The sequence below is a fragment of the Labrys sp. HAY1-8F genome, assembly GCF_056754975.1.
The window spans coordinates 1,517,501-1,573,581 of sequence record NZ_JBPGWZ010000001.1; the positions used below are offsets into that span (position 1 = coordinate 1,517,501).

A 56,081-nucleotide genomic window follows, 5' to 3' on the forward strand; every position below is an offset into this window, starting at 1 on the left:
TATCGGCGTCGTCCCACAGACGCAATTCGATGAAAGGGGTGATCTCCGAGGTGTGATGCATCTCGGTCTGCTCGGTGAAGATGACGCCCCAGCCTCCTTCCGACTTGATCCGCCGCATTTCGGCGGCAGCGGACGGATCGCGATAGCCGCCGCCATTGCAATGGGGAACCTGGTAGAACCGATTCTTGGCCGTCACCGGGCCGATCTTCATCGGCTCAAACAGAATGTCGTAGCGTGGATCGCGCATGAAATTCCCCAAAAGCGTTTTGCGATTTGACGGAGGCGGCGAGAATCGCAAAGACGCGTCGAAACAGAGAGCTGAAGCAAACGAGCGTTCAGCCATGAACGCGCTTTGCTCCAGTTGGCCGCGATCACACCACCCGGCGGATGCGAGGGCCGCGATGCCTCCCAAGGCGCTTTGCCCTGGAACATCGTCGCTCAGTTTCGGGGAGCCCGCAGCGGCGGCAAATTAGAGTTTTCCGATGCAATGGATCAGCTGGGCCGAAGCAGGCCGCCGCGAGGCACCCGGCCCCGCCGTCACCGCGCGCGCTGCTGAAGCGCCTGGCGCAGCATCACCGCGGCGGCCCCGAGCGTCTCCACAGGATGGGCCTTGCAATATTCACCGATCCAGCGGCGGATCGAGGTGCCGTCCTCGTCGATCAGCCAATCCTCCGCCCGCTCGGCCAGATTCGCCCCGCTCAAGAAACCGGCGACCCAGGCCGCATAGGCTGTGCCTTGGGTCGAATTGGCGCTCGCCGTCCATCGGTCGCAGGTCACGTCCATATAGCCGACGGCCGAGCGTCTCACTTCCTGGGCCAGAGCCATGCCTGAATGCATCATGGCCGACAATGCGATCGCTCCAATGACACCTCGCATGCCGTCAGCCCGGAAGATTCGTGATGGCGGACATGGCGTGATCCTTTTCCAGCCGGGCCTGGAGGAAGGCGGTCAAATGCTGGTGCCCGTCCGCCTGATTTGCCACCGCGAAACAAGACTTTCGCAAAACGGCAAGTTTCGCCCGCAGTTGTCGGCGAACAGCCCTCAAGCTGTCAACCATCCCGCGCGACCGCTCCCGTGCCTGATCTCGCCACTGCTCAAAAGCAATCTCATGCCGGCGCATCCGATCGAATGTCTGCCCATCAAAACAAGGCCACGCCCTGCCGGAAGAGCTTTCCCCTTTTTCGGGGTTGCCATTCCCTTGTTCGCCTTGTGCACCGGGCACCCATCCATCCTTCATCCAGCACCATATCCGCTTCAATTCACGAAGCGACCCCTGTTCCTTCTGCAATTGATGCGAAGGCCCCTCGATCATGATCGGGCCAACGCTTATCGACGACCGGGTCTATGCGCTAAAGGGCCTTTTCGGCTTTCCGATGACCAAGCAAGTCTCGACCCTGTACTGACTTATGCCGTCGATCACCGGAAAGTGTTCCACGGGGGCCCACCGCCCTGTCGCCAATGATGTGAAACCGGATATGGGCGAAAACAAGGATCGGCAGGCAGACAGACCGGCCCAGGCCCTGGTTTGGGGCCCTTTCGGGACATGCCGGGAGGACGAAATGAAGCTGACAGGGCATCGTTTGTGACGCCGAAACCCTGGCCCGCGCGGCAGATCTCATCGCGGGAAGCAGATCCCGGTGCCAGATCAGAGGGCGAGCCGGCCAAAAGGGCCGGCCACTATTTTGCGGATGGGACATCCCCATCCCCCTCATGGGCTTTCTCAGTAATAGGCTGTGCAAACCCGGTTGCCGTAGGAATCATAGCCGACCTGGGCGCATTGGCGCTGACCGCCGCCATAGCCGTCATAACCCGGCTCGGGCTCACGACTCGGGGTGGTGGCCGCGCCGACGGCAGCGCCACCCGCCGCGCCGATGGCGCCGCCAATGAGGGCACCGCGCCCCTTGTTCTTCGAGACACCGGCGCCAATGGCCGCACCGGCCACGCCGCCCAGCACGCCGCCACCGACCGCCCGGTCGCCGGGATTGTCCGACGCACATCCAGCCACCGACATAGCGACGGCGCCCGCCAAAACTGTGATCAGAATTTTGTTCATAGATCGGTCTCCGTTTGCCAGATTACCGCTAAGTAATGATTCGGTCGCAATCATGGCGAGCGTATTGCGTAGGTCTATTTTAACCCTGATCGGCGTTTGTCGATGGCTCCCGTCAATCTGATTTCTGACATTTCAATCGCCGCAAAATCGATCAACTTTCCCTGCGGCACGATCGACTATCGGTGCCGTTACTCATTTGATGGAAAAACGTTATCTGAGCTCTTATCCCGCCTCGGAGGATCCCAAGGTCGCCGCAAGATCGCGCGTAAACTGACGTGCCACTTCGGTCGGTTCGGGCTGCACGCGCAAAGCGATATAAAATTGCGATCGCCAGACCAGGCCGGGCCCGTCGAGAGCCCGCATCTCGTCCCGTTCGACCCATTTGCGGGCGAAATGAACCGGCAGGAAACCGAGGAAGCAGCCGCTGCGGATCAGCACGGCCTGCGCCTCCATGTTCGAGACCGAGGCCGTGATCAGGGGATCCTGCAGGGCGGCAAGTTCGGCGCGATGCAGATAGGGGCGGACGGTCATCGGGTGGCGGGCGATCACGGCGGGCGTGATTTCGGCCGCATCGCCGGCAAAGAGCGGATGGGTGTGTCCGCAATAGAGGGCGTGTTCCTCCACATAGACAGGCGCGTAATCGATATTGGCCTGGCGGTTTGGAAAGGGGCCGATGGCGACATGGATGTCCCCGTTCTGCAGCCCCTTGCTCAGCGCCTCGGGCGTGCCAACCTCCAGGCTCAGCCGAACCTGCTGCTCGCGCTCGAAAAAACGCTGCACCGCCCGATGCACCGGCAGATCGGGATTATCGGCCTCGCTGTCGACAATACCAACCCGCAAATGGCCGGTGAGGATCTTGCGCAGCACGCCGAGATTGGCCTCGCAGGTCTCGAGCGACCCCAGCATACGCTTGGCTTCATGATAGACCGCCTCGCCCTTCGGAGTCAGCGAGAAGCCGCCGCGCCCACGCTGGCACAGCGTAAAGCCCAAAGCGAGTTCGAGATCCTTGAGATGGGTGGAGATCACCGACTGGCCCGCGCCTAGAACGGCCTGGGCCCCGCCAAAGCCGCCATGCTCCACCACCGCGCAAAAGGTGCGCAGGTTCCGCACCATGTAATCGCTGATCCGCATCGTCCCCACACGCTGGCCAATGTACGACAACGGCAAATTACATCAAATTTTCCGATGTAAGAATTGGAAAGTTTCGAAATACGAATGCTTCCGATTACGGCATGGTCCCGGGCCAATCGTCCGGCCGCCATCACGCCCGCAGAAGGCAGCAACACCGACACCGGCCAGGACGACAGCTTGATGATCGAGATTCATCCAAGAGGGGAAACGTCCGCATGAGCAATCCGCACCCGGCCGCCACGCCGTCGGCCATATTGGAGGCCGGCCAGCAGCCGGCCGCATCGAACACAATCCTGCGCCGCGCCGCCTTTGCCAGCTTCATCGGCACCTTCGTCGAATGGTTCGACTACGCGGTCTACGGCTTCCTGGCGACGGTGATCGCCGTGGTGTTCTTCCCGGCCACCGATACGCGCAGCGCCCTGATGGCCACCTATGGCGTCTTCGCCCTGTCCTTCATCGTCCGCCCGATCGGCGGTGTGATCTGGGGCCATTTCGGCGACAAGTTCGGCCGTAAATCGACCCTGACGCTGTCGATCTTCATCATGTCGTCAGCCACCTTCGTCATCGCCTTTCTGCCGTCCTACCAGACGGCCGGCCTGGCCGCACCGGTGCTGCTCCTGCTCACCCGCCTCGTGCAGGGCTTTGCTGCCTCGGGCGAATATGCCGGAGCCGCCTCGTTTCTCGCCGAGCACGCGCCGGACCGCAAGCGCGGCATCTATACCTGCCTGGTGCCGGCCGGCGAGGCAGCGGGCCTACTTGCCGCCTCCCTCTTCGTCGCCCTGCTCCACGCGCTGCTGACCACCGAGCAATTGCAGGAATGGGGCTGGCGCCTGCCCTTTCTTTTGGCCCTGCCCTTCGGCTATGTCGGCGTCTTCATCCGCCGCCGGCTCGAGGAGACGCGACACTTCAAGTCCCTGGAGGCCGCCCATCACGTGCCGCCGGCACCGGTGCTCGAGCTCCTCGGCAAGCACCGCCGCCAGGTGCTGATCGCCTTCGGCGGCACGCTGCTCAACGCCGTCGGCTTCTATCTCGTGCTCAGCTACATGCCGACCTATCTGGCGACCGAGCTCGGCATCAGCGAAACCGCTGCCTTCCTGGGCTCGACCATCGCGCTGACGGTCTATCTCACCTCGATCTTCGTGATGGGCGCCCTGTCGGATCGCCTCGGCCGCAAGGCGGTCCTGATCGCCTGCTCGCTGCTCTTCGCCGTCCTCACCGTGCCGCTGTTCATGGTGCTGTCATCCGTCGCCTTCACCGGCCTTGGCAGCGGCGGCTTCCTGGCCATCCTGGGCATCTGGTCCCTGTTCGGCGCGCTGCTCGCCATGAATGGCGGCACGCTGCCGACCCTGTTGTGCGAATTGTTCCCCACACGCGTGCGCTATTCGGGCTTCGCCCTCAGCTTCAACGCGGCGAACGCCCTGTTCGGCGGCACCGCTCCCCTGATCGCCACCTGGCTGATCGGGGCGAGCGGCAGCAAGCTCGCGCCGGCCTGGTTCCTGGTGGCCGCCGCCTTGGTGACCCTCGCCGCCATCGCCATGACGACGGCCGGCCGCGCCGGCTCCACCCTCAAGGACGATTAGAGGCAGCGCGGCGCAGCCCATCCCTTCCCCTGAAAACTGCAAGGATCGATAATGAGCGAACACTCCTACGAAGCCGGGCGGCTGAACCTGCCCTTCGTCGGCATCTCCACCTTCGCAAAACGCCCCTATATCGCCGATTGGCGCCACATCGACGCCGACGTCGCCATTCTCGGCGCCCCCTTCGACTTCGGCACCCAGTTCCGTGCCGGTGCGCGCTTCGGGCCCCGAGCGGTGCGCGAAGCCTCCACGCTGTTCAGCTTCGGCCATGCCGGTGCCTATGACCACGAGGACGACCGCATTTATCTGCCCGCCTCGGTAAGGATGGTCGATATCGGCGATGCCGATATCGTTCACACCGACACGCAAAGGAGCCATGCCAACATCAAGGCTGGCGTCGGCGCTATCCTCGATGCGGGAGCACTTCCGGTGGTGATCGGCGGCGACCACTCCGTCAACATTCCCTGCATCGACGCCTTCGCGGGTCGCGGCGACATCCACATTCTCCAGATCGACGCCCATCTCGACTTCGTCGACGAGCGCCACGGCGTGCGCTACGGCCATGGCAATCCCATGCGCCGTGCCGCCGAGAAGGCCTATGTCAGCGGCCTCACCCAGGTCGGCATCCGCAACGTCTCTTCCACCGCCAAGGAGGGCTATGACGACGCCCGCCGCATGGGCTCGGACATCTTGTCGGTGCGCCAGATGCGTGCACTCGGCGCCAAGGGCGTGATCGATCGGATCCCGGCGGGCGCGCGCGTCTATGTCACCCTCGACATTGACGGCTTCTGCCCCTCCATCGCCCCGGGAACCGGCACGCCTTCGCATGGCGGCTTCCTCTATTACGAGGTGCTGGAAATGCTGCAGGCGCTGGCGCGCCGCAACGAGGTGGTGGGGATGGACCTGGTCGAAGTCGCACCCGATTACGACCATACCGGGGGCACCGCGATCCTGGCGGCACAGATCCTGCTGAATTTCCTCGGCTTCGTGTTCGAGGCTCGCATGGCCAAGGCCGCAGCCTGACGTCCGCTGCCATCGGCCGTTACAGCACGAAGCTCACCGGCCCCCCGCTCTCGGGATGGGGTATCACGCCCATCTCGATGCCATAGATGGACTTGAGGCAGGCGGGCGTCATGATCTCGGCAGGCGTGCCGCGGGCGATCAGGCGGCCGCCATGCAGCGCGACCAGCTCGTCGCAATAGCGCGCGGCCATGTTGACGTCGTGCAGCACCACGATGACGCCGATGCCACGCTCCCGCGACAGGCGCTGGACCAGGGCCAGCACATCGACCTGATGGGCGATGTCCAGCGCCGAGATCGGCTCGTCGAGCAGGAGGCAGCGCGTATCCTGCGCCATCAGCATGGACAGCCAGACGCGCTGGCGCTCACCCCCCGACAGGGTATCGACGAGGCGGTCGGCGAAGGGGCCGACATCGGCCAGCTTCATGGCCTCGGCGACCTTCTCGGAGTCGGTCTTGCCGAAGCGCCCGAACGGTCCGTGCCAGGGATAGCGCCCGAGGGCGACGAGTTCCTTGGACAGCAGGCTGGTCGCCGGCGGAATATGCTGCGGCAGATAGGCGACCTGGCGCGCAAAGGCCCGCTCGCCCCAGTCGGAGAGCGGTGTCCCGCCAAACCGCACGGAACCCGAGGTCGGCGCCTGCTGGCGCGCCAGAATCTTGACCAAAGTCGACTTGCCCGAGCCGTTATGGCCGACCAGCCCGATCACCCGGCCCGGTGCCAGCGACAGGGTCAGGGGCTGCAGCAGGACTCGCCCCGGAATGGCGAAGCTGACGTCTTCGAGCGCGAATAGATCCGCGTTGGCAGGAGCCGGTATCGGAGCGGGCATAGTGTCACGGGAAACGGTCATATGCATCGGCATCATCACTTGAAAATAATGGCTACATTCACAGGTCTCGAGCCACCGGGTGGAGGCCCCACCGTGCCTAGCCTGGCAATAGCGCTAATTGCCTTGGCATCGAGGACAGGATCTCCACTCGATTTGATCACCCGACCCGAAGACGCCTGACCGCTGGCGCTGACGGAGAAACTCACACCAACCGTGCCTCTTTTGCTGCTCCCCATCGAATTCGCAATTCGTCCAATTTTAGCGTTCACGGCGCGCCTCCAGGCGGCGAGCTCGTCGCCCATTGCCGAACCCTGTTGGCGCGGGGCCGTAGCCTGAACCGCCTGCTGACGCGGCGCGACGACGGAAGGCCTGGGCTGCACGACCGGACGCTGCCGTTCTGGCTCCTTGCGGGGCGCGAGCTTCTTCTCTTTCTTCGGCTTGGGCTGTGGCTTGGGCGCGGCCGGCAAGATCACCTCCGCCTTATCCTTCGAAGGCAGATCGGGCACCACCTCCGGTACAGGCTCCGGCGGCGTGATGGGTTCGATCGGTTCCGGGGGCGTTGGCTCGGGCTCGGGAGGAGCCTGTTCTGGCACTTGCTGAGGTTCCACCGGCGTGGGCTCGACCTGCTGCGTTTGAGGCTGCGCCGGCTCAGGTTCGACCGGCTGGACCGTCTCCGTCTGCGTCTCCTGCGTTGGCTCGGGCTGGGCCTCGGCCAATGTCTCCTGGGGTGGCGCTTCAGGCAAGGTGGTGGGCGGGGCCAGATCGAACTCGATGGCCGGCTCGGGATTGCCGGCGGGAGGCGGCCCGATCGGGTGCCAGTCGCGGGCCACCCAGATGCCAGCGCCATGCACGAGCAGCATCACGGCCGCCGCTGCCGTCCACAAGGCGACGTTGGGCAGGGACAAGGCCTTGCTGGCCAACCTGGTGAAACGCGCCTGCTCGTTCATTGTGGGGGCACGGCGACCGTATTCGTGGCCTGGCCGGTATCTTCGAGACCGACCAGGGCGATCTTGAGATAGCCGACATTGCGCAGGAGATTCAACACGCCCATGATGTCGCGATAGGCGACACCCCCGTCGGCGCGCAGGAAGACACGCTGCTCGCGGTCCGCCCCTGTGAGCTGGTCGATGGCGGGCTGAATCTGCTCGCGCGGCACACTGTTTTCACCGAGTGCCAGGCTCAGATCCTTCTTCACGGTGAGGAAGACCGGCTTGTCCGGGCGCGGCTGCACCTTGGCGTTGGAGACGGGCAGGTCGACGGCGACGTCGACGGTGGAAAGCGGCGCCGCCACCATGAAGATGATCAGCAGCACCAGGATGACGTCAATGAAGGGCGTGACGTTGATGTCGGAGACTTCCGACAGGTCGCCGTCCTGCGGATCCTTGAGGGAGACGCCCATGCCGTCAGCCTACCGTCTGCGTGCGCGCGGGTGCCAGCGTACGGACCGGAGCGGCAGAACCATCCCGTTCTTGCCGCTCGAGATCGCGCGAGACATGCTGAAGCACCTCGCCCGACGCATCCGAGAGGAGGGCTCGATAGCCGGCAATGGCGCGGGCGAAGACGTTGTAGATGATCACGGCCGGGATGGCGGCGACGAGGCCGATGGCGGTGGCGAGCAGGGCCTCGGCGATACCGGGGGCCACCACCGCCAGATTGGTGGTGCGCGATTGCGAGATGCCGATGAAGGAGTTCATGATGCCCCAGACCGTGCCAAACAGGCCGACGAAGGGGGCCGTGGCACCGATGGTGGCGAGCAGGCCGGTGCCGCGCGTCATCGAGCGGCCGGCACGCGCCTCGATGCGGGCGAGTGCGATCGCCAGGCGCTCCTTGATGCCTTCGGCCGGCAGGTCGTCCGAGCGCTGCAATTCACGGTTGGCAGCCGTCACGAGGTCGGCGACAGCGCCCTTCCCGGACTGACGGGCGCCGATGGACTGGGAGGCGGAGGCGAGGCTCTCGGCGCTCTCGAGCAGGCGCGCCGCCGCCTGCGCCCGGCGCTTGGCCGCGAGCAGCTCGATGCCCTTGGCCAGCCAGATCGTCCAGGTCACCAGCGAGGCGAAGGCAAGCCCGATCATCACGCCTTTCACCACGATATCGGCCTGCATGAACATGCCCCAGGGCGACAGGTCATGCGGCAGGATGCTGGCCGCGGCGGCGACTGGATCGCCGGCCGGCGGGGGCGCCGGCGCCGGCTGAGCATCCTGGGCGAAGGCCCGAACCGGCGCCATCAGGGCAAGCGAAACCATGGCCATCAGCGGCCCGTTGCGGCGAAAATCTACCATGTGTAGCTGGCCTTCAGAGTTGCGACGCGGCCCGCGCCGTAGTTGCAGCTATAGATGCCGGAGCAGCCCGCGACGTAACGCTTGTCGAAGACGTTGTTCACGTTCAGGGCAAAGTCCCATGCCTTGTATTTGTAGTGCATGCCGAGATCGACGAGGGTGACGGCCGGCACCTTGTAGAGGTTCTGGTTGTCGGCATAGGAGGAGCCGATATAGCGAATGCCGCCCTGCAAGCCGAGATTCTGCAGCAGCCCCTCCTGGAAGGTGTAGTCGGCCCACAGCGAGGCAGTGGTTTCCGGCACCACGTTCGGCCGTTTTCCGACCACGGTTGCATCCGTGTCCTTCTCGATGCGAATCTGCGAGGCGCTGAAGGCAGCCGTCATCTTGAGGGCATCGGTGACGTTGGCCTGCACCTCGACTTCGACGCCGCGCGAGCGCACCTCGCCGAGCTGGTTGCTGAAGAAGGGATGCGCCGTATCCGGCGTCACCACATTCTGCTTGGTGAGGTCGTAATAAGCCGCGGTGATCAGGCCGTCGAAGAAGGTCGGTCGATATTTCACGCCGGCTTCATATTGGACGCCGGTCTCCGCCTTGAACGGACTGCCCGCAAAATTGGATCCGATCACCGGATTGAAGCCGCGGGCAACCGAGACATAGGGCGTGATGCCGTTGGCGAAGGCGTAGGAAAGGCCGGCGCGGCCGCTGAAGGCACCCTCGACGCCATTGAAATTGGCGTTGCCGACCGAGGCGGTACTATCAGTCCAGACTCGGTCATAGCGCCCGTTCAGGGTCAGCAGCCAATTGTCGGCGAAACTGATCTGGTCCTGCAAATAGGCGCCAAGCTGATGCATGGTGTATTTCTGGCGCAGATAGGGCGTGACGACCCCGCCCTGCGGCGTGCCATAGACCGGATCGGTGGGACTGATGGGCGTGGCGTTGAACAATCCCTGCATCTGGTTGATGGCATAGTATTTGTAATCGAGGCCAAACAGCAGATCATGCGCCAGCGGCCCGGTATCGAACCGGCCTTCGAGCTGATTGTCGGCCGAGAAGGTGTTGACCGTGGTGTGGTGCGCAAAGCCGGTGCGGTAAAGCTCATTGCCGGGGGTCAGCGGAAGCGGGTTTCCCCCGCCATAGTCGGCATCGGGATTGTAGTAGCCATAGGGGTAGGCATAGCGCTCGCGCGTATCGAGATAGGCGTAGCGCACGTTCTGGCTAAAGGTCCACGCATCGTTGAAATCGTGCTTGAACTCGTAACCGATCATCGCCTGCGAACGACGATACAGGTCGTCCGAGGGTTCGGCGGAGTAGAAATCGCGAGGGATGCGCCCGAAGCGCGTCGGCTTCACCGTGCCGTAATAGGGCAGGAAGCCGCCCGTATGGTCGAGATCCATATTGGTGTAGTTGGCCAGCAGTGTGAGGCTGGTCGCATCATTGGGCTTGTAGGTCAGGGCCGGGGCGATGAAGCCCTGGAATCCCTTGGCCTTGTCGGTTTCATAACGCCCGCCCGCGATCCGGCCCGTCAGGCGATAGGTCCACACGCCGGCCTCGTCGATCTTGCCGCCGAAATCGAAGCCCGTGCTGGCCTGGCCCCAGCTGTTGATGCCCGCCTCGATCCGGTGCAGCGGCTCATCGGTCGGCCGCTTGGAGACAAGGTTGAGAATACCGCCGAGATTGCCCCCGCCATAGAGCGTCGAGGAAGGGCCACGCAGCACTTCCACACGCTCCAGAGCGTAAGGGTCGACATAAAAACTGCCAAAGGCATATTGGTAGAGCGGTAGGCCGTCGAGGAAGATGCCGGTCTGGCTGGCGTCGAAACCGCGGATGAACACCCAGTTGGTGCGGGGGTCGTAGCCATAGGGCGCGCCAGTCACGCCGGGGGTGTAGTAGAAGACCTCATCGAGCTTCTGGGGCTGCCGGGCCTCCAGCTGGTCGCGGCCGATCACGGTCACCGATTGCGGAATCTTTTCGATCGGCGTGTCGGTCTTGGAGCCGGCCGTGGTCTTCTTCGCGACATAGCCCGTCACCGGCCCCGTGCCGGTTCCGCCGCTGACGACGACGGGATCGAGCGCGATCGTTCCACCATTGCTCCCCACCTGTGCCCACGCGGCCGTCGCCGCGGCCAGCATCAACAGGCCCGATGCCGTCCCCATGGACAGCCTGACGCAAACTCCAACCCGCCGGTTCATCACCTCTGCCATCCCATGAAAAATAATATCGCGCAGCGTCAACCGCCCGCAACGCCATTGCGCAGACGTTTAGACCAACGGACTTTGCCATGTAAACAAACTTATAATAGCATTACTCAGATATATATTCATTTATACTTGTTATTGATTGTACAAATTATAAAAATTCTAAACTGCACAAATGATGGAATGTTCTTTGTTGCAATGGATATACTTCAGATGCCATAAGCCACCGCGATCAAAATTGAGTTCCTTTCATTGCGATGGACGCTCTCGTCCGATCACGGTTCGCCGATACATCAGTTCCTTCTGCGCGCGGAGGCGCCGTGAGATCGCTTGCCGCCTTTCAGCGGACGGCCCTGCGCCTCGGTGTCGTCATCCTCACAAGCCTGGTGTTCGCCGGGGGAGTTGCACGGGCCCAATCTGCCTCACGCCCCGAGCGCCTCGTGGTCCTGGACTGGACGGCGACAGCCATGGTGAGGTCATTGGGCATCAATCCCATCGGCGTGGGCGATGCCGATCTCTATCGCATCTGGGTGGGTGAACCGGCTCTGCCGCGGGGAACGCCGGATGTCGGCCTTCGCGATACACCCAGCCTGGAGACCATCGCAGCCCTCGAACCGGACCTCATCATCGTTAGCCCGCTCGGCGCTGCCGCGCGCCCCTCGCTGCAACGCATCGCACCGACCCGGGAGGTGGCCGTCTACTCCGGAACGGGCGATCCCCTTCGCCATGCCGAAGCCGAGCTCGAAGCGCTGGCCAAGATAGTGGGGCGGGAGGCACAGGGGCGGGCTGTCATCACGCAGGCCGAAACCGAGTTTGCGAGCCTGCGCCAACGTCTCACGGGTACGGCCATGCCCCGCCTGCTCGTCATCCAGTTTCTCGACAAGCGCTTCGTGCGCGTCTACGGCCCCGCCAGCCTGTTCGGTGGTGCGCTGCAACGGCTCGGCCTCACCAATGCCTGGAGCGCGCCGACCAATGGCTGGGGCTTTGCCCTGGTGGGCGTGGAGAGGCTCGCCGCCTTTGCCGATGCCGAGATCGTGGTGGTCGATCCATTGCCCTCCGAAGCAAGCCTCGCGCCCAATACGGACAGCCTGTGGGGCAATCTGCCTGCGGTAAGGCAGGGCCGCGTAAAGCGTCTCGCCGCGATCTGGCCCTTCGGCGATCTCACGGCAGCGCAGCGCTTTGCCCATCTTCTGGTCGATGCCTTCAGCAAAAACAGCGCGGCGGATGGCGGCAATGCCCGGTTCTGACGCGCGCCGCCCCCTGTTTGCCTACGCGGTCCTGGGGCTGCTGGCCGTCATGCTGACCGCCTGGTGCTGGACGACGCAATTGCCGGCCCCGCAATGGTGGGGCGCCACGCTCCATCCCCGGCTCGACGATCCGCAGCAGCTCGTCTTTCATTTCTCCGCCCTGCCCCGCGCACTCACCGCGCTGCTGGCCGGTGCGGGGCTCGGCCTGGCCGGCCTCCTGCTGCAACAGACCCTGCGCAATCCGCTGGCCTCGCCCACCACGCTGGGCCTGGAAGCCGGTTCGCAGCTCGCCTTGACCGTCGTCCTCGTCGCGGCCCCCGGCCTGCTCGTGCTCGGACGCCCGACGATCGCCCTGGCCGGCACGCTGCTGGCCCTGGGCTTCGTGATGGTTTGTGCGGCGCGTAACCACTTCTCGTCCGTCGCCCTGGTGCTGGCCGGCCTGGTGGCGGGCTTGTTCTGCGGCGCCCTCACCATCGCGCTGCGCCTTCTCAACCAGGAATATGTCGCCATCCTCTTCCTGTGGGGCGGCGGCTCGCTGGCGCAGCAGGACTGGATGGCGCCGGCGGCGCTCGCGCCCGCCATCGGCCTGCTCTATCTCCTGGCCGCTCTGTTGGCCCGCCCCTTCGAACTGCTCGCCCTGGATGAGGAAAATGCCCGTGCCCTGGGCGTGCCGCTCAGCCTGGTGCGCGGCGCCGGCCTCCTCATCGCCGCCCTGCTCACGGCTGTGATCACGGCCCATGTCGGGGTGATCGGCTTCGTCGGGCTGGCGGCAGCGCAGATCGCACGCCTGTCGGGGGCCCGCCGTTTCACCGCCCGGCTGATCCTGGCGCCGTTGACCGGCGCCCTGCTTGTGCTGGCTGTCGACGCCATCGTCGGATTGCTGGAAGCCGCAGGCATCATCGACCTGCCCACGGGCGCGGCGACCGCCCTGCTGGGCGCACCGCTGCTGCTCTGGCTTCTACCTCGGTTGCGCCGCACCGAGCCGCCCTCCACGCAACGCTCCCTGGCTACGGGCACACACGATCGGACCCGGCTCCTGCCCTTGCTTGCCGTGCTGCTCGTCCTTGCCGCGATCGGCGCCCTGCTGATCGGCCATGGCAGCGCCGGTTGGCAGCTGATCTCGCCCGCCGACTTCGCCCTGGTCGAGCCCTGGCGGGCGCCGCGCGCCGCGATCGCCGCACTGGCCGGCGCCATGCTCGCCACCGCGGGCCTGCTGCTGCAGCGGATATCGGGCAATCCGCTGGCCGCGCCCGAGGTTCTCGGAATCGGTACCGGCGTTGCCTTCGGCATGGCCCTTGCGATGATGCTCGGCCAGACGACCGGCTTGGCGGCTCATACGGCTGCCGGTGCAGCCGGCGGCTTCCTCGCGCTCTTCCTGGTGCTGATGGTCGGCCGGCGCAGCGGCTTTGCCCCCGACCAGGTCCTGCTCACCGGCCTCGCCCTCTCGGCGCTGCTCGACGTCATCATCGTCGCCTTTCTCGCTCTGGGCGATCCCCGTGCGCCGCAAGTTCTCGCCTGGATGGCCGGATCGACCTATTATGCCGATTGGCCCAAAGTGCTGACGACAGCGGCCTTTGCCGCCCTGCTGCTGCCGGCCGCCCTGGCGCTGACGCGATGGCTCGACATCGTGCCGATGGGTCCCGTCACGGCCAGGGCTCTCGGACTGCCGGTCCACACCAGCCGGCTGTCGATACTGGGCATGGCCGCGCTGCTGACTTCGGTCGCGGTCATGGCCACGGGTCCGCTCACCTTCGTCGGCCTGGCCGGGCCCCATATGGCGCGCCTGCTCGGCTTGCGCCGGGCCTGGTCGCAAATCCTCGGTTCAGTGCTGATCGGTGCGCTGGTCATGGTCGTCGCCGATGCCCTGGCGCGCACAGTGATCGCGCCCCGTGAATTGCCGACCGGCATCGTGGCGGCCCTGATCGGGCTGCCCTATCTGATCTGGCAGCTCGGGCGCAGGGCTCATTGAAGGGTTGAAGGCGATGAACATCCCAACGGTGGCGATGGCCCCTCCCTGGCACGAGGTGTATATGCTGCCAAAGCATTTTGCGATTTGACGGAACCATCTAGAATTGCAAAGACGCTCGGGCCAATCCGTTGGATTGGCTTGGAAACAAAGAGCCGGAGCAAAGTACGTTCAGCTAGGAATGCACTTTGCTCTGGCCGCTTGATCTGTTCTTGCCTTGCGAGGAGAGCCCCGGCGGCCTTCTCGACGTCCATTCATTCGTTGTTGCTTGATCACCATGGCCTTACTGAAACGCTTTGCCGCCTATTATTTGCCCTATCGCGGCCTGTTCCTGCTGGACTTTTCCTGCGCGATCGCTTCCGGCCTGTTCGAACTCGGCTTTCCCGTCGCGATCAAGATCTTCATCGATACGCTGCTGCCATCCGGCCAGTGGCATCTGATCACCCTGGCCTGTGTCGGCCTTCTGGCCGTCTACATCGTCAATACCGGCCTGATGGCGATCGTGACCTATTGGGGCCACATGCTCGGCATCAACATCGAGACCGAGCTGCGGCGCAAGGCGTTCGACCATCTGCAGAAGCTGTCCTTCGGGTTCTTCGACAACAACAAGACCGGCCATCTCGTCGCGCGGCTCACCAAGGATCTCGAGGAGATCGGCGAGATCGCCCATCACGGGCCGGAGGACCTGTTCATCGCGGTGATGACGCTGGCCGGCGCTTTCCTCCTGATGTTCTCGCTGCATGTCGAGCTCACCCTCATCACGGCCATGGTCGTGCCCGTGACGGCCTGGGTGACACTGCGCTACGGCGGCCGCATGACCAAGAACTGGGGTGCTCTCTACGACAGCGTGGGCAGCTTCAACACCCGCATCGAAGAAAATGTCGGCGGCATCCGGGTGGTGCAGGCTTTCGCCAATGAGGACCACGAGCGGGCCCTGTTCTCGCGCGACAATCACGATTATCGCCGCACCAAGCTGCAGGCCTATTGGCTGATGGCCGCCTCCAACTCACTGAGCTATCTGAGCATGCGGCTCACCCAGCTCGCCGTGATGATCGCCGGCAGCTATTTCGTGCTGACCGGCCAGCTCAGCCATGGCGGCTTCGTCGGCTTCCTCCTGATGATCGGCGTGTTCTTCCGTCCCATCGAGAAGATCAATGCGGTGATCGAGACCTATCCCAAGGGCATTGCCGGCTTCCGCCGCTATCTCGACTTTCTCGACACCCGGCCTGATATCACCGACCGCCCCGATGCCCGGCCGGCCCCGCTGCTCACCGGCGCCATCCGTTACGAAAAGGTCGGCTTCGGCTACACACCCGACCGGCAGATCCTCTCCCATCTCGATTTGTCGATCGCGGCCGGCGAGACGGTGGCCTTCGTCGGGCCGTCGGGCGCCGGCAAGACCACGATCTGCTCGCTCCTGCCCCGCTTCTACGATGTCACCCAGGGCACCATCACCATCGACGGCATCGACATCCGCGACCTGACGCTACGCTCCCTGCGCAGCCAGATCGGCATCGTGCAGCAGGACGTCTTCCTGTTCGGGGGCACCATCCGCGAGAACATTGCCTATGGCCGCCTTGAAGCGGGCGAGGACGAGATCCTCGAGGCAGCCCGCCGCGCCCGCCTCGACGGCGTGATCGCCGCGCTGCCCAAGGGCCTCGACACCCTCATCGGCGAACGCGGCGTCAAACTGTCGGGTGGCCAGAAGCAGCGCCTCGCCATTGCCCGCATGTTCCTGAAGAACCCGCCGATCCTGATCCTCGACGAGGCAACCTCGGCGCTCGATACCGAAACGGAGCTCGCCATCCAGCAGGCTCTCGCCGAGCTTTCGAAGGGGCGCACGACCCTGGTGATCGCGCATCGCCTGGCGACGATCAAGAATGCCGATCGCATCCTCGTCGTGGACGGCGGGGGCATCGTCGAACAGGGACGCCATAGCGATCTGCTGGACAAGTCCGGAATCTATGGGCGGCTGCACCGGGCGCAATTTGCCTGAAGCAGCCTTTGCGTCCTTGCGATTTGCCGCAATCGACGGAAATCGCAAGGACGCGCCAGAACGGCGAACCAAAGCAAACAAACGTTTCCGTCTAAATGCGTGTTTCTGCACGCCGACATGGCCGAGTACCAGCGGGATGAGCGCCCGCCATCGTGCTCGCACCAGAAAACGGTGTAAAATTACTATATTTTTCGATATTTTCTTAATAAATACTAATTCTTATCTTTATATCATTCTAACAATTTGTACAAATTAGAATAGATATAAATCATTTTCATTGAGTAGCGCTGCTTTTCTGGATAATGCTTGGCCACTTGCCCGGTCATCGCCGCCTGCCCACAGAATTCGCCCCATGAACAGCCGCAGCCACGACATCGAAACTCTTTATGCCGCGGAGCGGCCTCGCCTGGAGCGGACGCTCCGGCGCAAAGTCAGGAGCCGGGATGTGGCGCTCGATCTCATCCAGGACATGTTCCTGCGGATCTGGGAGCGCACCAGCGACACGACCGGCAACGCTTCCGCCTTCCTGACCCGTTGCGCACGGAATGCGGCTATCGATCATTTGAGGTCGGAATCCAGGCGCGAGCGGCTGCAGGAGGACACGCTGTCGACCCAGTATGCGGCCTCCCCCGCAACGCCGTTCGAAATCCTGTCGGCCCGCCAGAACCTGCAATCCCTTCAGGATACGATCGCGGCGCTTCCCCGGCAGACACGGCACATTTTCCTGCTGAACCGTATTCACGGGCATAGTTTCGTGGAGATCGCCGCGACCCTGGGCATATCGGAGCGCACGGTGGCAAAGCACATGGCGCGGGCGCTCGCCGCATGCACCGCAACCGATGGCGCATCCGCGCAAGGAGCCTGAGGCCACCGACTACCCATCCCCCCAAAGACGCTCGTCCCCGGCGAACGTGCCGGCGGGCATCGTGTGGCAGGCACGCCCGGCGCAGTCGGGTTATAGTGCGCCGATTCTCTATCGCACGGTGCCATAGACGAAAAAGCGGTTTTCGAGGCCACAGATCATGGCGCCCCCCCAATCCTCCCCAGCGGATGTCGAACAGGAGGCCAGAGACTGGTTCGTTCAACGCCTCGGCGGGTTGTCGCGGGCCGAGCAGGCAGAATTCGAGAGCTGGCTTGGCGCCAATCCCGCTCATGCCGACGCCCTTCGCAGAATGGAGCAAGTCTGGAGCGCCGCCGAGCAGCCCGCTCGCCAACTTGCCACTCGCGAAAATGAAGCGCTCGCGCCCTATCTTCACGCCGTCGACAGGAGTTGGCGCCAGCACCGCAACTTCCGGCGGCTATCGGCGGCGACCCTGGTGCTGGCCCTCGGCCTGGGCGGCGTCCTCTGGCTGCAGAACCCCCATTTGCTGCAGAAACTGATGGCCGATCACAGTACCGGCCGTGGCGAACGGCGCACCGTCACGCTGTCCGATGGCTCGAAAGTGCTTCTCGACGCCGACAGTGCGCTCGACGAAGCTTTCGACAAGACCGAAAGGCAGGTGAAGCTCGTGCGCGGCACCGCTTCCTTCGACGTCGCGCCCGGCAAGGCTCCTTTCGTCGTGCGCGTGCCGGACGGCGACATCAGGGACATCGGCACCCAGTTCGACGTCAATCTCGGGGACGACGGCACTGTCGTCACGCTCGAGAGCGGCAAGGTGGCCGTCAAGGCCGAGCATCTCGGCGAAGCCCTGCTGGACGCGCCGGGCCAGCGCCTTCGTTTCGACAGGCAAGGGCTTGGAGAGATCGAACAGGTCGATCTCAAGGATGCGCTGGCCTGGCGCAAGGGACGCTATGTCTTCTACCGGGCCAGGCTGTCCGAAGTCATCGAGGAAATCGCGCGTTATCGCCAGGGAAGGATCGTCGTCACCGGTGCGGGCCTGGGCGACCAACTCGTCACCGGCAGCTTCAGCCTGGCCGACACGGACGCGGCGCTGCAGTCGCTGCAGACCAGCGTCGGCTTCCGAATGACTACCCTTCCCGGCGGCCTCGTCGTGTTCATCCGGCCGTAAGGACGTGGTCTGCTATTGCGACGACAAGTGCACCGAAGTCTGATTTGCGCCCATCAAGTTTCCGGCATATACATGGCATATGCATGAGGATCCTGGTATGGCGCATCCACTCACCTCACCACCGTCGAAGCAGGTCAAACTCTTTCGCAACAACCGCAGCCAGGCTGTACGGATCCCGGCTGAGTTCGCGCTGCCCGGGGATCGCGTGCGGATCACCCGCGATGGCGACAGGCTGATTTTCGAGCCGGTCCCGACAGATGGCAATGACCTGCTGACATTGCTCTCTGGCTGGGTCAAAGAGCCGCCTTTGGGCAAGGAGGACGACTTTCCCGATTTGGACAAGGGCTTGTTGCCCCTCAAGGATATCGAGCTTTGAGCAATGCGCGCTACATGCTTGACACCAATATCGTATCCGATCTCATTCGCCATCCCGATGGGAAAGCCGCCCGGCACATCGCCGGGATCGGTGATCACGGCCTCGCCGTCAGTATCATAACCGCCTGCGAGCTGCGGTTTGGAGCCGTCAAGCGCGGCTCGGGTAGGTTGCAGGAACGTGTCGAAGCCATCCTGCAACGATTGACGATCCTGCCCTTCGATGTGCCGGCCGACGGTAAATATGCCGATATTCGAGCCGCCCTCGAACGGGCAGGCACCCCGATTGGTCCCAATGATTTGTTGATCGCCGCCCATGCCTCCGCGGCGGGGATGCCTCTGGTCACGGCCAATATCGACGAGTTCGCACGCATTCCCGACCTCGTCCTTGAGAATTGGCTGGCGTAGCGCGCCTTAATAAAAGCGACACCGATCCCAATGCGGTTCACTCAAGCCTCCCTTGAGTTTGCACAGCCTTTGTCATTGCCGGGCTCGACCCAGCAATCCAGCCGCCTACCGGTCTCGCGCGCGGTTCCTGGATAGCCGGGTCAAGCCCGGCTATGACAAATCGGAGCGTTACCTCCTCACGTGAACTGCATTGGGCACCTGTTCCGATCGACTTCGGTTCCAGATCTCCTGCGGCAACAAAAATCTTCGCCAAGGGGTTCAGTGAGCCCCTCCCTCGAACGTGAAGACCATGGAGGCCGGTAATCCGCAGGTGCCAAGACCGCGGTTTGCCGGTGATCGATGATCGAGGGGACAGGTTGCGATGAGTAGGCATGGCGTGAGGCGTGTGGCCGGGAGTATGGCGGCCGCCATGCTGTTGGCTGCGACGGCGGCAAGCGTGGGAGTGTCCACGGCTCGGGCTGAACAGCCCGCGGGACAGCGTTTCAGCTTCAACATCCCGGCGCGGCCGATCCCCCAGGCGCTGAACGAGATCGGGCGCATCTCGGGTCTTTCCGTGGTCTTCCGCGAGAACAATCCCATCAGAACGCTCGGTCGCCCGGTTCGCGGTTCGCTGACCGTGCAGCAGGCGCTTGCCAGGCTGCTGGCGGGGTCCGGCCTGAACTATCGCTTCAGCAATGCCACCACCGTCACCGTCCTTTCCGCCGACATCACCGCAAGCATCGGCGGGGCCGAGAACGCCAATGCCATCGAACTCGATCCGGTGACCGTCTACGGCCAATCAGCCTGGGCCCCGGTGCAGGGCTATGTCGCCCGCCAGAGCGCGTCGGGCACCAAGACCGATACGCCGATCATCGAGACGCCCCAGTCCATCACCGTCGTGACCAAGGACCAGATGGTGGACCAGAAGGTCACCTCCCTTTCCGACGTCCTGACTTACACCCCGGGAGTCGGCATGCAGTCGCAGGCCTTCAGCCGGATGACGGATGACGTCATGCTGCGCGGCTTCGATGTCGCGACCGGCAATGGCGGCATGCTGCGTGACGGCATGAAGCTGCAGTCCAATGTCTATGACAGCTCCCAGGAGCCCTACGGCCTGGAGAGGGTCGAGGTCTTGCGCGGCGCCTCCTCGGTGCTCTATGGCCAGCTCGCGCCGGGCGGGGTCATCAATGCCATTTCCAAACGCCCCACGCCGACGCCCCTGCACGAGATCAATCTCGAATATGGCAGCTATGACCGCAAGCAGGCGTCCTTCGACTTTTCCGATGCCCTGAGTGCCGACGGAACCCTGCGCTACCGCCTGACCGGCCTGGTCCGGGACGCCGACACCTGGGTCAAGCACATACCGGACGACAAGGTCTATATCGCGCCCGCCATCACCTGGCAGCCGAACGATGCCACGTCCCTGACGCTGCTGGCGAGCTACCAGCACGTGAATACGCGCTTCATCACGCCGCTCTACTGGAGCGATGTCGCGACCGGTCGTATCCCGCGCAAGCTGTTCCTGGGTGAGGAATCCTTCGATCGTTTCGTCGGCGATGCCTATACGATCGGCTATGCCTTCGAGCATCGTTTCGACGAGACGCTGAAGCTGCGCCAGAATGCCCGCTACTACTATTCCGACGTGCGCTGGGACTACATGCAGGCAGGTCTCCTGCCGGTTACCAACGGCCAGCTCGCGCGGCGGGCCAGCGCCCGAACCGAGCGCTCCTACGGCATTACCGCCGACACCTCGATCGAAAAGAGCTTCGAGACCGGCCCGCTCAGCCACACGCTCCTGGCCGGCTTCGACTATTACCGCCGCAGCTACGACTCGCACCGCTATCGCGGCTCGATCGTCCCGCTCAATATCGACAACCCCGTCTATTCCGGTTACCCGGTCATCAACTATGCCGTCGATCGCGGCAGCGACAATCTCAGCGACCAGTTCGGCATCTATCTGCAGGACCAGATTCGTCTGGGCAACCTGACCGTATTGCTCGGCGGGCGCCATGACTGGAGCCGTGCAACGGTTCTGAACTACCAGACCGGCGCCAAGACGAACCAGGACGACAGCGCCTTCACCGGCCGCGCCGGGCTGGTCTACCGCTTCGACAACGGCATCGCGCCCTATGTCAGCGTCAGCCAGTCCTTCGCACCGCAACTCGGCCTGGATTCACGCAGCGGCACGGTGCTCAAGCCCAACAAGGGCCTGCAATATGAGGCGGGCGTGCGCTACCAGCCGCAGGATACCAACCTGTTGCTCAGCGCCGCCGTCTACGAGCTCACCCAGCAGAATGTCAGCAGCTTCGACGCTTTCGGCGATGTCTACCAGGTCGGCAAGGTCCGCTCGCGTGGCATCGAGCTGGAAGCCCATTCCTCCTTCGGCAATCTCGACCTCGTCGCCAGCTACGCCTTCACCGACAGCAAGACCCTGCAGAGCGCGGTTCCTTCCACGGTGGGCCGTCCTGTGGATCTCGTGCCTCGTCATTCCGCCGCCCTGTGGGCCGGCTACAAGCTGGACGACCTCGGCATACGCGGGCTGAAGATCGGCGGCGGGCTGCGCTATGTCGGGGAAACCTATATCGCCGACAGCATCGATGTATTGGGAACACCGACCCACGTGCCGGACTATCTGCTGGTCGATGCCATGGCGAGCTACGATCTCGGCGTGATCGACAAGAGGCTCGACGGTGCCAGCCTGACCGTGAACGCGCGCAACCTGTTCAACAAGAAGTTCTACACTTGCGCCGGTTCGACGGGGTGCCGCTATGGGGAACCGCTGACGGCAACCGCGACGCTGTCCTATAAATGGTAGCTCTTCCGCCAGGGCAGGCCGCCGTGCGGCGCGACCTGCTGTGCGCTGCTCTGGCTCTCCCTTTCATCGCCCTGATGGGAACTCCGGCACGTGCGGCGAGCCCGCCTCGCCTGGTCGCGCTGGATCTTCTGGCGACCGAGCTTCTCGTCTCGCTCGGCATCAGCCCGGTCGCGGTGGCCAATGTCGCCCTGTATCGCAGGCTCGTCGCACAGCCGGCGCTGGCCGAGGAAGTCCTGGACCTCGGCCCCCTGCTGGAGCCCAACGCCGAGCTCCTGCAGGCGATCCGGCCTGATGCCATCGTGCTGGCCGCCTGGCAGGCCGGCCCGCTGCGCCGCCTGCGGGAGATCGCGCCGCTGTTTCCCCTCGATGCGGCTTCGGCCGGCAAGTCCGGTGTCGGCCAGGCGATCGAGCTGCTCGGCCGACTGGCGGAACTGACCGGCCGGACGGAAGCCGCACAAGCGCTGACATCGCAGCTGGAAACGGTCTTCGCCGATGCACGCGCAGCCCTCGCCGGGCGGACCCGGCGTTCCCTTTACGTCGGCCGCTTTGCCCAGGACGGCCGCACGGTCGCTCTGTTCGGGGGAACCGGACTGATCGGCGACAGCCTGTCCCGGCTCGGCCTGATCAATGCCTGGAGGGGCCGGGTGAACGGATCGGGCGTGATCTCGGTGGGCATCGACCAGTTGGCGGGCGATCCCGAGGCCCGGATCGTGCATTTCGATCGCGGCGAGGAAACCAGCAATGCCCTGGCCCGGCTTGCCGACAATCCGCTCTGGCGAGCACTGCCCGCCGTCAAGATGAACAGGGTGACGATGATGCCGGTGATCTACCCCAATGGCGGCGTCGCCTCGGCGATGCGCTTCGCACGCCAGCTCGCGGAGAGCCTGCCGCGTGATGCCTGAGTCCCGACAAGCCTCCGGCGGCCATGGCAGGATCTTCGGCTGGATCTTCGTCAGCTGCGCTCTCATCGGCCTGGCAGGGGCCCTGTTCCTGCTCAACCTCACCCGCCTCGTTCCACCCGCAGGTTGGCCGGCCCTGCTGGCCGGCAGCGACGACCTGCGCTCGATCATGGCCCGGGATGGGCTGCTGCCCCGTTTTTGCGTCGGTCTCCTCAGCGGCGGCGCGCTGGGACTGGCCAGTGTGGTTCTCCAGCAGGTGCTTCGCAATCCGCTCGCCGAGCCGGGAACATTGGGGATCTTTGCCGGGGCAAAATGCGCTATCGCCGCCGCCATCATCTGGGCTCCCGGCCTGTTGTCCCTGGGTTGGGACCTGCCGGCGCTCGCCGGTGGCATCGGCGTGGCCGTTATCGTCCTGCTGTTCTCGGCCCGATCCAATTTTGCACCGGCCACGGTAACCCTGGTGGGGCTGATCGCCTCGCTCTCCTTCGGCGCTTTCGGCACCATGCTGGTACTCACCCATTTCGATGCGCTGGGCGATCTCTACATCTGGGAGGCCGGTTCGCTCATCCAGAACGGCTGGGGGCCGTTGCTGGCGCTGGCACCGAAGCTCGGTCTGGTGTCGCTGGCGGTCCTGCTTCTCCTGTCTCCTCTCTCGGTCATGCAGATCGATGGTGCGGAGCGGCTGGGCGTGCGCACATCGCTGGTCAGAGCGGCGACCCTTTTCGCCGCTGTCGGCCTGAGCGCGCTGGTCGCGAGCGCGGTCGGCCTGATCAGCTTCCTCGGTCTTGCCGGTGCGGCCATCGCGCGCAGCGCCGGCGCCAGGCGGCTGACCACCCGCATGATTGCCGCGCCCCTGATTGCCGCCGGACTGCTGGCCTTGACGGACCAGGCCCTGCTGGCGCTGACAGGCGGCATCGAGATTCCAGCCGGCATTGCCGCCATGCTCCTCAGTATTCCCCTGCTGCTCTGGATGCTGCAACGCGCGCCGGCAGCAAGAAGCGCTCTTGCCATGGTAACCGTGCCGATACGTTTGCAGGTCGGCACCGGCCCGGCCTTTACGGGCCTCGGTGCGGCTCTTGTACTGAGTTTGGCCCTCGCCGCTATGCTCGGCCCCGGGCCTGACGGCTGGCAATTCGCCCATGGCAAGCTGCTCACCGACCTGTCGATCTGGCGGCTGCCGCGCATCACGGCCGCCTGCTGCGCCGGCGCCATGCTTGCCATGGCGGGCTCCCTGCTCCAGCGCCTGACCCGCAACGAGATGGCAAGCCCGGAACTCCTCGGCATTTCGTCGGGAACCGCCCTGATGCTTCTGGTGGCAACCTTGTTCCTGCCGGGCCTCGACCGCTATGGCACGGCCGCGCTTTCCTGCCTGGCCTGCCTCGCCATTCTGGCCTGCGTGCTCTGGCTGGGCCGGCGCTCGGCCTTCGCCCCCGACCATCTTCTGCTGATCGGAGCGGGCCTCGGCGCATTGCTGGCCTCGCTGCTATCGATCCTGCTCGTCATCGGCGACCCCCGTATCCTGCGGGTGATCGGCTGGCTGTCGGGCTCGACCTATTCGGTCGATGCCGCCGAGGCGCGCGCTATCGCCCTGGCAACGGCCCTCGCCTTGTTGTTGCCTTTGCCCCTGGTGCGCTGGATCGGCCTTATGCCGCTGGGCGAGCCGGTCGGCCGCTCGCTCGGCGTGCCGATCGCCGGTGCGCGCCTCGCCATCCTGCTGGTCGTATCCATTCTGACCGGCATCGCCACCCTGTTCGTGGGGCCGTTGAGCTTCGTCGGCCTGATGGCGCCCCATATGGCGCGACTTCTGGGAACCAGGACCGCATTGGCGGAAATCTACGGCTCGGCTCTCATCGGCGCCGTCCTGATGGTCCTCGCTGACTGGGTGGGCCGTACCATCGCCTTTCCCTGGCAGATCCCGGCCGGGCTGATCGCCACCGGCCTCGGCGGCGCCTATTTCATCATGGCGGCCTGGAAGCGGTGACCACCACGCTCGCCACCATCTTCCGGGGACCGCTCGCCTTCCTCGCCGACAATCTGGCTCTTGGCGACGACGCCCGCCCCTTCATTCCCGCGGCCGCACTGGTCGAGGGAGAGGGGCTGTTGCATCTGCTGGCCCGATTCGCCGGGAACTACGACAGGCCGGAGCCGATCGCCGTAGCGACGCTCTGGTCGAAATGGCACTTTTCGATCCTGATCCCGCCTGTCTTGGCCGCGAATATCATCGCCGACTGGAGCCTGCCGATCGGAATCGGCGAGATCGGCGTGATCACCTCCGAAGACGGCCGGACCGCCGCCCTGCGCCTGCCGGATGCGGGAGACCGTCTTGCCCCGCACACGATCCGCGAGCGCTTCGCAGAGCTGGTCGATGGCCATCTCACCCCGATGATCGCGGCGATCTCGCGGGCGAGCGCCCTGCCCCGGAAGGTCTTGTGGAGCAATGCCGGAACCATCGTCGAGCACAGCCTGGACGAGCTCGAGACATTCCTGGGAACGGATCATCGAGGGTTGTCCCAGGCCCGCACCCTGCTGGCGACACGGCGATGGGAAGACGGCGCGAGCAATCCGCTGTTCGAGCCCGTCCGCTACAGTGCCGAAAAGGGGCGCAGGCGCCGGATCTGCTGCCTGCGCTATCGCATGGACGGCCTCAAGCTGTGCAAGACCTGCCCACTTTACTGAGGGCTGCTCAGGCAGCAGCCGCCCGTGCCGCCGCGACGAAGGCGGCAACCTTGGCCGGATCCTTGCGAAAGCCGCCCGAGGCCAGCGGGCTGTTGGTGTGGGTGAGCGAATCCACCGCCCAGGGACGCACGGCGCGAATGGCCTCCCCGACATTGTCCGGGCCGAGGCCGCCGGCCAGGATGACGGGAAGCTTGCTGCGCACGACGATCTCACGGCTGAACGACCAGTCATGCGTCACGCCGGCCGCGCCGATACCGCCGATATGGGCGGCCACCGAATCGAGGATGAAGATATCCGACACCGGCTCGAAGGCTGCGGCATGGTCGAGCGCCTCGGGGCCCGTCATCGGGATCGCCTGCAGGATCTTCAGCCCCGGATGGCGCGCGAGAAGCTCGCTCCGCAACGCCTTCACCACCTCGGGCGTGACCTTGGCGATATCGCCGCACAGATGCAGCACGTCCGGCCTGACGGCATCGACCATGGCGGCGATCGCTTGCGGGTCGGCCTCCACTGACAAAGCGACGCGCGTCGCCTTGCCCGCGAGGGCATCGACGATCTCGCGCGCTACCTCATTGCTGATCTCCCCGGGAAGGCCGCGATTGGAGGGCGTCACGCCCAGGCAATCGACACCGAGCGCAGCCAGCTCGAGCGCCTCCGCGGCGGTCTGCATCGTGTAGATCTGTACTTTCATGATTGGCCTTGTTCAGATGGATTTGGGGAGGATGGCATTGACCATGCGCTCCTCGTTGAGCTGAGCCGTTTCGGGCGCACGCGCGACCAAAGCGGCATAAAGGGCATCGACCAGCGTCAGCTGCGCGATCTGTGCGGCCATCGGCTCGCTGCGCAGTTCATGGGAGACGCTGACCAGCACGACATCGGCAAGGCGCGCCAAGGGCGAACGCCGGTTGCCGGTGATGCACAGGGTGGAGGCGCCCTGCGTCCTGGCTTCCTGCAGGAGGAGCACGGGATCGTTGGTGATGCCGGAATAGGAAATGACCACGGCAAGGTCCCCCGGCCCGAGCAGGGAGGCGTGCATGAGCTGGAGCTGCGAATCGACCGGTGCGTCGCAGCGCAGGCCCAGGCGAAAGCAGCGCTGATAGAGGGCCTGGGCGACGATGCCGGAACCGCCGATGCCGCCAATCAGGATATGGCGGGCGCCGGAGACGAGTTCGAGAGCGCGGGAGAAGTCGCCCCGGTCGAGCATCGACAGGGTGTCGCCGATGGCCTGGATGTTCGCATTGAAGACCCGGCTGGCCCAGCGGAGGTCGCCATCGGTTCCGGCTGCGCCCTCATCGGGCCTGGCTATCGAACGCTCGCCCGTATCCCGGACCAAAGCGAGCTTGAGATCGGTGAAGCCGGCAAAGCCCGCGGTACGGCACATGCGCAGGACCGTGGTATCGCTGACCTCGACCGTCTGGGCGATGGCCGACATGGATTGGCGGATCGCCAGATCGACATGATCGAGGACCCACAGCGCCACCCGCCGTTCCGATTCCGACAGTGCAGGCAGCGCGCTGCGCAGCCGGCTCGTTGCCTGCCCCCCAGCCGCGCTCTTGGCTTGATCGATCATGCCTGCCTCGAATCTTGCACTCGCCGTCCAGCTCCTAGCACAGCTTTGTTTGTGGTACTACTGTAGACATGTCCACATCAATGTGGCACCACTTCAATCAATCGAACCGAGCATTCGGAACCGGTGGGGAAGGATTGAAGACATGCGTTTTCGCGCACTCGCACTCGGCATCGCCGCGTCCTTGGCGATGAGCCTGTCGGCGCTGGCGGGCGAGCTGACCTTCTGGCACGCCTATTCGGGGCAGAAGGACAAGGTCGACTTCATTACCTACGCCCTGGACGAATTCGCCAAGGCCCATCCCGACATCAAGCTCAACGTGGTGGCGGCCGAGCAGTCGGCCTACAAGACCAAGCTCAACACCGCCATGGCCTCCGGCAACCCGCCGGACGTGTTCTACACCCTGCCCGGCGGCTTCCTCGGCGCCTTCGTGGCCGGTCACCAGATGTATGCGCTCGACGCCGATCTCGCCAAGGATGGCTGGGGCGAGAGCTTCCTGCCGACGGCCCTGGCGCAGACCAGCATCGGCGGCCACGCCTATGCCGTGCCGATCGACATCGATGCCGCCGTGTTCTGGTACAACAAGGCTCTGTTCGCCGAGAAAGGCTGGACGATTCCGACCAGCTACGACGAATTCCTGGCCCTGTGCGAGAAGATCAAGGCCGACGGCCTCGTGCCGATGGCGCTGGGCAACAAGGATTCCTGGCCGGCCACCTTCTGGTTCCAATATCTCGAAATGCGCCTGAAGGGGTCGGGCCTGGTTTCCGACATCGTGGCGGGCAAGGCCGACGTCGCTCTCGGTCCGGAGGCCACCGAGGCCTTGACCCGCATCGCCAGCCTGTCCTCCAAGGGCTATTTCCCTGTCGGCTTCAACGGCATGAGCGACCAGGAAGCCAATATGCTCTTCCTCAACGGCCAGGCCGCAATGATGCTCAACGGCACCTGGCAGATCGGCGCCTCCGCCGACGCGCCTGAGGGCTTCGAGCTCGGCTTCTTCCCCTTCCCGACGGTGGCCGGCGGCAAGGGCAATCCCGGCGACGTGCTGGGCGGCGTCGCGGCGGCCTTCGGCATCGCCGAAAAGACCGCCAACAAGCAGGACGCGGTCACGCTGCTGCGCTTCCTCACCTCGCCGGCGGTGATGACCAAATATGTCGAGCTGCGCAAGACCATGGTCACCGTCAAGGGCGCCACCACGCAGGCGGCCGCGGGACCGGTGCTCTACGCCATCAGCAATGATCTGATGAGCAAGGCCGGCAAGCTCGATCCCTTCTACGATACCGCCATGCCACCCAAGGGAACCGATGCCTACTACACCTCGCTCCAGGGCGTGCTCGACGGTTCGGTCGCGCCGGCCGATGCCGCCAAGCGCGTGGAAGAAGCCCTGAAGGCGAAATAAGACGCGCCTTCCGGGAAGGAGAGAGCATTTCATGGCAGCGCAGGAAGCAGAAAAGGACCCGTCGGCGGGCCGCGACGCGCGTTACGCGTTCGCCTTCCTGTTGCCGACGCTCATCCTGGTCGGCCTCTTCGTCGCCTATCCCGTGCTGCATTCGGGCGTGCTGTCCTTCTACCAGTGGAACGGCTCGGCCGCCCCCGTCTTTGTCGGCCTCGACAATTTCGTCCGCCTGGCCAGTGACGGCTTCTTCTGGGCGGCTCTCGCCCGAAACCTCGCCGTCGCCGTCTCGGCCATCGTCCTGCAGGTGCTGCTCGCCCTCGCCATCGCCTATTGCCTGGTGCGCGTGGTCGGCGCAGCCGGGCGCTTCTTCCTGTTTCTCTATCTCGTCCCGGTGATCGTCAGCGAAGTGTGCATCGGCCTGCTCTGGCGCTTCATCTACAACCCTTATTTCGGGCTGCTCAATGCCGGGCTGAAGGCCGTCGGCCTCGGCAGCCTCGCCTCGGGCTGGCTCGGTCAGTCTTCCACAGCCTTCGCCGCCGTGGTGGCAGTGATGAGCTTCACCTATCTCGGGCTCTACGTGCTCCTGTTCGTGGCGGCGATCCGCAACGTGCCCGAAAGCGTGTTCGAGGCGGCCGAGCTCGACGGGGCCGGCCATTGGCGTTCCTTCGTCTCGGTCACCGTGCCCATGGTGTGGGACACGGTGCGAGCCAATGTCCTGCTCTGCATCATCGGCTCGCTGAAGACTTTCTCCCTGGTCTTCGTGTTGACCAATGGCGGTCCCAACCATGCCAGCGAAGTGGTCTCCACCTATCTCTACAAGGTCGGCTTCAACGCCTTCGAGATGGGCTATGCCGCGACCATCGGCTTTGCCCAGATGCTGCTGACCGCCATCGGCGCCTTCATCATCTTCCGCTCGCTGCGCGGCCGCGCCGCCGGCAGGGAGGCGTGAGCATGCCGGCCCTGTCCCGCTGGAGCCCGACGCGCCTCGGCGTCCTCGCCTTCCTGTCGCTCCATGTGGCGATCGTGGTGTCTCCCTTCGCCTGGATGGCCTACAGCACGCTCAAGACCAACAAGGAATTCATGCGCTCGGTGTGGTCGCTGCCGTCAGCCCCGAGCCTGGACGCCTTCGCCCAGGCCTGGAGCAATGGCGCGCTCGGCACCTATTCCCTGAACTCGCTGATCGTGATGGCCGGTTCGACCCTGCTGGCCGTCGCCGCCGCCACGGCTGGCGGCTATGGGCTCGCCGTCTACCGCCCGCGCTGGCTGGCCGGCGTCGAGGCCGGATTGATGGTCGCCATGGCGATTCCCGCTTATGTTGCGCTCGTGCCGCTGGTGGTGGTGCTGCGCACCATGGGCCTGCTCGACACCCATCTCGGCGTGATCCTGCCGACTGCGGCCTTCAACGTGCCGGTGACGCTGTTCATCATGCGCGCCTTCTTCGTCACCCTGCCGCGCGAACTGATGGACGCGGCACGTATCGACGGCTGCAGCGAATTCGGCATTTTCTGGCGCATCGCGGTGCCGCTCGCCCGGCCGGCCATGTTCACCGCCGCGATCGTCAACATGATCTGGGTGTGGAACGACTTCCTCTTCCCGCTCGTCTTCATCAACACGCCGGCGAGGAAGACGCTGCCGGTCGGCCTGGCCGATTTCGTCGGCGAGCACATCACCAACTATCCGGTGATGTTGGCCGCCATCTTCATTGCCGCCCTCGCCCCGCTCGTCCTCTTCGTCCTGTTCGAACGCCAGATCACCGCCGCCCTGACCGGCGGCGCCGTCAAGGAATGACACCTCAAGGAGTGCCCGCATGTCGTCCAAAGAGCTCGATTTCGCCAGCCGCGCCGTGTTCTATGCGCCCGAGCCGGAATCGCAATCGATCAGCTATCCCATCTACATGTCGGCCAATTTCCAATATGCCGGCGACATCTACGACCAGATCGTAGCCGGCGCGCGCAAGGACGTGAACATCTACAGCCGCTGCGGCAATCCCACCGAATACAAGCTCGAGGAACATCTGGCGCAGTTGACCGGGGCGGATGCCTGCCTTGCCACGGCCTCGGGCATGGCCGCGATCTCGCACGCGCTGTTCGGCATCCTCAAGGCCGGCGACCATATCGTCACCGACCTCACCACCTATTCCAGCACGCACGAATTCTTCGACCATCGCATCGGCGATTTCGGCATTACCGTCAGCTTCGTCGACACCACCGATCCCGTCCAGGTCGAGCGCGCCTTTACCGACAAGACCAAGGTGCTCTATTTCGAGGCGCTGGCCAATCCGACCATGAAGGTGCCGCCGATGCGCAAGCTGGTGGAACTCGCCCATAGTCGTGGCATCGCGGTGATCTGCGACAACACCTTTGCCAGCCCCGCGGTATGCCAGCCGCATGCCTTCGGCGTCGACGTGGTGGTGGAGAGTGCCACCAAATTCATCGGGGGCCACAACGACGCCGTCGGCGGCATCATCACGCTCAAATCCGAGATCCTGCCCAAGGATTGGCTGGAGGACGTACGCTGGAACACGCTCAACAAGCTGGGCGCACCACTCTCGCCCTTCAATGCCTGGCTGCTGCTGCGCGGCGCCCAGACCCTGGCGCTTCGGCTCGAAAAGCAATGCGCCAACGCCGCCGCCCTCGCCCGCTATCTGGAAGGGCATGACAAGGTCAAGCGCGTGTTCTATCCGGGCCTGCCCTCGCACCCCAACCACGCCACGGCCAAGGAGCAACTGCGCAATTTCGGCGCGATGCTGTCCTTCCAGGTGGAGAGCGAGGAGCACGGGGTGCGCCTGCTCAAGCGGCTGAAGCTGTGCTCCTTCGCCGCCAGCCTCGGCGGCCTGCGCACCACCACGCAGATGCCGGGCACCATGGCCTTCCTCGACATCCCCTCGCAGGAACGCCAGGCCATGGGCATCGTCGACGGCCTCGTGCGCTTCTCGGTGGGGATCGAGCATGCCGACGACATCATCGCCGACGTCGCCCAGGCCATCGACCAGATGCACATCGTCTAGAATAGCCTCGCCCCAGCCTATGAGTGCCCAAGGAGAGATCGTGCCGGCAGTGGCAGTCCTCGGCGACATCAATGTCGACCTGACGCTCCAGGTCCCCACCTATCCGCCGGAGGGCGGCGAGGGCATCGCCGAGCGCCAGAGCCATGGCCTGGGCGGCTCTGCCACCAATACCGCGCGGATCCTTGCGGGCCTCGGCTTGCCGGTGCACTTCATCGGCAAGACCGGCAAGGACAGCTGGGGCGACTGGTGCCTCGGTGCGATGAGGCAGGCCGGCGTCGAGACAGGATGGGTGCGGCGGGACGAGGCGGAACCCACGCAGCTCAACGTTGTGGTGGTCAGCGCAAGCGGCGAGCGCACCATGTTCGCCTATCGGGGCGCCAATGTGCGGTTGAGGGCGGATGAGGTCGATCCGGCCGCCCTGGCCGGCACGGCTCTTCTGCACCTGTCGGGCTATGCCTTGCTGCAGGCGCCGCAGCGCGAGGCCGCCCTTTGCGCGGTCGCGCAGGCGGCGTCTGCGGGTATTCCAGTCAGCCTCGACATCCCCGCCGGCATTACCGGCACCATCAAGGAAACGGTGCTTGCCCTTCTGCCCACCATCGACACGCTGTTCCTCGGCGAGGCTGATGCCCGTCTGCTCGGCGCCTCCACCGATGGGCCAGCTCTCGATCGGGTCGCCAGAAACCTCATCGAGGCGGGTGCCAGGGATGTCGTGATCAAGCGCGGCGCCCGGGGGTCGCTCCTCCATAGCCGGCAACAAAAACTCGTCTCGCCAGCCGCCAGGATCGAGGCCGTCGACACCACTGGTGCCGGCGATGCTTTCGCCGCCGGCTATCTCTTCGGCATCGTCAACGACTTGTCACCGGCCGGCGCCAGCGCCCTTGCCAATGCCGCCGGTGCCATCGCGGCCACGACCCTCGGTTCCGGCGCCGACGCCGTCGATCGCCAAACCCTGTTGGCGATGATCGGGAGCATGGGTATCGAGTCCTCGCAGGCCGGCAGGATCGCGGCACTTCTGGGTGTCGCACCCGTTAGGCCGGATTGACCGACTTCAGTCCCCGTCATCCGGGATGTTCAGGACATGGCCGCAAGCCTTGCAGTGCACCGCATCCGTCTCATGCCGCGAGAGCCCGCATTGGGGGCAGCTGAAATTCACCTTGTGCGGCCGCACGATCGCCTGGGCAAGGCGGACGAACAGCGACACGCCGATGATCATGGCGACGATGGAGGTGAGCTTGCCGAGATTGCCGGGCAAGGTGATGTCGCCAAAGCCCGTCGTCGTCACCGTGGCGACGGTGAAGTACAGGGCCTGGACATAGCCATCGAAGCCGTTGCCGTAGAACATGGTGTAGACGAAGCTGGAGATCAGGAACAGGAACACCGTGAGATCGATCGCGGCGCGCAACGTGTCTTCCATCTGCCGGTAGCCCGACTTGCGCAGCGCCAGCGTGAACAGATTGCTCTTGCTCAGCGACCAGATGCGCAGCACGCGCAGGAACAGGTTGGAGAAGAAAGCGGGTACCAAGAAGGTGGCGAGAATGGCGACATCGATCCAGGTCATCGGCCGCAACGCCCATTTCTTCAGGCTGGGCGCAACGAGGGCGCTAGCGGCGAGTTCGAGCACGATGATCGCCGCGACGACGGCATTGATGGCCGTATGCCAGGTCTCGTTCTTCATGCTCGGCCCGGCGATGAAGAAGACGAGAATGCCGACATCGATGACGAAGCGCAGGATCTGGAAGCAGACGGCCCGCCGGCTCGAGCCGAAATAGAGCCCCCGGAGCGTATGGCGGATCTCAGCAAGCGCAATCATGCCGCTTTTCCTCTCGACCAGGGGTCTCCTTGTCCGACCGGATATTGTGCGGGATTCGGACGGGGCCAAAGCGCGTTTGGGCGGAAACGCTGCCCTACCCTAACGTCGCGCTTCGCCGAGTCCCTACGATTCTTGTTCATCCGCGCCGTTTACTCACAAGGTTGCGCAAGCTCGCCATCCTCTTCGGTACACACGCTCGCGCTATAAGCTGCCGGTAACATCTTGACGACGTCGGAAGAGGATGCAACCTTAGTCCCTAAATAAGATATATATTCCATTATAATGAAGTCTGGGGAAGATCCATGAAGCGTGCGCTCAGTCTGGCCGTGGCTCTTGCTGCGCTGTTATTGCCGGCAATCGGCCCGGCGGTGGCGGGGCCTGAGAAAGGCGGTGTCGTCGACGTCGCCACCATCGGCGAACCGCCGACGCTCGACCCGATGGCGAGCGCTACCGACATCGTCGGCATGGTCGGCCAGCACATCTTCGAAACCCTGTTCACCTTCGATCGCAACTGGAACGTCACGCCGCTGCTGGCCGAAGCGCTGCCCACGGTGAGCCCGGATGGCAAGATCTATGAGATCAAGCTGCGCCAGGGCATCACCTTCCACGACGGCAGTGCGATGGATTCTGCCGATGTCGTCGCCTCCCTCAAGCGCTGGCTGACCGTTGCCTCCCGCGGCCAGCAGGTCGCTCCGCTGGTCGTCGATATCGCTGCCGCCGACCCGCTGACGGTCCGCATCACGCTCAAGCAGCCCTATTCGCCACTGCCCGCTTTGCTCGCCTTCAACAATTCGGCCGCCGTGATCCTGCCATCCGAGGACCAGGACACGCCGCTCAAGCAGGTCATCGGCACCGGCCCCTACAAGCTCAAGGAGCGCAAGCCCGATCAATATATCCAGCTCGTGCGCTTCGAGGGCTACCGCTCGCGTGACGGCGAGCCCGACGGTTATGGCGGGGCGCGCAAGCAATATCTCGACGAGATCCGCTTCGTACCGGTTCCCGATCCCAATACCCGCATCGAAGGCGCGGTCTCCGGCCAATTCGGCTATGCGGACTCGCTGCCCGTCGAGCAATTCGACAAGATCAAGTCGGGCAAGTCGGAGCCGGTGCTGCTCGAACATTTCGGCTGGCCGATGATCCGCATGAACGCCAAGCAGGGCGTCCTTGCCGACATGCGCGTGCGCAAGGCGGTGCAGCTCGCGCTCAGCGAGAGCGACATGCTGGCGGCCGCCTTCGGCGACACCAAATTCTATGCCGTCGATGGCGCCATGTATCCGGAAGGCTATCCCTGGCGCACGGATGCTGGCGTCGAAGGCAACTATGATATCGCCGACGCCGAAAAGGCCAAGGCCGAACTGAAAAAAGCGGGCCTCGGCGAGGAGGTGCCGCTGCGCATCCTCACCAGCCGCCAATATGAGTTCCACTACAAGATGGCGCAGGTTGCCGCCGAATATCTCAAGCTCGCCGGCTTCAAGGTGAAGATGGATGTCGTCGACTGGGCGACACTGGTCCAGCAGATCCAGAACCCGGCATCCTGGGACATCTTCATCACCCACAGCCCCTTCCTGCCCGAACCCGCTTTGATCAACATCCTGGCGCCGGCCTCGGTCGGCTGGTGGGATACGCCCGACAGCCGGGCGGCGGTCGATGCCCTCAACGCCACCTCCGATCCAGCCGAGCGGGTCAAGCACTGGCAGCGCGTGCAGGAGCTGATCATGCAGGAAGCCCCGATCGTCAAGATCGGCGACTTCAACGCCCTCTCGGCCAAGTCGCCCAAGCTGAAGGGCTTCGAGCCCTCGCCCTGGCCGGCCTTCTGGAACGTCTATCTCGAGAAATGAGTCGCCTGCGGCGGCGCTGCCGTCGAGGTCGCGCAGCACCGCCCTGTAAGAAGGCCACGGCATGCTGACATCTCACGCTTTCCAGATAAAGCAGCGACGGATGGGGAAGGGTGGCACTACCACGCCAACGATGGCTGGATTTGTACCACTCTCCCCCACCCGACCTCGCTTCGCTCGCCACCCTCCCCGAAGCCGGGGAGGGAATCGCGCGCTCCAGCCGACTTGGTCGAGATGTGTGCATGTCGTAGCGCAAACAGGGTGAGTAGCTGCTGCGACGCAAGTCACCGTCGGGAATGACAGTGTTTTCAATGCCCAAAGCCACTTTGCCAGAAAGTCGCATGCCATGACCACCTCTTCCCTTGCCCCGGCCGCCGTCGCCGAGATCGATGCCCTCTTCGCGCCCTGGGCCAGCGAGACCTCGCCGGGCTTCATGGCGGCGGTGACGCTCGGGGACGTCGTTGTCTATCAGCGCTGCGCCGGCATGGCCGACCTCGCCCATGGCGTCGCGCTGTCGCCGACCTCGGTCGTGCGCATCGCTTCCCAGAGCAAGCAGTTCACCGTGCTGCTGACCCTGATGATGGAAGCGGAAGGCAAGCTCTCGCTCGACGACGACGTGCGCGAGCATTGCCCCTGGCTGCCCGCCTATGAGCAGCCGATCACCTTGAGGCACCTGGCCGCCAATACCAGCGGCCTGCGCGACATTCTCGACACCATGATCCTGGCCGGCATTCCGATCCTGGCCCCCTCCTCGCGCGCCACCGCACGCGCCATCGTCGCCCGCCAGAAGGGCCTCAACTTCCCGCCCGACACCGATCTGCTCTACTCCAACAGCAATTTCCTGCTGCTGTCGGAGATCCTCGAACAGGTCTCGGGCCTCTCCTTCAACGATCTCCTGCGCGAGCGCATCACCGGTCCCCTCGGCATGCACGACACCAGGCTGATGGCCCGCGACGACGAGATCTATCCGCGCCTCGCCACCCATCACCGCCGCGGCCCCGGCGGCACCTGGCTCAAGGCGGCCTGGGGCATCGCCATCGGCGGCGAGGGCGGGCTGGTGTCGAGCCTCCAGGACATGCTGGCCTGGCAGGCCAATCTCACCCGGCCCAGGATCGGCGACGCTGCGATGATCGCCCGCATGGAGGCGCCCGGCGCGCTGATCAACGGCATCCCCTCCCCCTACGGCCTCGGCCTCGTCACCAACCTTCACCGCGGCCTGCGCTGCGTCGGCCATAGCGGCTGGATCGCAGGCTCGCGCTCGGAATCGATCCGCATCCCCGACCGGGATCTCGGCATCGTCCTCCTCGCCAATCACGATGATTTCTCGCCCTATGCCCTGACCCGGCGCATCGCCGACATCGTCCTGGGCCTGGAAGGCGGGCCGGCGCTGTCACCCTCTGCGATCGCCTTGCTCAACGAGTGCGCGGGCACCTATCGGGAGGACGGCACCAGCGCCCTCCTGCGCATCGCCAGCGAGAGCGGCACGCCCAGCCTGGTGTCCAGCATGGGGGCAGCAGAGCTCGAGGAGGTGGCGCAGGACCGCTTCCGCCCCCGGGCGGGGCTGGCGCCCTATGATCTCCTGGTTCAGGCAGATGGCAGCATCGAGACCGAAAAATTCGGACGCCGCCGCCGGTTCAGGCTCGTCGAGACTCCACCAGACCGGAGCGTCCTGCCCGCGGGACGCTATCGCGACGAGACGAGCGGGCTGGAGGCGAGTTTCCATCGCACCGCCGACGGCCCTGGCCTGCGCCTGTCCTCGCCTTTCGGGGCGCTCGATCTCGGCCTGGAACCCTGCGACCACGATCTCTTCCTCGCCCATCCGGCCAGCCGGGAGACGCATGACGCCTGGCGGGCGGCGCCGTGGGAACTGCCCTGGCTGTTCAGCGTTCGCTGCCTAGCGGACGCCATCATCCTCAATTCCGACCGCAGCGCCGACATCGTGCTTCACCGCCTGGCCAATGCCTGAACCGCCCCCTGCAGAGGCCCGCCAAGACGAAGCGGCTTGACCAAACACGGCATCGAGGGCATAGTGATACATAAATAAGTTATAGATTACATAATAATGTAACAAAGGGATGCAATATGGGACGCTTGGCACGACTGACTGCCCTGCTTGCACTGACATTGCTTCCGGCCGCCGGACCGGCATGGGCGGAACCCACTAAAGGTGGCGTCATCGATGTCGCCACCGTCGGTGAACCGCCTACGCTCGACCCGATGGCTTCGACCGCCGACCTTGTCGGCATCGTTTCCCAGCATATCTTCGAAACGCTCTTCACCTTCGACAAGGACTGGGGCGTGACCCCGCTGCTGGCCGCCGAGATGCCGAAAATCTCGGTCGACGGGTTGACCTACACCATTCCCCTGCGCACCGGCATCAAGTTCCATGACGGCTTGGTGATGACCTCCGCCGATGTCGTCGCCTCGCTGCAACGCTGGACGAAGATCGCTACGCGCGGCAAGCAGACGGCCGAGATGATCGCAGCCATCGACGCAACCGACGATCACACCGTCAAGATCACGCTCAAGAAACCCTATGCACCGTTGCTCGCCTTGCTCGCCTTCAACAATGCCGCGGCGGTCATCATTCCGGCCAAGAATGCCGGGCAGGATCCCCTGACCAGCTTCATCGGTACCGGACCCTACAAGCTCAAGGAGCGCAAGCCCGACCAGTTCATCCAGCTCGCGCGCTTCGACGAGTATGCGTCCCGCCCGGGCGAGCCCAATGGCTATGGCGGCGCACGCAAGCAATATCTCGACGAGATCCGCTTCGTGCCGGTCCCCGATCCCAATACCCGCGTCGAGGGCGCCGCATCAGGCCAGTTCGCCTATGTCGACTCCCTGCCCGTCGAGGCTTTTGACAAGATCTCCAAGGGCAAGACCGCCCCTGTCCTGCTGAAACCCTTCGGCTGGCCGGTCCTCTTCATGAACAACAAGGAGGGCCTCGCGTCCGACATCCGCATCCGCAAGGCGATCCAGGCAGCGCTCTCCCCACAGGACATGATGCTGGCCGCCTTCGGCTCGGAGGAATTCTTCTCGGTCGACGGCGCCCTCTATCCCAAGGACTATCAGTGGCATACCGAAGAGGGAACTGAGCCCTACAAGCCGGAGGGTGACGTCGAGGCGGCGACCGCCTTGCTGAAGGAGGCGGGCTATGACGGCTCCAAGCCTCTGCGCATCCTTACCAGCCGCCAATACGAGTTCCACTACAAGCTGGCACAGGTCGCCGCCGAATATCTCAAGGCGGCCGGCTTCAAGGTCGAGCTCGACGTGGTGGAGTGGGCCACGCTGACCAAGAACCGCACCGATCCCAAATTGTGGGACATCTACATCACCCACAGCCCTTTCCTGCCCGAGCCGTCGCTGACCGGCTTCATGTCGGACACCTCACCCGGTTGGTGGGTCTCGGACAAGAAGCACGAGGCACTGGGCGCCTTCAACGCCGAGTCCGATCCCGCCAAGCGGCTGGCCCTGTGGCCGGCCGTCCAGAAGGCCTTCTATGACGAGGCGCCAGCCTACAAGGTCGGCAATTTCAACGCCCTCGCCGCCCAGGCCCCCAACCTGAAGGGCGTCACGCCGGCCCCCTGGCCCTATTTCTGGAACGCCTATCTGGAAGGCAAGTAAGGCCCCCTGCGGCCCCTGAAACGACCAGTGCCTGTATGGGCTGACATAGTCTCCTTTTCTCTCCCGGGGAGGCTTGAGAGCGGGCACCAGCCGACACCGGCGGTGCCCGCGATCCCGCTCACATCGCCTCGTCACGCTCTCCGGCCTCGAACAACGCAAGGCTCCATCGATGCTGCGCACGATTCTCCACCGCCTTCTCGGCATGATCATCGTGATGGCCCTCGTCGTGACGATCGTGTTCATCATCGTCCGGGTCACGCCGGGCGACCCGGCCGCCATGATGCTCGGGCCCGACGCGTCCGAGGCGGACATCGCCGCCTTGCGCACCAAGCTCGGCCTGGACGGCCCGATCATCACCCAGTTCGCCTATTACGTCCTCGGCCTTGTGCAGGGTGACTTCGGCCAGTCGATCTTCCTCAACCAGCCGGTGACGCAGGCTCTCGCCGCCCGCGCCGAGCCGACCTTCTTCCTCACGCTGTTCTCGCTGCTGATTGCCAGCGTCATAGCCCTGCCGGTCGGCATTCTCTCGGCCTATTGGCGCGGCTCGCTGTTCGACCAGGCGGCGACCACGCTCGCCATGTTCGCCGCCAGCGTGCCGAGCTTCTGGCTCGGCCTCGTCCTCATGCAGATCTTCGCGGTGAAGCTCGGCTGGTTCGACACGTCCGGCTATGGCGGACCAGGCGCCTCCTTCGGCGAGCGCCTCAATCACCTGGTGCTGCCGGCGGTGGCACTGGGCGTAGTGAGCTCGGCCCTGATCACCCGTTTCACCCGCGCCTCAATGCTCGACGTGCTTTCGGACGACTATGTCCGCACGGCCCGTTCCAAGGGCATGAGCGAATGGCGCGTGGTGATCAGGCATGCCTTCAAGAATGCGCTGATCCCGATCCTCACCGTCATCGGCCTGACCGCGGCGCTGCTGATCTCCGGCGCCGTGGTGACCGAAACCGTGTTCGGCGTGCCGGGTATCGGCAATCTCGTGGTCTCCGCCGTGCTCCGGCGCGACTACCCCGTGATCCAAGGCGCGCTGCTGGTGATTGCCGGGCTCTATGTCCTCGTCAATTTCGGCATCGACATGCTCTATCTGCTCATCGATCCGAGGGTGCGCTACTAATGGCTGCCATCACCTCCTCCTACCAGGCAGCGCCCGGCCTGCTGTCGCGCCTGATCAGACGGCCGACCGCGTTCATCGGTCTCGCCGTTCTTGCCATCATCGCCCTGGCCGCGATCCTCGCGCCGCTGATCGCGCCTTATTCGCCGACCAAGCTCTCGGTCGCCAATCGCCTGAAGGGACCGAGCCTCGCCCATCTGTTCGGCACTGACGATCTCGGCCGTGACATCTTCACCCGCATGCTCTATGCGGCTCAGACCTCCCTGTCCGTCGGCCTCGCCGTGGTGGTGCTGGCCTCGTTGATCGGCATTGCGCTCGGCCTCACCGCGGGCTTCTTCCGGGAGGCCGATACCCCCCTCTCGCGCGTGATCGACGCGATGATGGCCTTCCCCGACATCCTCCTGGCCATCGCACTGGTCGCCGCCCTGGGCGCATCGGCCATCAACGTCATCATCGCGCTCGGCATCGTCTATGCCCCGCGCCTCGCCCGCGTGGTGCGCGCCTCCACTCTGGTGATTCGGGAACTGCCCTATGTCGAGGCCGCCCGCGCTCTTGGCGTGCCGACCTGGAAGATCCTGCTGCGCCACGTGCTGCGCAACGTCACCTCGCCGCTGCTGGTGCAGGGCACCTTCATCTTCGCCAATGCCATCCTCGCCGAAGCGGGCCTATCCTTTCTCGGCGTCGGCATTTCGCCCGACACGCCGACCTGGGGCACCATGATCAGCGTCGGACGCCAATTCATGGACAAGGCAGGCTGGCTGATGTGGTTCCCGGGGGCCGCCATCGTCGTCACCGTGCTGTCGCTGCAACTGGTCGGCGACGGCCTGCGCGATCTCCTCGATCCGCGCCTGGCAAAGGATATCTGAGCCATGATCGGCAACCGTTTCCCTCAGGCCGACCGGCCGCTGCTCATCAAGGGTGCCAGGACCATCGGCTTCACCGCCGCGCCGTCCGGCACGCCCCTCGACATCCTGGTCGACCGCGAGGGTCGCATCGCCGAAGCCGCTGCCTCGATCGCGGCCGGCGACGACGTTCGCGTCATCGATGCCGGAGGTCGCTTCCTGTCACCGGGCTGGACCGACCTTCACGTCCACGTCTGGTATGGCGGCACCGACATTTCGCTCAAGCCCGAGCAATGCGGCGCCGCGCGCGGCGTCACCACCATGGTCGATGCGGGCTCGGCCGGGGAGGCCAATTTCCACGGCTTGCGCGAGTTCATCATCGAGCCGGCGCGCGAGAACGTCTACGCCTTCCTCAATCTCGGCTCGATCGGCCTGGTCGCCTGCAACCGGGTGAGTGAACTCATGGACATCCGCTCCATCGATTTCGAGCGGATCATCGCCACCGTCGAGCAGAACCGCGACGTCATCGTCGGCCTGAAGGTGCGCGCCAGCCACGTCATCACCGGCGGCTGGGACCTCACGCCCGTCAAGCTCGCCAAGAAGCTCGGCCGCATTCTCAAGCTGCCCTTGATGGTTCATGTCGGCGAGCCGCCGCCGCTCTATGACGACGTCCTCGGCCTCTTGACCGAAGGCGACATCGTCACCCATTGCTTCAACGGCAAGGCCGGCAGCTCGATCCTTGAGGATGAGGACCTCTATCGCCTCGCCGAAGAGGCGGCGGAGCGCGGCATCGTGCTCGATGTCGGCCATGGCGGCGCCTCCTTCTCCTTCGACGTGGCCAAGGCGGCCCTGGCGCGCGGCCTGCCGCCGCGGACCATCTCGACCGACCTGCACAACCGCTCGCTCGACGGGGCGGTGTGGGACATGGCCACCACCATGTCGAAGCTCCTCTCGCTCGGCATGAAGCTGGAAGAGGTCATCGCCGCCGTGACCACGGCGCCGCGCCGGGCCATCGGCCTCAAGGCGGACGGGTTGCTGGACAAGGGCCAGCCGGCCGAGTTCACGCTGTTCGATGTCGCCGACGCCGATCTCACCGTCAAGGACTCGCAGGGCGCGCTCAGCCGGCTCACCCAGGTGTTCGAGCCGCGCCAGGTCGTCCTGGGCGCCGAGGTCGTTGCCGCCCAGCGCTATGTCCCGGCCCAGGCGCCGACGACCGGCAAGCACGCCTGCCCTCATTGCGGATGGCAGTCATGACAGGCTCGACCGCGCCCGACACCATCCTTTCCGTGCAGGACCTGCGCACCTGGTTCGTTAACAAGCGCTTCACCGCCAAGGCGGTGGATGGGGTGACCTTCGATCTCAAGCGCGGCGAGACGCTTGCCGTGGTGGGTGAATCCGGTTCCGGCAAATCCGTCACCAGCCTGTCGATCATGGGCCTGCTCTCCAGGCCCGGCATCATCGCCGGCGGCAAGATCCTGTTCCGCGATCGCGCCGGCGGCGTGCACGACCTCGCCGCCTTTAAGCCCCGCCAGTTTCGCCGCATGCGCGGCCGGGAGATCGCCATGATCTTCCAGGAGCCGATGACCAGCCTCAATCCGCTCTACACGGTGGGCGACCAGATCGGCGAGATGATCGCGCTGCACGAGCCGGTCAACCGCCGGGAGGCCCGCCGCCGGGCGCTCGCCATGCTCAAGCATGTCGAGATACCGGATGCCGCCTCGCGCCTCGACGACTACCCCCACCAGATGTCCGGCGGCATGCGCCAGCGCGTGATGATCGCCATGGCCCTGTCCTGCAACCCGTCTTTGCTGATCGCCGACGAGCCGACCACCGCCCTCGACGTCACCATCCAGGCCCAGATCCTCGACCTGCTGCGCCGCCTCCAGGCCGAATTCGGCATGTCCATCCTGTTCATCACTCATAATCTCGGCGTGGTCGCCGAGATCGCCCATAATGTGGTGGTGATGTATGGCGGCCGGGTGGTCGAGCAGGCGCCCGTCATCGATCTCTTCGCCCATCAGCGCCACCCCTATACCAGGGGCCTGCTCGCCTGCACGCCGAACGCGGCGCGCGACATCGATGCCAGCGGCGAGCGCCGGGCCCTGCATTCGATCCCGGGCAATGTGCCTGCGATCACCGCTTTGCCACCGGGTTGCGCCTTCGGACCGCGCTGTTCCCTGGCGCTCGAGGCTTGCAGCGCCGCCATTCCCGACCTGGTCGCGACCGGAGCAGCCAGCTTCTCGCGTTGCATCCGGAGCGCCGAGCTATGACCACAGCCCCCTCTCTCCAGGCCGCGGCCGACACGCCCCTGCTCAGCGTGCAGAACCTCACCAAGCATTTCCCGGCTCGCAATGGGCGCATCGTCCATGCGGTCGAGGACGTCAGCTTCGACGTCAAGCGCGGCGCGACGGTGGGCCTGGTCGGCGAATCCGGCTCGGGCAAGACCACCGCCGGCCGCTCGGTGCTGCGCCTGGTCGAGCCGACCTCCGGCAAGGCGATCTTCGCCGGCGTCGACCTGTTCGGCCTCAGCGCCAGAGAAATGCTGGCCTATCGACGCCGGCTGCAGATCGTCTTCCAGGATCCCTTTTCCAGCCTCAATCCGCGCATGCGCATATCAGCCATCATCGGCGAGGCGCTCGATACCTGCGGCTATCCCCGCGGCAAGGCACGCGCCGACCGCGTCGCCGAACTGCTCAGCCTGGTCGGCCTGCCGCCCGAATATGCCACGCGCTTTCCGCATGAATTCTCCGGCGGCCAGCGCCAGCGCATCGGCATTGCCAGGGCCATCGCGGTCGAGCCCGAATTCATCGTGGCCGACGAACCCGTCTCGGCCCTCGACGTCTCCGTCCAGGCCCAGGTCCTCAACCTGCTCGGCGATCTGCAAAAGAAGCTCGGTCTGACCATGCTGTTCATCGCCCATGACCTCTCGGTCGTCGAATATCTGTGCGACGAAGTGGTGGTGATGTATCTCGGCCGTGTCATGGAGCGGGGCCCGAGCCGGCAGGTCTATGCCGCTCCCCGCCATCCCTATACCAAGGCGCTGCTGGCGACCGCGCCGGTGCCCGACCCCACGCGCCAGCGCATACGCGTGCCGCTGCAGGGCGACATCCCCAGCCCGATCGCGCCACCCTCGGGCTGCGTGTTCCGCACCCGCTGCCCATCCGCCGCGCCGGCCTGCGCCGCCACCATTCCGCCGGTCGAGCATATCGGCGGCGGGCACCACGTCGCCTGCATCCGCCAAACCGAGCTTTTCGCATGACGACGGCGCTTTTCGCATGATTGGAGTATTTCAATGACCATTTCCGAGACCGTTCCGCGCCAGCAGGCCTCGCCCTATGAGCGGCTGGCAGCGCTCGGAATCACGCTTCCGATCGCGCCCACGCCGATTGCCAATTTCGTCACCCATGTGCAGGAGGGCAAGCTGCTGTTCCTGTCGGGCCAGGGCCCGAACGATGCCCAGGGCCGCTCCCATACCGGCAAGGTCGGCGCCGAAGTATCGGTCGAGGAAGCCTATCGGCACGCCCGCCTGACCGGCATCAACCTGATTGCCGTCATGCAGGACGCGCTGGGCGATCTTTCGCGGGTGCGCCGAGTGGTCAAGCTCTTCGGCATGGTGAACGCCGCGCCTGATTTCGCCGAGCATCCGGCCGTGATCAATGGCTGCTCGGACCTGTTCATCGAAATCTTCGGCGACAGCGGCATCCATGCCCGTTCGGCGGTCGGCCAGGGTTCGCTGCCCGGCCAGATCACCGTCGAGATCGAAGCCATCGTGGCGATCGACTGAACCATTTCCATTTTCGCCTTTCGGAGCCCAAACCCATGCCCGCCAACGACATTCGCAGCCGCCTCGGCCTGAGGCCCGTCATCAACGCATCGGGAACCATGACATCGCTCGGCGCCTCCATCGTGGTGCCGCCCGCCGTGGAAGCGGTCTCGGCGATCCTGAGCGAGTTCGTCGAACTCGGAGACCTTCATCGCAAGGCGAGCGCCGTGATCGCCAACCTGACCGGTGCGGAAGCGGGCTTCATCACCGCCTCTTGCTCGGCGGCCATCAGCCTCGCCGTTGCCGCCGCCATGACCGGTGCCGACCTTGCCGCCATCGAACGCCTGCCCGACACCACCGGCCTGAAGAACGAGGTGATCATCCAGTCAGGCCACATGGTCAGCTATGGGGCGCCCATCGAGCAGGCGATCCGCCTCGCCGGGGCCAAGGTCGTGCCCATCGGCCACGCCACCAGCGCTTCGGCCTATCATTTGGCCGGCGCCATCACCGATCGCACGGCTGCGGCCGTCTATGTCGTCTCCCATCATGTGGTCGACTATGCGCAGATCCCGCTCAGGGTCTTCGCCAAGGTCGCCCATGAGCGCGGCATTCCCGTCATCGTCGACGCGGCCTCCGAATATGATCTTCAGGGCTTCCTGGCCGACGGCGCCGACCTCGTCCTCTATTCCGGCCATAAATTTCTCGGCGGGCCGACCTCCGGCATCGTGGCCGGCCCAAAGGAGCTGGTGCGCAACGTCTATCTGCAGAACCGTGGCATCGGCCGCGGCATGAAGGTCGGCAAGGAAGGCATCGTCGGCACGCTGGCTGCCCTGCAGGCCTGGAAGACCCGCGATCATGACGGCATCCGCGCCCGCGAACGCAAGGCTCTCGATTGCTGGGTGAAGGCTCTCGACGGGAAGCAGGGTGTGAAGGTCGTGATCGTCCCCGATCCGACCCACAATCCGCTCGATCGGCTGCAGGTCTTTGTCGACCCGCAGGAAGCCCGCATCACCGCCTGGGACCTTGCCGACCGCCTTGCCGCGGGCGAGCGCCCGGTGATCGTGCGCGACCACGAGGTCGAGCATGGCTATTTCTTCCTCGATCCCTGCAACCTGCATCCGGGCGAAGAGGAGATCGTGGCGGCGCGCCTCGCCGAGGAACTCGAACAGGCTCGCAAATCCAATATCCCGATCGCCACACCGTTCGATGATCGCCTGCTGGCCCGGGAAGCCGCGATCCTGCATTGGCCCGATTGACGCCATGATGGGTTCGCTAGAGGAGGAAGCGGCTCGGACTTTGTCATACCCGGGCCTGTCCCGCATATCCAGGCGCCGCCACGGACCGCCGGAAGAACTGGATTGCCGGGTCAAGCCCGGCAATGACAAGCGGCACGCTGCCTTCCACGAACGAGGCGAATTGCCGATTGAGGCCACCTTGTTCGACGCCGCCGCGGCAGCGTAGAATGACACGTGATGGAAAGCTCGGAATCCCATGTCCACGACAGCCCTTGAGCGTGACGATGTCAATGAAGGCGGTGCCACCCGGCGCCGCTCGCGCACCAGCGGCATCGACCGTGCCTTGCAGATTCTCGACTATCTGCAGAAGGTCGAGCGTCCGGCCACCGCCTATGAGATCGCGCGCGACATCGGCGCTCCCCTGTCGACGATCTATGTCATCGTCGACGACCTGGTGGAGAAGGAGATGCTCGATCGCCAGGATGGCGGCCTGCTCTGGCTCGGGCCCCGCCTCTATCACTATGGCCTGACCTATGCGCGCACGCTCGACCTCCTGAACGTGGCGGAGCAGGAGATGCACGAACTCGCCCACAGTTCGGGCGAGACCATCCAGATCTGCGGGCGGGACGGCGACCACATGGTCGTGCTGGCCATGGAAGAGGGCAAGGACCATTTCCAGGTGACCTCGCGCGTCGGCACGCGCAGCCCCCTGAACTGGACGGCGTCCGGCCGCATCCTGGTCGGCCATCTGCCGGAAGCGGAGCGGCGCGAGATCTTCGCGCGCTCGGCGATCGCCTCGCCGACCGGCCGCGCCGAGACGGACCAGAATGTGCTGGCGAAGATAGCGGCCGAAGCCCTGGAGCAGGGCCTTTCGATCCAGGCCGGCGACTCCGATTTTGCCGTCGCCTGCATCGCCGCTCCGATCCGCGACAATCAGGGCGCCTGCCGCGCCACGATCTCGATCGTGGTGCCGGACAGGAAGCTCGAGCAAAAGGACCCGGACCTGATCGCCCTGGTCAAGGCCAGCGCGCGGCGCATCGAAAGCCGGCTGGGCTGGCAAGCTCGGCGCTGAACGAGATCTGCCGCTACGCCGCCCGGTTTCTTGCGGTGATTAGCGCTTCAGCCTCGAGCAGCGCGAATTCGACCATGAGATCGGCGACCGAGAGTTCTGGATGCCTGTCCATGAATTGCTGGGCGCGCAACAGCATGGCGTCCCTGCCGAGGATCATCGCGGCCTCCAGGGGAGAAATCGAGGCGTTGTCGTCCTTGGCCCCGGCAAGCTCCTCGACATCGCCATTGGCGACGTGCTCCTGCCATTGAGCCTCTGTCATCTGCCCCGAGAGATAGCAGTCCCGCAGCAATTCGGGGTCCAGCTTTGGCGGCTTCCGCATCGTAAAATACCCAATATTCTACAATATCCTAGGTGGCTGCATCTTGGGCAGGTCGACGGCAGGATGTGTCGCACCTGTTGAAATAGTAATACAATCACCTTCTATGTAATTTTCACTCCGTAGCAAAGAAATTGCGGAAAGTCAGATTAACTCGCCTGGCGGGCAATGGCTGCGCCCGCGTGCGGATGGCGCCATGCCATATCCGGGGACAGCCGGAGCCCCCTTGGGATCTGACAGGAAGCAGCAGGACGCGCAAAGAAGCGCCGAAACAAGACGTTAGGGCAAAATGTCTCAGGCCAGAAAGCGCCGGAACCAGGCGATCGTGCGATCCCAGGCAAGCTTGGCCGCCGCCTCGTCGTAGCGGGGGGTGGAGTCGTTGTGGAAGCCGTGGTTCACGCCCGGATAGATATGGGCCTCATAGGTCTTGCCGCCGGCCTTGAGCGCGGCCTCATAGGCCGGCCAGCCCTCGTTGATACGGGTATCCAGTTCCGCATAATGGATCAGCAAAGGCGCCTTGATGCGCGACACGTCCTCGGCCTTGGGTTGCCGCCCATAGAAGGGCACTGCGGCGGCAAGCTCGGGATAGGCCACGGCCGTGGCATTGGCGACCCCGCCGCCATAGCAAAAGCCGGTCATGCCGACCTTGCCGGTCCCCGAACTGTGCTTCATCAGGAACTCGGTCGCCGCGAAGAAGTCGTTCATCAGCTTTTCCGGATCGACCTTGGCCTGCAGGTCCCGGCCCTTGTCGTCATTGCCGGGATAGCCGCCGACCGAACTCAGGCCATCGGGCGCCAGGGCGACGAACCCGGCCTTGGCCACGCGCCGTGCGACATCCTCGATATAGGGATTGAGGCCTCTGTTCTCGTGGACGACGACCACGCCGGGGACGGGGCCGGTCGCCTTGGCCGGGCGCACGAAATAGCCACGGACTTCGCCATTCCCCTTGGGTGAGGAATAGGTGATGTACTCGGCTACGATGTCCGGATCGGTGAACTGCACCTGCTGCGCATAGGCGTAATTGGGGCTGAGAGAGGCAAGAATGGCTGCTGCCGTGAGGCCACCCACGGCGAATTTGCCGGCACGATCGAGGAACTCGCGCTTGGAGATCTTGCCATGCGCATAGAAGTCGTAGAGTTCGAGGAGTTCCTGAGGGAAATCCCTGGCCGTCATGCGTGTCATCAGTCGCCCCTCCCTTCTCGTTCCCAGGCAGAAGCCTACATGATCTTCGGAAGAGCGGTCTTCACAATGGCGAGATTTTCGGCTTCCGCAGGCGCCAGATCGCGAAGAGCATGAATATCATCCCGCAGCGCGTTGAACGCCCGCCCTTGAGCCACAAAGCCCCCCCGAGTAAGGAGGCCTCAACAATATGTTTTTACGAACGCGTTGGATGATTTGGCTCGAAGCGTTCCGGATCTGAAACGCCAGATTGCTCAAAGTTCCGTCGTGCTTGGGTAAGCGACAAGGAGCTGTTAGGGCCTCCACGAACCTCGTCGGCGTCATGATCGTCCTGGCCATCATCCTCCCAGTGACAGACTGGGCAAACCTCATAGCCACCGCGTTCACCTGGCGTCTGGTAGCGACAACAAGGACACCGGGAGGAACCGGAGCCCAAGGGTCCGACAGGGTGTTGAGAAGTCATTTGCGAAGGCTGCATGCCTGCCGCAACACTGTCAACATGGCTTCGGTACGCCCCCAAATGGCGGCCTTCCACTACAGGGGGAAAAAAGCCCGAGAGGGCCTGCGGGCTAAGAGTCCGCAACCGTCCCACATATCGCGGCGCGCATCCGTTTCGGCTGGTCCACCGGCCACCCCCGTCACAAGCGCTGCTGGATACGCCGGGCGATATCGAACAGCCGGCGTTCGAGCAGGACCGGCGTCTCGCAGACATAGGTCAGGGAACGGCCGCGCTCCTCGAAGATGCGCTTGTCCCATTTGAGCTGGGTCTCGAGAACATCTGTTTCCTTGCTGCCAACCGCGCTGGGGGAATCCTTGGCGGCGCCGATCTTGTCGCTCTCGTCGCGGATGCGGTCGGCGAGCTTGTTCTGGCCGCGCGCATAGCGGCCGATGCCGCCCAGGATCTTGTCGCGCTCCTCGTTGACCAGTTCGAGCACGCCGGCGAACAGGCGGGTCAGGCGGGCGTCCTTCTCCGCGCCCGCCTGCTGCACGAAGCCGTCGAGCAGGCCATCGACCTCCTCGATCGGCGTCCGGCGCGAGGCGAGCTTCTGGGCGAGCGCCGCCGTGTCGAAATCCTTGGTCCAGTCGCCGGCGGCAGCGATGTCCGGCCCACTCCAGACCACGCCGGCGCTGAGCGTGCCGACCTTGCGCTGGATGCAGGGCCAGTCCGGATCGGGCTGAGGCTGCTGGGCCTGTACCGTGTGAGCCCAGTCCAGCCCCCCGGCCAGTATCACGATGAGGATGGTTGGCCGAAGGGCTCGTACCATGGACCTGCCAGATATCGGGGGCTTGCCAGATCTCATGATGCTTCTCCTTTGGGGCCGCCGCGGCGCACCATCAGGCCACGGGCCGGGTCATAGGCGATGAGCGCAGCGGCAAAGAACGCCACCGTGGTGCCTGTAACCACCGCCAGCGCGACCGGCTCGAGCCGGCCATAAAGGGCAAAGCGCACCAGCTCGACCCCATGGGTGAACGGGTTGGCAAGGCAGGTCAGATAGAGCCCCTCGCTCGCCTCGCGGATGCGCCAGAGTGGGTAGAGCGCCGAGGACGCGAAGAACATCGGGAAGATCACGAAATTCATCACGCTGGCGAAATTCTCGAGCTGGCGGATCAGTGAAGACAGGAAGAGGCCGATCGAACCGAGCATCAAGCCGGTCAGGATCAGGGCCGGCAAGGCCAGGACATAGCCCTGCACCGGCGCATCGACATCCCACCAGGCCGCGATCGCCAGGAAGACATAGACCTGCAGCACCGACACCAGCACGCTGGCCATGAGCTTGGCGGCCAGCAGCGACCAGCGCGGAAACGGGCTGGTGAGCAGCACCCGCATCGAGCCGACTTCGCGGTCATAGACCATCGAAAGCGAGGACTGCATGCCGTAGAAGAGCTGGATCATCACCGCCAGCCCCGGCACGACATAAGTCTCGTAGAGCACATAGGTCTCGTAGGGCGGCTGGATCGAGACGCCGAGCACGCTGCGAAAGCCGGCTGCGAAGATGAAGAGCCAGATCAGCGGGCGTACCAGCGCCGAGAGGAAACGTTCCTTCTGGTTGACGAAGCGCAGCATCTCCCGATGCGCGATGCCGCCGAGGCAGACGAGATAGCCCGAAAAATTCAACCGCGAGGAGAGTGCCACATCCGACATCAGGCTGCTTCCTTGTCCGTCAGGCGGCGGAAAGTCTCCGCCAGGCTGGCGCCGCTGCGGGCCGCGAGCACGGCCGCCTTGCCCTCGGCGACGATCCGTCCCTGATGCAGCACATAGACGTCGTCATTCTCGGCGATCTCCTCGAAGATGTGGGTGGCCCACAGCACTGCGATGCCGTCCTCGACCACCAGGCGCCGCACGGTGGCGACGATGTCGGCCCGGGCCTGGAGATCGAGGCCGACGGTCGGCTCGTCCAGGAGCAGGAGGCGCGGCCTGTGCACCAGAGCGCGGGCGATCTCCACCCGACGGGCCTGGCCGCCGGAAAGCGTACGCACCTTCTCGTCGGCCCGCTCGGCCAAGCCCACGCGCTGCAGAAGCGCCAGGATGTGCTCGCGCGTCGCCTGCCCGCCGAGGCCATGCAAGGCCGCGTGATAGGCAAGGTTCTGGCGCACCGTCAGATCGGAATCGAGCGTGCGGGCCTGGAAGACGACGCCGAGTTCGGCCAGGGCCCGCGACGGCTTGAGGCGCAGATCCTGCCCATAGACCTCGACGCTGCCGGAGCGGTTCTGGTAGAGCCGCGTCACGATCGAGAACAAGGTCGTCTTGCCGGCACCGTTCGGTCCCAGCAAGGCAACGAAGCGCCCTGCCAGCACCTCGAGCGAGACATCGACCAGTGCTTCGCGTTTGCCGAAATGATGGCCGACGGCCGAGACCGAGAGCGCCGGCTTGTCCGAATGAACCATCATGGTCGATCCCCGTCGCGCCGAAAGGGCGACAGGATACACCAAGGCCGGGCAACCGCTGCAGCCATCACTTGCCTTTGAGCTTTGCCTTGAGCTCGAGCAGGCCGGCCAGATAGATATCCGCGACCGCCTTGCGGGCGGCCTGTCCCGTCACGCCCTTGGGATCGAAGGTGGACGACCAGGTGATGGCGATCTTGCCGGGCTCGTCGTCCTCTTCCACCTTCAGCGTGGAGACGTAATTCTCGATCGGCAGGGGACTTTCGAGAATGGCATAGGTATAGGACGTGTCCTTGTCGTCCCATTTGACCAGCTTTTCGACGAATTTGGCGCCGTCCTTGGTGGTGAGCGTGCGGATCTTGGCGCCGTCTTTTTCCGAAAGCTCGCAGGAAGCGATGGCCGGATGCCAGGTCTTGATGCCACAGAAATCGCCGATCAGGGCCCAGGCCTTGGCCGGCGTGCCCTTGCCCTCGACACGATTGGAGTTCTTTTCCGCAAGGGCCGGGCTGCAGGCAAGGCCCAGTACCGTCAGGGTACCGACGAGAGTCGCGATACGCATGGTCTTCCTCCCAAGATCTTCCAATTGCTTCATCTGGCTGATTGAATCGTGGCGTGGCATCAGTTCGGCGAGACCACCACACCCCATGGCGCTTCGCCGACCGGAATGGTCTTGATCACCTTCTGGCTTGCGACGTCGATCACCGACACGTCGTTGGAATTGCCGTTGGTAGCGTAGAGGTATTTTTCGTCCGGCGTGAAGGCGAGCTGCCAGACGCGCTGGCCGACCAGCAGATATTTTTCAACCTCGAGCGTCTCGCCATTGATCACCGCAATGCGGTTGGCCGGCCCGAGCGCCACGAAGGCGGTCTTGCCGTCCTTGGTGACGCGGACGCCGACTGGCTGGATCGTCTCGGCGGTGACACCGGGGACCTGGAACTCGATCCTCTTGAGGATCTTGCGTGTCGCCGGCTCGATCACGGTGACCGTGCCGCCGACCTCGGCGCTGACCCAGACCTTGGAATTGTCCTTGTTGAACTCGGCAAAACGGGGGCGCGAATCCACCAGCACGCTGTCAATAACTTGGAAGCTCGAGGTGTCGATGAAATGGGCCATGTTGGTGGTCTCGGAGGTATTCACCAGCATCTTGCCATCGGGGCTGATGCCCATGCCCTCCGGCTCCACGCCGACGGGCACGGTGGCGAGCACCTTGTTCTGCTGCACGTCCACCACCGTCACCAGTGCATCGTCCTCATTGGCGATATAAAGGGGATTGCCCGAAGGATGCAGGATGAAGAGTTCGGGATCGGGGCCGGATTGCAAGGTGCGGGCCACCTTCATCGTCGCCGTGTCGATCACCTCGACGCCGTCATCGTCGCTGGCGCACAGATAGAGGGACTTGCCGTCATTGGAGATGGTGATGCCCCGTGGGCGCCGGCCGGTCGGCACGGTCTGCTTCACGGTCTGGGTCTCGGAATCGATCACGGTGATCGAATTGCCCTTCTCGTTGGAGACATAGACCGTATAGGCCTGCGCCGTCCCGGCCAGAAGGGTCGTCGCAAGCCCCAGCAAAACGGCCTTGACGATATACGGCATGGTCCGGCTCCTCTTTAGGCGGGCTCCCGCCAAGCATTCGTGGCAATCGGTGTTCATGGCAAATGGCACTGGCTCTCGGGCTGATCGACGCCAAGCGTGTCAAGCACGCTGCGCTGGTGCAGATAGCCGGGTTGCGGCGAGACCGAGACGATCGCCATGGGCTGGGCGATCAGCACCGGCTGGCGCAGCTGATGGTCCCAGCCTCGAAAATTCACCGGCACGCCCTTAAAGGCAGCCAGCTGGAATTTCGGATCGACGAGGAAGGTAGAGATCGTGGCTGGATCCGCGGATTTGGTGCGTGTGGCCGCTTCCCCGACGGCGCGCACCGCCACCCAGGCTTGATAGTCGATCGGCCGCATGGTCCGTTTGGCGCGCTTGAAGAAGCGGCTCTGCAATTGCGCAGAGCCCCAGGCATCCTGGGCGCGGTGCCAGGACGCGGCGATCAGCCCTTGCGTGCCGGCAATAACCTTGGGGTCCCAGGTGCGATAGGCCAGATAATCGCCGAAATCGGCCTCCTCATCGGCCACCACCATGATGTCGTAATCCGTGCCGCGGCTGAACACCAGGGCGTCCGATTGGGTGATGCTGTCGCTGCGGGCGCGTGCGAGCGGGCCGAACGTCCAGGCTTTCTCGGCGGCGAGGGTAAGGCCGAATTTCTTGGCCGATTGCCTGAGGGCGTCGGCATAGAGCTTGTCGGCCTCTGTTGGCCCATAGGTAAGGAAAAGCTTCATCCAGCGCTTGGTCGCCAGATACTGCACCAGTGCGTCCGTCACCATGGCCCGGCTCGGCGGGACGTGGAACACATTGGCGCGGCAATCGGCGCCACGCAGCCGATCGTCCTGCGCAGCGGCATTGAACACCAGGACCGCACGCCCCTTGAGGGCATCGGCAACTGCCAGCAGTTCGTCCGCCGGAAGAGCGACGACGAGATATTTGGCTCCCCCGTCGGCCAGCTTCACGGCTGCCTCCACCGGCGACTGGCCCTTGTCGAGCACGGTCTGGTCCAGCACGTAGCGCTGGCCGGAAAAGCGGCCCGTGGTGTTGTTGTCGTCGATGGCGAGCCCGGCGCCGGCAGCAGCCTCGTCTTCCGGCGTGGGATCGAGTTCGTAGAGAGCGGGCGGCGGCGCCTTGTGGGTGATGACGCCGATATGGATTTCGAGCGGTTCGGCGGCCCTTGCCGTGCCGCAACCCAGCACGGACGCAAAGGCAAGCAGCAGCGCCGCCATCAGGCCGGACAGGCTTTTTGATCTCGCAGCCGGTAACACATTTCGCTCCCGAACGCGCAGGCCTCTGCGTGCCTGAACATCGGAAAGCTTACGCACTGCAATTGAAGAACGTCAACTTAATATACCTAAGGAAATTATAAGCTGAATACAGTCTGTACTGGCTTTCATGTTCATGGCAATTTTCACCGTAACGTGAAATGATAGGCTTTCATAGAATATTCTTATTTGTGAAGGGACCCCTGTGCTTGATTGGATGTCCCTGATTGTAGGAACGCACCGGCGCAGCCTGAAGTATTGGATCGGAAGGCGTCGCGGCCAGCTGCGGCAGACAGGCATGGCAATACTTGTCCTGCTGGCAACGGCTGCCGTCTTCCCTTCGCAGGGTCGGGCCGGCGGGGCCGACAAGGCTCTGCTCACTCTGCCCTTCGGCTATCTCGACACCTCCGGCGAGGCATCCGACCAGAAGACAGCCCACGCAGACCGGCTGAAGGCAATGTCGGACCATCTGACCGGCCGGCTGCAGGCAGGTGGCTTTTATCGTATCGTCGCGGCAACGCCAGGAATCATCGCCTGTGCCGGCAACGATCAGGATTGCCTGCTGAGCGAAGCGCACAAGGCCGGTGCGGATCTCATCCTGACCGGCGCCGTGCACAAGACCAGCACCCTGATCTCGGCGATCTGGGTCGGTGTTTTCGATGCCAAGGACGGCAAGCGCATCTTCTTCCGGCAGATCAGCTTCCGAGGCGATACGAACGAGGCCTGGCAGCACGCCACGGATTTCGTTCTGGGCCAGTTGCAGGAGGAGGCACGGCGGCCGCGATAAATTTCGCACGGTTGCCGCCGAACGCCCATGGGGGCATTGTAGAGGACAAAAGGGAAGGTTGCGCATCGTGAGCCGTTTGCTCGTCAGCGTCGTCGACAGCGCCGAGGCCCGATTGGCCCATTCGCAAGGCGCCGATTTCATCGACGCCAAGGATCCTGAGGCCGGTGCGTTGGGCGCCCTTCCTCTTGAGACCATCCGCGCTATCCGCGCCTGCCTGCCGGCCGATGCCGTCACCAGTGCCGTCGCCGGGGATGACGAGGATATCGGGCAACTTGCCGACAGCGCCCTCGCGATCGCGGCAACCGGGGTCAGCTTCATCAAGCTGGGCCTGGGCAGGGCAACGGTTAGCCCCCCTGCCGTCGCCGAGCTCGGTCGGCTGCTTGGCGGACGGGGGCGCTTCATCGCGGTGCTGTTCGCCGACGAAGATCCACCCCTGTCACTGACGGCATCTCTCCATGAAGCTGGTTTCGCCGGAGTCATGCTGGATACGCGGCAGAAGAAAGGCATCCGCCTGCCCGACCTGCTGACGGCGGACCAGATCGCCTCCTTCGTGGCGGGCTGTCACCGGCTCGGCCTGATGTGCGGGCTTGCCGGCTCCCTGCGCATCGAGGACGTCGAGCCGCTCGCCGCCCTCGGCCCCGACTATCTCGGCTTTCGCGGCGGGCTCTGCCTGGCGGGCGATCGCCGAGGCCAGCTCGATCCTCTGGCCATCGGCCGCGCCGCCAGTCGCCTTCAGGCTATCCGGCATGGCGAGCAGGCCGCATGAGCCTGACCGTGGTCAAGATCGGTGGCAGCCTGTGCGGATCGGCCCGCCTCGACCGACTTCTCGAACAACTCGCCGGCGAAACGAAGGCACCGCTCGTGCTGGTTGCCGGCGGTGGCCCCTTTGCCGATGCGGTGCGCCAGGTGCAGGCCGCCATGCCCTTCGACGACGTCCTCGCTCATCGCCTCGCGCTCGACGCCATGACACATCTGGCCGAGATATTGGCAACCCGGCATCCGCGCCTGACAGCGGTCGGGGACAGGGCCGGAGTCACCGCCGCCCTCCGGCAGGGCAAGCTCCCGATCTGGCATCCTGCCGAGCTGCGCGCGGGGCATCCGGACATCACCGAGAGCTGGGAGGTGACGTCGGACAGCCTGGCTGCCTGGCTGGCTGCCGAACTGGGCGCCGACAGGCTCGTCCTGCTCAAGTCCATCGACGCACCAGCCGATTCGACACCCGCCGCCCTGGCGGCGGCCGATGTCGTCGACGCCCATTTTCCCCGCTACGCGGCCCGGTTTGCCGGCTCCATCATGGTGGCTGGTCCTTCCAGCGACGACAGCCTTGCCGCGCTGTTCTCCATTCCCTGCGAGGCCTCAT

The 56,081-nt window shown here is 64.6% G+C and carries 56 protein-coding genes (3 of these 56 only partly in view); 34 read left to right on the plus strand and 22 right to left on the minus strand.

Annotated features, from left to right (window positions below; all coding sequences use genetic code 11):
• The 5 genes from ACR9ZN_RS06970 to ACR9ZN_RS06990 form a co-directional block, all read right to left on the minus strand.
• Positions 1–247 carry the 5' portion of an oxidoreductase gene (locus ACR9ZN_RS06970; RefSeq protein WP_481271747.1) on the minus strand. It extends 1,823 nt beyond the left edge of the window, so the window shows 247 of its 2,070 coding nt (coding positions 1–247); it begins with the start codon at positions 245–247; the stop codon falls past the left edge of the window.
• Between the two features lie 290 nt (positions 248–537).
• On the minus strand, positions 538–876 hold the full coding sequence (locus ACR9ZN_RS06975; protein ID WP_434960103.1) for an HdeA/HdeB family chaperone: 339 nt from the start codon (positions 874–876) through the stop codon (positions 538–540).
• A gap of 4 nt (positions 877–880) precedes the next feature.
• Complete coding sequence (locus ACR9ZN_RS06980; protein ID WP_481271748.1) at positions 881–1,312, minus strand: hypothetical protein; 432 nt, start codon at positions 1,310–1,312, stop codon at positions 881–883.
• A gap of 408 nt (positions 1,313–1,720) precedes the next feature.
• Entirely contained in the window at positions 1,721–2,053 is a 333-nt protein-coding gene (locus ACR9ZN_RS06985) for a hypothetical protein (protein ID WP_434960101.1), read from the minus strand.
• 222 nt (positions 2,054–2,275) lie between these two features.
• Positions 2,276–3,184 (minus strand): LysR family transcriptional regulator, encoded by a 909-nt coding sequence (locus tag ACR9ZN_RS06990; RefSeq protein WP_441771694.1) that lies wholly within the window; start codon positions 3,182–3,184, stop codon positions 2,276–2,278.
• Between the two features lie 215 nt (positions 3,185–3,399).
• Here ACR9ZN_RS06990 and ACR9ZN_RS06995 point away from each other — a divergent pair, with 215 nt between their 5' ends.
• Positions 3,400–4,764 carry an MFS transporter gene (locus tag ACR9ZN_RS06995; RefSeq protein ID WP_481271749.1) on the plus strand — a complete coding sequence of 455 codons (1,365 nt, stop codon included), beginning with the start codon at positions 3,400–3,402 and terminating at the stop codon, positions 4,762–4,764.
• Positions 4,765–4,815: 51 nt separating this feature from the next.
• Positions 4,816–5,784 (plus strand): agmatinase, encoded by a 969-nt coding sequence (gene speB, locus ACR9ZN_RS07000; RefSeq protein WP_481271750.1) that lies wholly within the window; start codon positions 4,816–4,818, stop codon positions 5,782–5,784.
• Between the two features lie 19 nt (positions 5,785–5,803).
• On the opposite strand, the gene ACR9ZN_RS07005 is transcribed toward speB, so the two are convergent.
• The 5 genes from ACR9ZN_RS07005 to ACR9ZN_RS07025 are packed head-to-tail and all read right to left on the minus strand — an operon-like array spanning position 5,804 to position 11,084.
• A complete protein-coding gene (locus tag ACR9ZN_RS07005) occupies positions 5,804–6,628 on the minus strand; it encodes an ATP-binding cassette domain-containing protein (RefSeq protein WP_481271751.1) in 825 nt (274 codons plus the stop codon).
• Between the two features lie 14 nt (positions 6,629–6,642).
• Entirely contained in the window at positions 6,643–7,554 is a 912-nt protein-coding gene (locus ACR9ZN_RS07010; protein ID WP_481271752.1) for an energy transducer TonB family protein, read from the minus strand.
• Positions 7,551–8,006, minus strand: a complete 456-nt coding sequence (exbD, locus tag ACR9ZN_RS07015; RefSeq protein ID WP_481271753.1) for a TonB system transport protein ExbD — start codon at positions 8,004–8,006, stop codon at positions 7,551–7,553. Before exbD ends, ACR9ZN_RS07010 begins: the two co-directional genes overlap by 4 nt.
• A gap of 4 nt (positions 8,007–8,010) precedes the next feature.
• Positions 8,011–8,886: a tonB-system energizer ExbB gene (exbB, locus tag ACR9ZN_RS07020; protein ID WP_481271754.1), complete on the minus strand. Its 876-nt coding sequence runs from the start codon at positions 8,884–8,886 to the stop codon at positions 8,011–8,013.
• Positions 8,880–11,084 (minus strand): TonB-dependent siderophore receptor, encoded by a 2,205-nt coding sequence (locus ACR9ZN_RS07025; RefSeq protein WP_481271755.1) that lies wholly within the window; start codon positions 11,082–11,084, stop codon positions 8,880–8,882. The genes exbB and ACR9ZN_RS07025 overlap by 7 nt, the downstream gene beginning before the upstream one ends.
• Positions 11,085–11,398: 314 nt before the next feature.
• Here ACR9ZN_RS07025 and ACR9ZN_RS07030 point away from each other — a divergent pair, with 314 nt between their 5' ends.
• The 11 genes from ACR9ZN_RS07030 to fhuF all read left to right on the plus strand — a co-directional run bounded on the left by ACR9ZN_RS07030 (position 11,399) and on the right by fhuF (position 25,445).
• Positions 11,399–12,325, plus strand: a complete 927-nt coding sequence (locus ACR9ZN_RS07030; protein WP_454817130.1) for an ABC transporter substrate-binding protein — start codon at positions 11,399–11,401, stop codon at positions 12,323–12,325.
• The gene (fhuB, locus tag ACR9ZN_RS07035; protein WP_454817128.1) at positions 12,312–14,294 is read left to right on the plus strand and encodes a Fe(3+)-hydroxamate ABC transporter permease FhuB; all 1,983 of its coding nucleotides are present in this window, start codon (positions 12,312–12,314) and stop codon (positions 14,292–14,294) included. Before ACR9ZN_RS07030 ends, fhuB (ACR9ZN_RS07035) begins: the two co-directional genes overlap by 14 nt.
• Before the next feature lie 274 nt (positions 14,295–14,568).
• Entirely contained in the window at positions 14,569–16,287 is a 1,719-nt protein-coding gene (locus ACR9ZN_RS07040; protein WP_481271756.1) for an ABC transporter ATP-binding protein, read from the plus strand.
• Positions 16,288–16,639: 352 nt separating this feature from the next.
• A complete protein-coding gene (locus ACR9ZN_RS07045) occupies positions 16,640–17,152 on the plus strand; it encodes an RNA polymerase sigma factor (RefSeq protein ID WP_454817125.1) in 513 nt (170 codons plus the stop codon).
• 157 nt (positions 17,153–17,309) lie between these two features.
• Entirely contained in the window at positions 17,310–18,296 is a 987-nt protein-coding gene (locus ACR9ZN_RS07050; protein WP_481271757.1) for a FecR family protein, read from the plus strand.
• Between the two features lie 97 nt (positions 18,297–18,393).
• Positions 18,394–18,672, plus strand: coding sequence for an antitoxin (locus ACR9ZN_RS07055; RefSeq protein WP_481271758.1), 279 nt, complete (start codon positions 18,394–18,396; stop codon positions 18,670–18,672).
• Positions 18,673–18,686: 14 nt separating this feature from the next.
• A complete protein-coding gene (locus ACR9ZN_RS07060; protein ID WP_481271975.1) occupies positions 18,687–19,076 on the plus strand; it encodes a PIN domain-containing protein in 390 nt (129 codons plus the stop codon).
• Between the two features lie 361 nt (positions 19,077–19,437).
• Entirely contained in the window at positions 19,438–21,870 is a 2,433-nt protein-coding gene (locus tag ACR9ZN_RS07065; protein WP_454817122.1) for a TonB-dependent siderophore receptor, read from the plus strand.
• Positions 21,864–22,772, plus strand: a complete 909-nt coding sequence (locus ACR9ZN_RS07070; protein WP_454817120.1) for an ABC transporter substrate-binding protein — start codon at positions 21,864–21,866, stop codon at positions 22,770–22,772. The genes ACR9ZN_RS07065 and ACR9ZN_RS07070 overlap by 7 nt, the downstream gene beginning before the upstream one ends.
• On the plus strand, positions 22,765–24,750 hold the full coding sequence (gene fhuB, locus ACR9ZN_RS07075) for a Fe(3+)-hydroxamate ABC transporter permease FhuB (protein WP_454817118.1): 1,986 nt from the start codon (positions 22,765–22,767) through the stop codon (positions 24,748–24,750). The genes ACR9ZN_RS07070 and fhuB (ACR9ZN_RS07075) overlap by 8 nt, the downstream gene beginning before the upstream one ends.
• Positions 24,747–25,445 carry a siderophore-iron reductase FhuF gene (gene fhuF, locus ACR9ZN_RS07080; protein WP_481271759.1) on the plus strand — a complete coding sequence of 233 codons (699 nt, stop codon included), beginning with the start codon at positions 24,747–24,749 and terminating at the stop codon, positions 25,443–25,445. The genes fhuB (ACR9ZN_RS07075) and fhuF overlap by 4 nt, the downstream gene beginning before the upstream one ends.
• A 7-nt stretch (positions 25,446–25,452) precedes the next feature.
• Here fhuF and ACR9ZN_RS07085 read toward each other — a convergent pair whose 3' ends face one another.
• Together ACR9ZN_RS07085 and ACR9ZN_RS07090 are read right to left on the minus strand one after the other, a co-directional pair.
• Positions 25,453–26,136: a phosphoribosylanthranilate isomerase gene (locus ACR9ZN_RS07085; RefSeq protein WP_454817114.1), complete on the minus strand. Its 684-nt coding sequence runs from the start codon at positions 26,134–26,136 to the stop codon at positions 25,453–25,455.
• A gap of 12 nt (positions 26,137–26,148) precedes the next feature.
• The gene (locus tag ACR9ZN_RS07090; RefSeq protein WP_481271760.1) at positions 26,149–27,015 is read right to left on the minus strand and encodes a MurR/RpiR family transcriptional regulator; all 867 of its coding nucleotides are present in this window, start codon (positions 27,013–27,015) and stop codon (positions 26,149–26,151) included.
• A gap of 142 nt (positions 27,016–27,157) precedes the next feature.
• Here ACR9ZN_RS07090 and ACR9ZN_RS07095 point away from each other — a divergent pair, with 142 nt between their 5' ends.
• Genes ACR9ZN_RS07095 through ACR9ZN_RS07115 form a run of 5 tightly spaced genes read left to right on the plus strand, consistent with a single transcriptional unit; the run spans position 27,158 to position 32,454 of the window.
• Positions 27,158–28,408 (plus strand): ABC transporter substrate-binding protein, encoded by a 1,251-nt coding sequence (locus tag ACR9ZN_RS07095; RefSeq protein ID WP_481271761.1) that lies wholly within the window; start codon positions 27,158–27,160, stop codon positions 28,406–28,408.
• 31 nt (positions 28,409–28,439) lie between these two features.
• Positions 28,440–29,354 (plus strand): carbohydrate ABC transporter permease, encoded by a 915-nt coding sequence (locus ACR9ZN_RS07100; protein WP_481271762.1) that lies wholly within the window; start codon positions 28,440–28,442, stop codon positions 29,352–29,354.
• A 2-nt stretch (positions 29,355–29,356) separates the two neighbouring features.
• Positions 29,357–30,193, plus strand: a complete 837-nt coding sequence (locus ACR9ZN_RS07105; RefSeq protein WP_441771676.1) for a carbohydrate ABC transporter permease — start codon at positions 29,357–29,359, stop codon at positions 30,191–30,193.
• A 19-nt stretch (positions 30,194–30,212) separates the two neighbouring features.
• Entirely contained in the window at positions 30,213–31,412 is a 1,200-nt protein-coding gene (locus tag ACR9ZN_RS07110; RefSeq protein WP_454817106.1) for a trans-sulfuration enzyme family protein, read from the plus strand.
• 40 nt (positions 31,413–31,452) lie between these two features.
• On the plus strand, positions 31,453–32,454 hold the full coding sequence (locus tag ACR9ZN_RS07115) for a carbohydrate kinase family protein (protein ID WP_481271764.1): 1,002 nt from the start codon (positions 31,453–31,455) through the stop codon (positions 32,452–32,454).
• A 6-nt stretch (positions 32,455–32,460) separates the two neighbouring features.
• On the opposite strand, the gene ACR9ZN_RS07120 is transcribed toward ACR9ZN_RS07115, so the two are convergent.
• Positions 32,461–33,222: a potassium channel family protein gene (locus tag ACR9ZN_RS07120; RefSeq protein WP_481271765.1), complete on the minus strand. Its 762-nt coding sequence runs from the start codon at positions 33,220–33,222 to the stop codon at positions 32,461–32,463.
• A 302-nt stretch (positions 33,223–33,524) separates the two neighbouring features.
• Between ACR9ZN_RS07120 and ACR9ZN_RS07125 the strand changes: the two genes are divergently transcribed.
• The 12 genes from ACR9ZN_RS07125 (at position 33,525) to ACR9ZN_RS07180 (ending at position 46,701) form a co-directional block, all read left to right on the plus strand.
• Positions 33,525–35,060: an ABC transporter substrate-binding protein gene (locus ACR9ZN_RS07125; RefSeq protein ID WP_481271766.1), complete on the plus strand. Its 1,536-nt coding sequence runs from the start codon at positions 33,525–33,527 to the stop codon at positions 35,058–35,060.
• A 343-nt stretch (positions 35,061–35,403) separates the two neighbouring features.
• On the plus strand, positions 35,404–37,023 hold the full coding sequence (locus ACR9ZN_RS07130; RefSeq protein WP_454817100.1) for a serine hydrolase domain-containing protein: 1,620 nt from the start codon (positions 35,404–35,406) through the stop codon (positions 37,021–37,023).
• A gap of 125 nt (positions 37,024–37,148) precedes the next feature.
• Entirely contained in the window at positions 37,149–38,681 is a 1,533-nt protein-coding gene (locus tag ACR9ZN_RS07135; RefSeq protein WP_481271976.1) for an ABC transporter substrate-binding protein, read from the plus strand.
• Positions 38,682–38,850: 169 nt separating this feature from the next.
• On the plus strand, positions 38,851–39,792 hold the full coding sequence (locus ACR9ZN_RS07140) for an ABC transporter permease (protein ID WP_454817098.1): 942 nt from the start codon (positions 38,851–38,853) through the stop codon (positions 39,790–39,792).
• Entirely contained in the window at positions 39,792–40,655 is an 864-nt protein-coding gene (locus tag ACR9ZN_RS07145) for an ABC transporter permease (RefSeq protein ID WP_454817096.1), read from the plus strand. Before ACR9ZN_RS07140 ends, ACR9ZN_RS07145 begins: the two co-directional genes overlap by 1 nt.
• 3 nt (positions 40,656–40,658) lie before the next feature.
• Positions 40,659–41,885, plus strand: coding sequence for an amidohydrolase/deacetylase family metallohydrolase (locus ACR9ZN_RS07150; RefSeq protein WP_481271767.1), 1,227 nt, complete (start codon positions 40,659–40,661; stop codon positions 41,883–41,885).
• Positions 41,882–42,901 (plus strand): ABC transporter ATP-binding protein, encoded by a 1,020-nt coding sequence (locus ACR9ZN_RS07155; RefSeq protein WP_434960069.1) that lies wholly within the window; start codon positions 41,882–41,884, stop codon positions 42,899–42,901. The genes ACR9ZN_RS07150 and ACR9ZN_RS07155 overlap by 4 nt, the downstream gene beginning before the upstream one ends.
• Positions 42,898–43,890, plus strand: a complete 993-nt coding sequence (locus ACR9ZN_RS07160; RefSeq protein ID WP_481271768.1) for an ABC transporter ATP-binding protein — start codon at positions 42,898–42,900, stop codon at positions 43,888–43,890. The genes ACR9ZN_RS07155 and ACR9ZN_RS07160 overlap by 4 nt, the downstream gene beginning before the upstream one ends.
• 33 nt (positions 43,891–43,923) lie before the next feature.
• Positions 43,924–44,415, plus strand: a complete 492-nt coding sequence (locus ACR9ZN_RS07165) for a RidA family protein (protein ID WP_434960067.1) — start codon at positions 43,924–43,926, stop codon at positions 44,413–44,415.
• A gap of 35 nt (positions 44,416–44,450) precedes the next feature.
• Complete coding sequence (locus tag ACR9ZN_RS07170; RefSeq protein WP_481271769.1) at positions 44,451–45,650, plus strand: aminotransferase class V-fold PLP-dependent enzyme; 1,200 nt, start codon at positions 44,451–44,453, stop codon at positions 45,648–45,650.
• Between the two features lie 4 nt (positions 45,651–45,654).
• On the plus strand, positions 45,655–45,855 hold the full coding sequence (locus tag ACR9ZN_RS07175) for a hypothetical protein (RefSeq protein WP_481271770.1): 201 nt from the start codon (positions 45,655–45,657) through the stop codon (positions 45,853–45,855).
• A 30-nt stretch (positions 45,856–45,885) separates the two neighbouring features.
• Positions 45,886–46,701, plus strand: a complete 816-nt coding sequence (locus ACR9ZN_RS07180) for an IclR family transcriptional regulator (RefSeq protein WP_434960065.1) — start codon at positions 45,886–45,888, stop codon at positions 46,699–46,701.
• A 13-nt stretch (positions 46,702–46,714) separates the two neighbouring features.
• On the opposite strand, the gene ACR9ZN_RS07185 is transcribed toward ACR9ZN_RS07180, so the two are convergent.
• From ACR9ZN_RS07185 to ACR9ZN_RS07225, 9 genes are all read right to left on the minus strand, one after another.
• On the minus strand, positions 46,715–47,020 hold the full coding sequence (locus ACR9ZN_RS07185; RefSeq protein WP_481271771.1) for a hypothetical protein: 306 nt from the start codon (positions 47,018–47,020) through the stop codon (positions 46,715–46,717).
• A 291-nt stretch (positions 47,021–47,311) separates the two neighbouring features.
• On the minus strand, positions 47,312–48,199 hold the full coding sequence (gene yghX / locus ACR9ZN_RS07190; protein WP_481271772.1) for a YghX family hydrolase: 888 nt from the start codon (positions 48,197–48,199) through the stop codon (positions 47,312–47,314).
• Between the two features lie 193 nt (positions 48,200–48,392).
• Complete coding sequence (locus ACR9ZN_RS07195) at positions 48,393–48,908, minus strand: CPCC family cysteine-rich protein (RefSeq protein WP_481271773.1); 516 nt, start codon at positions 48,906–48,908, stop codon at positions 48,393–48,395.
• On the minus strand, positions 48,835–49,461 hold the full coding sequence (locus ACR9ZN_RS07200) for a hypothetical protein (RefSeq protein ID WP_481271774.1): 627 nt from the start codon (positions 49,459–49,461) through the stop codon (positions 48,835–48,837). Before ACR9ZN_RS07200 ends, ACR9ZN_RS07195 begins: the two co-directional genes overlap by 74 nt.
• A 32-nt stretch (positions 49,462–49,493) precedes the next feature.
• Positions 49,494–50,339 (minus strand): ABC transporter permease, encoded by an 846-nt coding sequence (locus ACR9ZN_RS07205; protein WP_481271775.1) that lies wholly within the window; start codon positions 50,337–50,339, stop codon positions 49,494–49,496.
• Positions 50,339–51,082 carry an ABC transporter ATP-binding protein gene (locus ACR9ZN_RS07210; RefSeq protein WP_481271977.1) on the minus strand — a complete coding sequence of 248 codons (744 nt, stop codon included), beginning with the start codon at positions 51,080–51,082 and terminating at the stop codon, positions 50,339–50,341. Before ACR9ZN_RS07210 ends, ACR9ZN_RS07205 begins: the two co-directional genes overlap by 1 nt.
• Before the next feature lie 67 nt (positions 51,083–51,149).
• Positions 51,150–51,638, minus strand: coding sequence for an SRPBCC family protein (locus ACR9ZN_RS07215; protein ID WP_434960059.1), 489 nt, complete (start codon positions 51,636–51,638; stop codon positions 51,150–51,152).
• Between the two features lie 59 nt (positions 51,639–51,697).
• Positions 51,698–52,672 (minus strand): YVTN family beta-propeller repeat protein, encoded by a 975-nt coding sequence (locus ACR9ZN_RS07220; RefSeq protein WP_454817081.1) that lies wholly within the window; start codon positions 52,670–52,672, stop codon positions 51,698–51,700.
• Positions 52,673–52,725: 53 nt separating this feature from the next.
• A complete protein-coding gene (locus ACR9ZN_RS07225) occupies positions 52,726–53,937 on the minus strand; it encodes an ABC transporter substrate-binding protein (protein ID WP_481271776.1) in 1,212 nt (403 codons plus the stop codon).
• Between the two features lie 295 nt (positions 53,938–54,232).
• Between ACR9ZN_RS07225 and ACR9ZN_RS07230 the strand changes: the two genes are divergently transcribed.
• Entirely contained in the window at positions 54,233–54,721 is a 489-nt protein-coding gene (locus ACR9ZN_RS07230; protein WP_481271777.1) for a DUF2380 domain-containing protein, read from the plus strand.
• 67 nt (positions 54,722–54,788) lie between these two features.
• Positions 54,789–55,487, plus strand: coding sequence for a (5-formylfuran-3-yl)methyl phosphate synthase (locus ACR9ZN_RS07235; RefSeq protein ID WP_481271778.1), 699 nt, complete (start codon positions 54,789–54,791; stop codon positions 55,485–55,487).
• Positions 55,484–56,081, plus strand: the 5' portion of a protein-coding gene (locus tag ACR9ZN_RS07240; protein WP_454817075.1) for an amino acid kinase family protein. Its footprint extends 2 nt past the window's final position; only the first 598 of its 600 coding nucleotides appear in the window; the start codon lies at positions 55,484–55,486; its stop codon straddles the right edge of the window (only 1 of its three bases is visible, at position 56,081). The genes ACR9ZN_RS07235 and ACR9ZN_RS07240 overlap by 4 nt, the downstream gene beginning before the upstream one ends.
• On the plus strand, positions 56,080–56,081 hold a 2-nt sliver of the coding sequence (locus tag ACR9ZN_RS07245; protein WP_481271779.1) for a flavoprotein. 556 nt of this gene lie beyond the right edge of the window; only 2 of the gene's 558 nt are visible here; only part of the start codon is in view: it crosses the right edge, with 2 bases visible at positions 56,080–56,081; the stop codon falls past the right edge of the window. Before ACR9ZN_RS07240 ends, ACR9ZN_RS07245 begins: the two co-directional genes overlap by 4 nt.

Bases quoted from the DNA above. Each gene is read 5' to 3' on its own strand.
- ACR9ZN_RS06975 (WP_434960103.1), bottom strand. From the start codon at position 876: ATGCGAGGTGTCATTGGAGCGATCGCATTGTCGGCCATGATGCATTCA.
- ACR9ZN_RS06980 (WP_481271748.1), bottom strand. From the start codon at position 1,312: ATGATCGAGGGGCCTTCGCATCAATTGCAGAAGGAACAGGGGTCGCTT.
- ACR9ZN_RS06985 (WP_434960101.1), bottom strand. From the start codon at position 2,053: ATGAACAAAATTCTGATCACAGTTTTGGCGGGCGCCGTCGCTATGTCG.
- ACR9ZN_RS06990 (WP_441771694.1), bottom strand. From the start codon at position 3,184: ATGCGGATCAGCGATTACATGGTGCGGAACCTGCGCACCTTTTGCGCG.
- ACR9ZN_RS06995 (WP_481271749.1), top strand. From the start codon at position 3,400: ATGAGCAATCCGCACCCGGCCGCCACGCCGTCGGCCATATTGGAGGCC.
- speB (WP_481271750.1), top strand. From the start codon at position 4,816: ATGAGCGAACACTCCTACGAAGCCGGGCGGCTGAACCTGCCCTTCGTC.
- ACR9ZN_RS07005 (WP_481271751.1), bottom strand. From the start codon at position 6,628: ATGACCGTTTCCCGTGACACTATGCCCGCTCCGATACCGGCTCCTGCC.
- ACR9ZN_RS07010 (WP_481271752.1), bottom strand. From the start codon at position 7,554: ATGAACGAGCAGGCGCGTTTCACCAGGTTGGCCAGCAAGGCCTTGTCC.
- exbD (WP_481271753.1), bottom strand. From the start codon at position 8,006: ATGGGCGTCTCCCTCAAGGATCCGCAGGACGGCGACCTGTCGGAAGTC.
- exbB (WP_481271754.1), bottom strand. From the start codon at position 8,886: ATGGTAGATTTTCGCCGCAACGGGCCGCTGATGGCCATGGTTTCGCTT.
- ACR9ZN_RS07025 (WP_481271755.1), bottom strand. From the start codon at position 11,084: ATGGCAGAGGTGATGAACCGGCGGGTTGGAGTTTGCGTCAGGCTGTCC.
- fhuB (WP_454817128.1), top strand. From the start codon at position 12,312: ATGCCCGGTTCTGACGCGCGCCGCCCCCTGTTTGCCTACGCGGTCCTG.
- ACR9ZN_RS07040 (WP_481271756.1), top strand. From the start codon at position 14,569: ATGGCCTTACTGAAACGCTTTGCCGCCTATTATTTGCCCTATCGCGGC.
- ACR9ZN_RS07045 (WP_454817125.1), top strand. From the start codon at position 16,640: ATGAACAGCCGCAGCCACGACATCGAAACTCTTTATGCCGCGGAGCGG.
- ACR9ZN_RS07050 (WP_481271757.1), top strand. From the start codon at position 17,310: ATGGCGCCCCCCCAATCCTCCCCAGCGGATGTCGAACAGGAGGCCAGA.
- ACR9ZN_RS07055 (WP_481271758.1), top strand. From the start codon at position 18,394: ATGGCGCATCCACTCACCTCACCACCGTCGAAGCAGGTCAAACTCTTT.
- ACR9ZN_RS07060 (WP_481271975.1), top strand. From the start codon at position 18,687: ATGCTTGACACCAATATCGTATCCGATCTCATTCGCCATCCCGATGGG.
- ACR9ZN_RS07065 (WP_454817122.1), top strand. From the start codon at position 19,438: ATGAGTAGGCATGGCGTGAGGCGTGTGGCCGGGAGTATGGCGGCCGCC.
- ACR9ZN_RS07070 (WP_454817120.1), top strand. From the start codon at position 21,864: ATGGTAGCTCTTCCGCCAGGGCAGGCCGCCGTGCGGCGCGACCTGCTG.
- fhuB (WP_454817118.1), top strand. From the start codon at position 22,765: ATGCCTGAGTCCCGACAAGCCTCCGGCGGCCATGGCAGGATCTTCGGC.
- ACR9ZN_RS07085 (WP_454817114.1), bottom strand. From the start codon at position 26,136: ATGAAAGTACAGATCTACACGATGCAGACCGCCGCGGAGGCGCTCGAG.
- ACR9ZN_RS07090 (WP_481271760.1), bottom strand. From the start codon at position 27,015: ATGATCGATCAAGCCAAGAGCGCGGCTGGGGGGCAGGCAACGAGCCGG.
- ACR9ZN_RS07095 (WP_481271761.1), top strand. From the start codon at position 27,158: ATGCGTTTTCGCGCACTCGCACTCGGCATCGCCGCGTCCTTGGCGATG.
- ACR9ZN_RS07100 (WP_481271762.1), top strand. From the start codon at position 28,440: ATGGCAGCGCAGGAAGCAGAAAAGGACCCGTCGGCGGGCCGCGACGCG.
- ACR9ZN_RS07105 (WP_441771676.1), top strand. From the start codon at position 29,357: ATGCCGGCCCTGTCCCGCTGGAGCCCGACGCGCCTCGGCGTCCTCGCC.
- ACR9ZN_RS07110 (WP_454817106.1), top strand. From the start codon at position 30,213: ATGTCGTCCAAAGAGCTCGATTTCGCCAGCCGCGCCGTGTTCTATGCG.
- ACR9ZN_RS07120 (WP_481271765.1), bottom strand. From the start codon at position 33,222: ATGATTGCGCTTGCTGAGATCCGCCATACGCTCCGGGGGCTCTATTTC.
- ACR9ZN_RS07125 (WP_481271766.1), top strand. From the start codon at position 33,525: ATGAAGCGTGCGCTCAGTCTGGCCGTGGCTCTTGCTGCGCTGTTATTG.
- ACR9ZN_RS07130 (WP_454817100.1), top strand. From the start codon at position 35,404: ATGACCACCTCTTCCCTTGCCCCGGCCGCCGTCGCCGAGATCGATGCC.
- ACR9ZN_RS07140 (WP_454817098.1), top strand. From the start codon at position 38,851: ATGCTGCGCACGATTCTCCACCGCCTTCTCGGCATGATCATCGTGATG.
- ACR9ZN_RS07145 (WP_454817096.1), top strand. From the start codon at position 39,792: ATGGCTGCCATCACCTCCTCCTACCAGGCAGCGCCCGGCCTGCTGTCG.
- ACR9ZN_RS07150 (WP_481271767.1), top strand. From the start codon at position 40,659: ATGATCGGCAACCGTTTCCCTCAGGCCGACCGGCCGCTGCTCATCAAG.
- ACR9ZN_RS07155 (WP_434960069.1), top strand. From the start codon at position 41,882: ATGACAGGCTCGACCGCGCCCGACACCATCCTTTCCGTGCAGGACCTG.
- ACR9ZN_RS07160 (WP_481271768.1), top strand. From the start codon at position 42,898: ATGACCACAGCCCCCTCTCTCCAGGCCGCGGCCGACACGCCCCTGCTC.
- ACR9ZN_RS07165 (WP_434960067.1), top strand. From the start codon at position 43,924: ATGACCATTTCCGAGACCGTTCCGCGCCAGCAGGCCTCGCCCTATGAG.
- ACR9ZN_RS07170 (WP_481271769.1), top strand. From the start codon at position 44,451: ATGCCCGCCAACGACATTCGCAGCCGCCTCGGCCTGAGGCCCGTCATC.
- ACR9ZN_RS07175 (WP_481271770.1), top strand. From the start codon at position 45,655: ATGATGGGTTCGCTAGAGGAGGAAGCGGCTCGGACTTTGTCATACCCG.
- ACR9ZN_RS07180 (WP_434960065.1), top strand. From the start codon at position 45,886: ATGTCCACGACAGCCCTTGAGCGTGACGATGTCAATGAAGGCGGTGCC.
- ACR9ZN_RS07185 (WP_481271771.1), bottom strand. From the start codon at position 47,020: ATGCGGAAGCCGCCAAAGCTGGACCCCGAATTGCTGCGGGACTGCTAT.
- yghX (WP_481271772.1), bottom strand. From the start codon at position 48,199: ATGACACGCATGACGGCCAGGGATTTCCCTCAGGAACTCCTCGAACTC.
- ACR9ZN_RS07195 (WP_481271773.1), bottom strand. From the start codon at position 48,908: ATGTCTGCGAGACGCCGGTCCTGCTCGAACGCCGGCTGTTCGATATCG.
- ACR9ZN_RS07200 (WP_481271774.1), bottom strand. From the start codon at position 49,461: ATGGTACGAGCCCTTCGGCCAACCATCCTCATCGTGATACTGGCCGGG.
- ACR9ZN_RS07205 (WP_481271775.1), bottom strand. From the start codon at position 50,339: ATGTCGGATGTGGCACTCTCCTCGCGGTTGAATTTTTCGGGCTATCTC.
- ACR9ZN_RS07210 (WP_481271977.1), bottom strand. From the start codon at position 51,082: ATGGTTCATTCGGACAAGCCGGCGCTCTCGGTCTCGGCCGTCGGCCAT.
- ACR9ZN_RS07215 (WP_434960059.1), bottom strand. From the start codon at position 51,638: ATGCGTATCGCGACTCTCGTCGGTACCCTGACGGTACTGGGCCTTGCC.
- ACR9ZN_RS07220 (WP_454817081.1), bottom strand. From the start codon at position 52,672: ATGCCGTATATCGTCAAGGCCGTTTTGCTGGGGCTTGCGACGACCCTT.
- ACR9ZN_RS07230 (WP_481271777.1), top strand. From the start codon at position 54,233: ATGGCAATACTTGTCCTGCTGGCAACGGCTGCCGTCTTCCCTTCGCAG.